The sequence below is a fragment of the Vibrio pomeroyi genome (assembly GCA_041879425.1).
In the GTDB taxonomy this organism is placed as follows: domain Bacteria; phylum Pseudomonadota; class Gammaproteobacteria; order Enterobacterales; family Vibrionaceae; genus Vibrio; species Vibrio pomeroyi_A.
Genome location: CP090855.1, coordinates 1,903,155 through 1,960,825, shown reverse-complemented (window position 1 = coordinate 1,960,825; position 57,671 = coordinate 1,903,155). Strand labels below are relative to the sequence as shown.

The following is a 57,671-nucleotide window of genomic DNA, read 5'->3' as shown; positions in this document are numbered from 1 at the left end:
GTTCTTACCCTGCATTTCCGCGCGAATCGCTTCCGGATTTTTATCTCGATTAAACCATAACTCTGGGTCGATTCGCTTCATCGCGTTAGGGCTGCGAGAATCACAACCACCCGTCTGATGCGGTGCAATCAATATATCGGCACCTTTCAAAGCGGTAATTCGAACGTTCTCGACCAAGTTGTTATCCCAGCAAATCAAGATACCGACTTTGCATCCATGAGGTGTATCGAATACCGTGAATTGGTCGCCACTGCTCATGTATGGGTTAACGAAAGTGTGCAGTTTTCGATGTTTCTGTACTTCGCCATTGGGCATAGCGAAGACATAGGTGTTGTATAGCTCGCCATCGCAACCCTGCTCTATCAAACCGGCACCAACGCTCATGCCAAATTGTGTTGCTAGCGAAACGAGCTTTTGAGTCGACTCGCCATTCGGGACTGGTTCCGCTAACGCTTCAATCTCGCCTCGTGATAATTCAGAGACATGCCAATACCCTGTGATGCACATCTCTGGGAAGCTAATGATCTCCACACCGCTCTCCGCAGCTTGTTGAACATATTGTTCTATCACCGACAAGTTATACACCTTATCGCCTGCACGGTGGTTAAACTGAACCGACGCTACTTTGATGTCTCTTTTCATGATTCGTCCTCAAATTCCGCTTTACTGATTTGGTATGAACTCAGTATAAAAAATCGAATCAATTCCATATAATGAAAGATACTCACAGTTCAATGAGCATTTGGAATGGAATTTGATTTACTGAAGGCATTTTGTCAGTTGGCTAAATCGGGCAACTACCGTTTGGCGTCCGAGCAGCTCTACATCACTCAATCGGCACTCACTAAAAAGATTCAACGACTTGAATCCAACATAGGGGCATCTCTGTTTTCTCGTGGCAGAAATGGCGCAGAACTAACGCACGCAGGCAAGACGTTACTGGCAGAAGCCCAACGCTTGGTTTATTCAATGCAAGCCTTTGAGCAGCTTTCAGGCTCAGTAGTAAATGGAACAGAGGGACATTTGAACATTGGCTTTGGTGTTTCCACTTATCATGAAGCACCCAAGCTTATTGCGGTTTATAAACAGCAATATCCAGACGTTCATGTCACCTTAAATGACACACCTTCTAAGCAGCAGACGGATGAGTTATTGAGCCATGATCTCGATATCAGCTTCAATCGGATACCCGACTCTTCCGATTTAGAAAGTCTAACCCTATTCAATGATTCCCTTGTGATTGCTGTACATAAAGATCTTCTCAAGCAAGCACCAAACAAAAGTCAGGTTCTCTCTGAGTTAGCTAAATGGCCTTACCTAAAGCTCGCCCAACATCGTGGACCCGGACTAGACAAACAGATTCAGCAATATTGCATCGCCAATAATATCGACCTATCCAAGACACAAGAAGCCGATGATATTCTTACCCTGCTGGCGTTAGTGTCAGCCAATATCGGCTTCACCATAGTACCTAGCAGCGCGCAATACATTAGCAACACCAAGGTTGAGTTCATTGCGTTAGAAGGCAAGCACGCCACTTGGCCTGTCGGATTGATATGGAATGGAGAAAGTGAAAACCCACTCAGGGATAGATTCGTAGATTTTGTGGCGAAGCAGGTAGGAAACAGCTTATAAGTCAGCGATGGCTATTAGTGCTTAGGTAAGTGCAGTGCCAGTGTAGTGGTAAACATGGTGACAAGTGCAATATAAAGCGCACTGCACTTTATATTGCATGCTCGACATGAAGAGTGGCTTCTTCAGCTCACAATAACGAATCAAAGCTGACTTGCTTCAAACCAATTACGAATATGCTGCGCAACGATCTTAGGCTGTTCCATTGTCGATAAGTGTCCACAATCAGGAATGACATGAAGTGATACCTGCTTAATGTGTTTTGCCATTAACAGGTGATTATCGATTGGACATAGCAGGTCGTCTTTCCCAGTAATAATTAACGTAGGCACCTGAATGTCGGCCAGTAGTGGTCTTGCATCAGGACGAGTCGCCAATGCCTGAGCGTGAGCCTCAAACCTTTCAACACCAATATTGTTCGCCATTAGCGTGATTCTTTGAGTCAGCTCTTGATTCGCTAGCTGCTTCGGATGAATAAGCACTGGCATTAAGATATCAGGCGTTATTGACTCAAACTCCCCTGCTTTTGCTTTATCAACCAAGGCGTTTCTTTTCTCCGAGACTTCTGTCTTTTCGTCTGCAGAATTGGTGTCCATTAAGATCAAGCCTTTCACGCGTTGTGGCGCTTGTCGAAAGACTTCAAACGCAAGAATGCCGCCCATAGACAAACCGCCAAGCACGAAACTTTCCGGGGCGTTCTCAAGCACTTTACTCGCTAAGGCTTGCATGGATGTGTCGGCTCCCAAGTCACAAGTAAAAGGAGCCACCCAATCGGGCAGCTCTTTATTGACGTCTTGAAACAACGCTTCATCACATAACAAACCAGGTAACCATAGCAGTGGTACTTCTGGTTTCATCATTAATTGTCCTGCAGTGTTTGTGGTTGGTCAGAACCCAGCACCACGTAGGTGAAGCTGGTGCCTCTTAGGTTCTCAAGGCTGTACGATGCGCCTGCGGGTACACTGAATACGTCGCCAGTGGTCAACACCAGTTGAGCTTGTTCGCCATTTTTCACCAAGTTAAGCAAAGTATCGCCTTCAAAGTTAATCAACACCTGCTTTTCGTCACGTTGGTGAACAGGAATACTCGCCCCTTCCGTTAACTCGTAAGCAATAATGCTCACATCATCAACACTCTTAACTTGGAAGTCATAGCTCGCAGATGGGTGACCCGTTAATGCAAACTGCTTAACGCCCGGCTTGTCAAAATCACCTGAGATTTCTCGGTAATCCTTTTTCAACGCAACGAAAGGCATCATCTGCTCAGCCGTGTACGTATCGAACTTGCTCAGCTCTTCTTCCGATAACAGTGGCATCAGATCCGATTGATTTGGCACAGCATCACCGTCAATCGTATCAACTAGCGTGCCGTCAGCTTTTAGATACAAGCCGTAGCCCTGACTATCGGTAATCACGCTTGGGTGCCAAACTACGCCACCGCCAGAGTTATCACCACCTAGCACAGAGTACATAAAGCCGTAGTCACGCCCTACAACCTCAAAACCTCGGAACAGGTTAGTAGGAATCGAGATAACATCGCCGTGCGACAATACCGCTTCGTGTTCACCTTCATTACCCCAGTAGAATCTAAACTGGCCTTTGAAGACCACGAATAGCTCAGCAGTGTGATGAGAGTGCAGAGAGTTCTTAATGCCTGGAGGCTGACCCGCTGCACCAATGTTAAAGCCTGCTGTTTCACGAATATGGACATGCTGACGGCTGCTTTCAGCCACACCAGCACCAATGATACAGAAGTTGTCTTTTAGGTCGCTTCCCGGTGTACGTGCATCAATGAAAGCACTCGTGCCTGGGATAAGCTCCATGTAACGAACGAGATTGTTATTTATTGTAGTTTGTAGAGTCATTCTAAATTCCTTCTTACCTAACCTAGCGGTCTTCCACCATCGACTGCGATAGTGTTACCGGTTGAAAATGTCAGTAGCTCTGCGGCTGCATAAACGGCATTAGCAACCTCTTCATCACTCGCTAATCGTTTAAGCGGTGTCGACTGCTCTTGTGCATTGCGCCATTCATCGTCTAACCCTTTAACAAATTCGGTATCCACTAAGCCAGGAGCGACAGCAATCACTCGGATATCTGGAGATAAAGCGCGGCCTAATGAGCGCGTCATGTTTTCAACCGCCGACTTACTCGCACAGTACGCCACGTTGCTACCCATTGCGGTTTGCGCTGCAATCGAGGTAATGTTTACTACGCAACCCTTAGCGCTGCGAAGTAACGGTTCAAACGCGCGAACCATCGCAAATGGAGCGCGAACATTGACGCGGAAGATCTTGTCTATCAGATCGTCGCTTAAGGACTCTAAATCACTGTGCGCGACAAACTTCGTCATACCAGCGCAGTTCACTAGCAAGTCTAATGAATCCGACGACTCTTTAACTTGTTCGGCCAAAGCGCCAATCGCTGAGCTGTCTTCAACATTCAGTTGATACATCGCATGACCTGAACCTTGCAAGCTGTCCAAGATCTGTTGAGCTGCAACCTCATTACTGTTGTAGGTAAATACAATGCGATAGCCCGATTGCGCTAATTTGTGACATATGGCGGCACCGATGCCGCCACTGCCGCCTGTAACTAAGGCGAGTTTGGTCATGTTATGCCTCTACCGATTTTTCTTTGTAGCGACGAACGCGGATGTCTGCTTGCTCTTTGTGGCCAGCGAAACCTTCTAGTGCACATAGACGTGAACAGTACTCACCGACTTTTAGCGAAGCCGCTTCAGTTACACGCTGGTAAGTACATGTTTTAATGAATTTACCAACCCACAGACCACCGGTGTAGCGTGCTGCTTTGTTTGTTGGCAGTGTATGGTTAGTACCGATACATTTGTCGCCGTAAGAAACGTTTGTCTCACGACCTAAGAACAACGCGCCGTAGTTAGTCATGTTGTCTAAGAAGTACTTAGGATCTTTTGTCATTACTTGGACGTGTTCAGAAGCAATATCATCAGCTACTTCAACCATCTCCTCGTAGCTATCACATACAATAACCTGACCGTAGTTTTCCCAAGCTTTGCCAGCTACTTCAGCAGTAGGAAGAATCGTTAGCTGACGTTCAATTTCTTTTACTGTCTCTTTAGCAAAAGTTTCGCTATTCGTTAGCAGTACCGCAGGAGAGTTGTAACCGTGCTCAGCTTGACCAAGTAAGTCCGCTGCTGCCAATTCAGGATCACATCCCTCTTCATCAGCAATCACTAGCGTTTCTGTTGGGCCAGCAAACAAATCGATACCAACACGACCAAACAGCTGACGTTTTGCCTCTGCAACAAATGCGTTACCCGGACCAACGATCATATCAACTGGAGCAATCGTTTCTGTACCAAGCGCCATCGCACCTACCGCTTGTACGCCACCAAAACAGTAAATCTCATCTGCACCCGCCATCGCCATTGCCGCAACAATCGCCACATTTGGTTGACCGTTAAAAGGAGGAGCACAAGCAATCACACGCTTCACGCCAGCCACTTTTGCAGTAAGAACACTCATGTGCGCTGATGCAACCAATGGGTACTTACCACCTGGGATGTAACAACCAACACTGTTTACTGGCACGTTTTTGTGGCCCAGTACAACACCCGGCATGGTCTCTACTTCAACATCATGCATTGAGTCACGCTGGATCTGAGCGAAGTTGCGAACCTGTGTTTGTGCAAATTCAATGTCGTGCTTAGTCGATTCGTCCAATGCGTCCACACATGCCTGAATTTGGTCATCTGTTAAGCGAAACTGCTCCGGAGACCAGTTATCAAATTTTTCTGAAAGCTCACGAACTGCACTGTCACCTTTCTTTTCGATGTCAGAAAGAATGTTCTCAACCGTTTGACGTACTTGCGCGTTGTTTGATGCTGATGCTTCTTCAGTGATGCCGTGTTTTAGAATGCGAGCCATGCTTAGTTCTCCTTGTGGCGTATGCCTAGTGTTTGCTTATGTGTAGTTTTAACAGAGTTTACTTTTTGTTTTGTATGCTTTTGGATACGAATGCAAAATAAACATAAACATTTTTTTAACACTTGGCAAATTCATTTCTCGACTTAAAAAATCAAATGCAACTTATTGTTTTAAAGATAAAAATCATTTTAAAACGGCCAAATACGATAACTAATGGATTAAAACACAATCAATTTATGTTGCATTGATCACATTGTTTTTACTCTTTTTTTACAACAACACATGTTAAGTTTTGCATACCTTTGCAAAAAAGAACGAAAAGTAATGGAGAATAAAAAGTAATGGATAACTTTAAGAACACACTGGACAACACCGAGCTACTTGGGACTTTTGTTAAAACCCCTCACCCACACATCATTGAAGTGCTTGCGTTGGCGGAACTCCCTTTCATTGTGCTAGACGCGGAACACGCCCCTTTTGATCGTTCAACGCTGGATAGCTGTATTCTTGCTGCGCGCGCTAATCAACTCCCTTGCGTGGTTCGAGTTCAAGATAGCCAGCCGTCGACTATTTTGAATGCGTTAGATTGCGGTGCGACAGGAATCCAGATCCCTCACGTATGCAGCGCCGAGCAAGCAGAAAAGTTAGTGAAGATGTCCCATTACGGTGAAGGTGGCCGAGGCTATGCAGGCTCAAGCCGCGCAGCAAAATACGCAACCAAACCGATGGCCAACCACCTGAAAGACAGCCAGAACAACACGGTAGTGATTGCGCAAATTGAAGACCCAGAAGGTGTGGTAAATGCTGAATCAATCGCAAAAGTGGAAGGCATTGATGCCCTGTTCATTGGCCAAGTAGACTTAGCCGTGTCTTACGGTGCTGAAAGTGTGAATGACGAATGCGTGAGAGAAGCGAGCATTAAAATAATCAAAGCAGCTCAACAGGTTAACAAGCCCGTTGGTATGTTTGTCGCGAATGCTCAAGCGGCTCGTCACTGGAAAGAGCTCGGCGTTAACTTCTTTTGCGTCGGTTCTGAACACAAAATGATCATTGATGGCTTTCGAAATGAGCAAGCCGTCATGAAATCATAATTTTTCTTTGTGATTTCAAATGTTACACGTATTGTAATTATCAAACCTTGCTCATTAGGGACTGTTAACCTAATCAAGGTGGCGCTTGGATTTATCGCGATATAAGGAGATTCACCATAAAAGCGAAAGTTACCTCTATTGATGTTGCCAAAATGCTTGGCGTTTCTCAGTCTACCGTTTCTCGGGCATTCAGTCCGACAGCGAGCATTAGTGAGAAGAAACGTAAAATGGTTATGGATGCCGCGACCAAGCTTGGCTACACGCCAAATGCGATCGCTCGTAGCCTTATTTCCAATCGTTCAGGGCTAGTGGCTATCGCACTTGATAGCGAATCAAACCCAATGTACGACTTGCAATCTCGTGCACTCGCGATGGAAATTCAAAAGCGCGGCGGTCAAGTTGTCCTTTGCCCTATCGACAAAGACGACTTGGATCTCGCCATTTCACGAGCAATTGAATATCAGGTTGATGGCTTGATCATCGCCACAAGCCGCCTGACCTCTCGTGCGTTTGCACAATGTGAAAAGTTTGGCGTTCACTTAAGCCTCATCAACCGTTATACCGAAGGTATCAATGCGAACAGCGCTGGCCTAGACAACCAGCAAGCTGGCACGCAAGCAGCAGATTATTTACTTGATAAAGGCTACAAACAGCTGGCTTATGTCAGTGGTGACGCGGGCTCCATGACCAGTGACAAGCGTTGGTTAGGCTTCTCTGAAACCGTAAAAACACGTGAAGCAGCTTCCCCTATCTTCATCAATGCAAAATACAGTTTTGAAGCCGGATTAGAGGCAGCAAAAGAGCTGATGGAACACACATCAAAACCTGACGCCGTGTTCTGTGCCAATGATATCCTAGCCATGGGTGTCATGGACGGCCTGCGAAAGCTTGGTTGCCATATCCCGAAAGACTTTGCCGTCATGGGCGTGGATGATATCCCAATGGCCGCATGGCCGAGTTATGATCTTACGACTATTGCGCAACCAGTAGATAAGATAGTACAGAGTGCCGTGGGAGACTTGATGCAACGTATCAACGATAACGTTGACGCTAAAGGCGAATACCTGCTTGAATCTGGCACCATTATCGAGCGAGGAAGTACAGCCAAAGGCTCTTAGGCAGCTTTCTCCCCTTTAACAAGCTCGCTGCAAACCAACCTATTCAACGCCGATAAATTTAGACTAAAAGCCCTAATCTCAAGTTAGGGCTTTTTTCTGTGATCTCGTCTAAAAATTCGCCTATTCATATTAACTGCACTATCAAATCGCCCCATTTGTTATTGACTTGTTAGCTCTGTGTTTATATTTTGGATTCGTATGCAAAAATTAGGATATGAAGTGCGGATAAATAACCCACTGAACAACATGGCTCAAATGAATGCACATAAAAGCCATGTGATGAACAAGGAAGAACGATGAAACGCGCAATCTTTACCTCGATTACTGCCCTCGGCTTAACGCTGTCTAGCATGAATACCTTTGCAAGCAATGTGATCCGCCTTGCTCACGACAGCCAAGAAACATCACCAGTCCATAAAGCCATGCTTCACTTCGAAAAAGAGTTGGAATCTCGCTCTAATGGCGAACTTGAAGTGGAGATCTACCCAGCTCGACAGCTCGGTGATGTTCGTGAAACCACCGAACTTGTCCAGCAAGGCAACTTACAGATGACCTTTGGTGCATCGGTGTTGCTGTCACCTTACGTACCTGAGTTCAACGTACTTGATGTTTTCTACCTATTTGAAGATGAAGCACAAGCACACAAGGCATTGGACAGCGACAAGATCGGTAAACCACTTCTTACGTCAATGGAATCGAAAGGCTTCCACGGCTTAGGTTTCATGGAGGTTGGTTTTCGTAGTATCACTAACAACAAGCAACCTATCGAAAGTATTGAAGATCTTAATAGTTTAAAAATTCGTTCGGCGTCAAACCCAACACAAATCAGTGCTTGGAAATCAGTCGGCACAGCGCCTACACCACTCTCTTGGGGTGAGATCTTCACTTCGCTACAGCAAGGCTTAATCAATTCGCAAGAAAGTGCAGTTTACTCCATCTATGCAGAGCGTTTTTACGAAGCTCAAGAGTACCTGTCACTCACCAATCACATCTACACCAACTACGTGTTGTTCATGAATAAAGAGTTCTGGGACTCTCTACCAAGCGATCAACAAGTACTTATCAATGAAGTAAGCCAAGAAACCATCGCGGTACAGCGTGACCTCGCGGCGAAGCAGAACCAAGAAGTCATTAAAGAACTTGAAGCGAAAGGCATGACAGTAAACGTAGTGCCAACCGATGTTAGAGCTCAGATGAAAGAGAAGATGAATGCAGCGGTTTACCAAGAACTGCGCAGTAAAACCGGTGAAGCACTATTCGACAGCGTGATTACAGAGATCGAACATCTGTAGTTCGTACCTTTGTCATCTATCACCTTTTACCGACAAACCGTTTTAACGATCTAACAATCGTTACCTCAGATCTCAGGGCATTCTATAAACGGTGCCCTAGGTCTGAGCTGTCGTGTATTCATTGGCATTCAATGCCCTTTTCAACACTCTTTGGAGTTACGTATGAAATGGTTTCGCCTGTTCGACCGATACTTCGAACCAACACTGATCGTACTTTCTATCTCGCTGATGACCGCTCTACTCTGTTTACAGATAGCATTGCGCCTATTCGACGCTTCAATCGCTTGGGCGGAAGAACTCGCCCGTTACCTTTTCGTTTGGGCGATGTACTTGAGCATCAGCTATTGCATTCGCGATGATCGACATATTCGTATTCGTCTGTTCATCGACAAACTACCTGGAAATCTAACTCACTATAGTTTGATTCTTTCTGATCTTATCTACCTTGCCTTCAGCTGCACCGTAGCGTGGTTTGGCTTCAAAGTGATTGGTCGAAGCTTGAAACTGGGTCAAATCGCTCCCGCGATGGAAATCCCTATTGCTTGCTTGTATGCATCCGTTCTGGTGTGTGCGGTATTAAGCTCTATACGCTTGGTAGTCAGCATCAACAAACGTATCTCAGTCATTGCTTATTCACCAAAACCGGTTCGACTCACGCAACACCGTTACCGCCACTTGAAGGCAAAACACCGCACATCTAACCGTTTGTTGGAGCTAAGCTTATGACCTCTGCTTTGTTATTTGGTAGTTTCGGATTACTGCTTCTTATTGGCGTTCCCGTAGGTATTGCACTGGCAGGTGCCAGCATGCTGGCAATCTTGAGCCTACCCTTTTTAAATGTCGAGTTTTTAGTACAAGGCTTGGTGACAGGCCTGGACTCTTTCCCTTTATTGGCTGTTGTACTCTTCACATTGGCCGGTAACCTAATGAGCCAAGGCGGTATATCAAAACGCCTTTTGCATGTTGCTGAAGTTTTCTTTGGACACTTCACTGGTGGCTTAGGGATTGTGGCGATCGTTGCGTGTATGTTCTTTGCTTCCATCTCTGGTACAGGTTCAGCAACCGTTGCAGCTATTGGCTTAACCATGATTCCGTCTATGGTGAAAAAAGGCTACGACCGAAGCTTTGCTGGTGCCTTGATCGCTTCTTCAGGCGGTATCGGTGTGATTATTCCACCGTCTGTTGTGATGATCGTGTATGCTATTACTGCAGAAGTGTCCGTGACGAAAATGTTCATGGCCGGCATTATGCCTGGTGTTGTCGTCGGACTCGTCCTTATCGGTTACTGTTTGATCGTATCTAAAATCCGCGGCTACAAAGGTAACGATAAGAAAGCAACATGGCCTGAGAGACTGGCAGCGCTTAAAGAAGCGATTTGGGCAATGCTATTGCCCGTAATCATTCTTGGCGGCATTTATTCGGGTGTATTCACGCCAACTGAATCAGCCGCGATTGGCGTGTTATACGGCTTGTTTTTCGGCATGTTTGTTTACAAAGAGCTGGATTACAAAAAGGTCGTGAAGATCATTTTAGAATCTTCGTTATTGGTAGGTGCAGTACTTGTGATTGTAGGCGCTTCAGTTACCTTTGGTCGAATCCTAACGCTTGAGCATCTACCAACTGAAATCGCACAGTTCATTCTCTCTATCACGGAAAACAAGCTGCTCATCTTGCTATGTATCACCGCACTGCTACTGATCGTCGGTACATTCATGGAGACATTAGCGGCGATTGTTATCTTAACTCCTATCCTGCTGCCTATCGTGACCGCATTAGGAATGGATCCTATTCACTTCGGTATCGTGATGATCGTGAACCTAGCCATCGGGTTTGTCACTCCCCCACTCGGCGCCAACTTATTTATGGCCAGCCAAGTAGGTAATGTGCCGATTGAATCCTTGTCTCGGGCGATTTTAGGTTGGATTGGTGCCATGCTCGTCGCTTTGATGATCATTACCTTTGTGCCAGCGATATCACTGTTCCTTCCAGAGTTATTGTCTTAAGCGTACCCATCAACAAAGCCACTCAATATTCATCTTTGAGTGGCTTTTTCAATCCAACCACTCCCAAACTTATCGTTGCATGCGAATCCATTTTTAATCAAAGAAATCCAAACAAAAAATTAACAACCTGAGTAAAACACCATCACATAAGAGTCATTACTCTAAAGCCTCTCTCGTCATCACTTCGATATAATAAATCATCACAGAGCATTCTCTGGCTTAACACTCACCTCACCAAACCACCTTAAATAGCAACAAATACAATAACTTATTCTAATTTTCACTACATTCAAACCCAATTATCTTGTTCATATACACTCGATAAATATGGAATCACCACTCAATTATCTTACTGAGAACCGTATTTTGAGAGTTGTTAAAAAACAGATCCAACCCACAATAAAGAAACATATGCAAAACACCTCATTGACACAGTGATAACAAAAGGCAATATTGGATACGTAACCAAAAATAATCCAATAACTAATTTTATGACGCATCAGGAGGTGATTAATGGCTATGGTTGGCTTTGATTCTAAATGGCAAGATTTTCCGGATTACATATTAGGTATCACTAAAGAAATTTGGGAAGATCGAGGTCTGAGTACCCTACATAACTATTACTCACCTGACATTATCGTCCGTACACCACTCTCCATCACCAAGGGAAACGAAAAGGTCATCAGCGCGACCATGGGCACACTAGCCGAGTTCCCGAACCGTACCTTATTGGGTGAAGACGTTATTTGGTCAGGGACTCCTGAGCAAGGCATGCTCTCATCACATCGAATCATTTCAACAGCTACTCACACTAATGATGGTGTATTTGGTAAAGCCACAAACAAAACACTTAAGTTTCGAATTATCGCTGACTGCCATGCCATCAATAACCAAATCAATGACGAGTGGATGATCCGAGACATCGCTGCGATTGCAAACCAACTGGGTATGACGTCAGAAGAGTACGCTCGTCAACAAATCGAAATAGAGGGTGGCGTTGAGCAATGCCCCTTCCCTTTCACTCCCCAAGTCGACATTCAAGGCCCTTACCTTGGTGTAGGAAATGACAATGAATACGGTCAGCGCTATGAAGACATACTGCGACGTGTAATGAGTGCTGAGTTCTCGGTAATACCAAAAGAATATGACCGAGCTTGTATTGGCGAATACACGGGCGGTCAAACTGCACTCTCTCATAACGAGATCGACCAGTTTTGGATGTCACTGCGCTCGTCATTTCCGAACGCGGAATTCAAAATTCACCACCGTATTGGCCGCAATGACGAAATGATGTCACCGCGTGCGGCTATTCGTTGGTCGCTACAAGGCAAGCATGAAGGCTACGGCATGTTTGGAAAACCTACAGGAAAAGACGTTTACATCATGGGAATCAGCCATGCAGAGTTTGGACCTTGGGGCCTACGCAGAGAATTTACGCTACTTGATGAAAGTGCTGTCTGGAAACAGATTTTAATCCAAATCGGTTAACTATATAAGGAAATAACATGTTGAACAGCTTGATTGAAAATTTCTACAAAACGTATTTTAACGCTCACTCTTCAGAGCGTACTCAAGTAGCTCAAGAGATGCTAAATGCCGACGTTAAATGGTGTGTCGCTCACCCGATTAATGACATCTCTGGTGTCGATGCGACCGAGCAAGCATTCTTATTGCCGCTAGTAAACTCGCTACCTGATGTAGAACGACGCCCTTCAATCATTATGCAAGGTGAATACGAAGGCCGCACTTGGGTAAACTCTACTGGCTACTTTGTTGGCACATTTGCAAAACCATTGTTTGGTATCCCAGCAACAGGAAAAACACTCTACTTGCGCTATACCGAAATGGTTTGTATCCAAGAGGGTCAAATTGTCGAATCCTATCTAATCCCTGATTTTATTGATGCAATGAACCAAGCTTGTGTTAATCCGTTGCGAGCAAGCCTAGGTCATGCTGGGCTAGTCCCTGCCCCAGCAACTCAAGATGGCATATATGCAGGTAGCGTCAACACTGAAGAGAGTCAGAAAAGCCAAAAACTAGTGCTAGACATGCTGGCTTGCTTAGGTCGATTTGATGGTAAACGCCTTGATTCAATGGATCTAGAAAACTACTGGCATGACGACTTCATGTGGTACGGACCGGCTGGTATTGGTACGACTCGTGGTATCCAAGGCTTCCGCGACCACCATCAAGGACCATTTGTCTTTGCCTTCCCTGATCGAAGTGTCGATATAGAGCTCAATATTTTGTCCAAAAATGACTACGTATCCACAGGTGGTTGGCCACACATGCACGGTACACATACTGGCACCAGTGGCTGGTTAGGGTTAGCACCGACAGGCAAGCACATCGAGCTTCGCGTTATGGATATCTGGCGACGAGAAGGCGAACTACTCAAGGAGAACTGGGTCGCTATCGATATCGCACACATCTTAAAACAGCTTGGTTACGATCTGTTTGAGCAAATGGAAGAACAACTAAAAGGACGTGAGCATGTATGAGTTTGGCGCTTTAAACTGGACAATTCTCGGTACCTATATCGTCCTGACTTTAGTTATGGGTGCACTGGTTGGTAGACGCGTGACTTCCGCTAACCAATTTGCATTAGGCGATAGAAACATTCCATGGTGGGCCATCGGTATTTCTGTTGTGTGTACCTATGTCAGTGCGATGTCTTTCTTAGGTGGGCCAGCTTGGTCTTACAAAGAAGGCTTGTCGGTGATCGCTATCCACCTAAACTACCCTTTGGTGATTTTCTTTATCGTTGCTGTGTTTATGCCGTTTTTCTACAACAACGGTCTTACTTCAATTTATGAATATCAAGAACGACGCTTTGGTAAAGCTTCTCGTATCACTCTGTCTTTGATTTTCTTAATTAAACAGGCGATAAGCTCCGCTGCGGTCTTATATGCGACCTCGTTAATCCTCGAGTTCATTACAGGCATCGACGTAACTTACTGCATCATCATCGTCACTGTTATCGCGCTAATCTATACCGTAATGGGGGGAATTGCCGCCGTTATTTGGACAGATGTCATTCAAGCGGTCATTTTGTTTCTTGGTGCGTTCATCATCATCGAAGCCGTTTGGAATGGCATGCCACAACCAATGACGGAAGTGATGCAAAACCTTAAGTCAGACGGCATGACCGACGCGTTACAGACCAATTTAGATTTAAGCCAAGTGACCACGGTATGGGCCGGCGTTATCGCAATGACAATGTTCCACACGACTGTGTATGGCGGTAACCAAATGATGGTTCAACGCTGTATGGCGGCTAAGAATATGGGTGATGCGAAAAAAGCGATGCTAATGATGGGTTACGTTGCTTTCTTCATCTACTTCGTATTCATTCTGTTAGGCGTATTATTTAACGCTTACTACGATGGTAAAGAGTTTGAGAATGGTAATACCATCATCCTTCACTATGCCAGCGAATATGGTATGCCAGGGCTGATGGGAATCATCGCGGCGGCTATTCTAGCAGCAAGTATGTCGAGCCTAGACTCCGCTTTTAACTCTATGGCTACCGTCTCTGTTACTGACTTCTATAAACGCTTTTACAAGAAAAACGAGTCAGAGGAACATTACCTCAAAGTATCGCGTTTCTTCACGGTTATGTGGGCGCTATGTATCATCATTCCAGCTTTCATGTTTGCAACCAGTACAGGCTCAGTTTTAGAAATATTGAGTAAAGCGGGTTCGTATTTTGTAGGTGCAAACTTCTGTATGTTCGTGCTTGGTTTCTACTCCAAACATATTACAGAAAAAGGACTATTAATTGGTGTCGCAGCAAGCTTCTTGGCAATCTGGTATGTAGCAGTAGCGACTGATATCGCTTGGCCTTGGTACTGTGTCATCGGTGTTTTCGTGAATGCGATTGTCGCGTACGCTGCCAGCTTGTTGCTAACTGGCAAACAGACAGAAATGCACCTTTATACAGTCAAAGGCCAGCAAGCAGAATATGCACGCTTGAACAAGCCGGTCAAAGAAGATGGTTGGTATGTTGTTCCGGGTAAAGTCGATGCGCCTTGTTGGGGACTGCTCGTGATGTTCGTATTCTCGCTCGTTCTACTTTGGGGGATTAACGAGTTCATTGAGAACGCACCAATGTTGATCAACTTTATCCGAGTCTGCTCTGTCATTGTTGCTGCAAGCGTCATCGGTTATATGATTTACTCATTCAAGCGATCTAAGACGTCAAACGAAGTAGAACAAACCAGTTAGAGTTATCCTCAAATTAAGCTAGCTACAACAAAAAAGGCTCACTATCACAGTGAGCCTTTAGGCATCTGGCAAACGCTAAAAATACATGTAGCGAGGCTAAGCTATCGAAGAATCGTTTTAGAGCTGTAGTTTAGAAGAATTCGATAGAGTTACGGCCGCTTTTGTCATCACGTGTTGGCTTAGGCGTGTCCGCTTTCTTTTTCGGTTTGTTTTCTTTCTTATCTTTTTTCTGTTTCTTAGGTTCAGCTTTAGCGCTTAGCATATCTGCAGTGCTTCGCTGTGATTCTTTCTTGCTTGAACCTTTTTTAGATTGGCCTTTCTTCGCCTTGTTATTTTGTTTAGGCGCTTCTTTCTTTTTCGGCTTTTCTGATTCTTCTTGTACTGGCTGATCACACACCACTACATAGTATTCTTGGTTGAATTCGAAAAAGTCACCATCGTACATCTTGCGGCGCTTACGCGTTTCTAGCTCACCATTTACCGCTACGTAGCCTTCCGAAATAATGTGCTTAGCTTCACCGCCACCGCTTACTAGGTTAGCAATCTTAAACACTTTGTAGAGCTCGATTGGCTGAGAAGAAACATCGATACCAATGGCTTCGATTTCAATCTCTTCGCCTTCTTCACCGTGCTCGTAACCTTCGTAATCAGCGTCTTCGTAATGTTCTTGGTCCATGGTGACCTCTACCTAAATATGTACTTCTGAAATATTGGGCGCAGTGTAATCGTAAAACAAGTAAATGACCATGTTGAATTCAACCAGAGCCCATTTGTTTTAAACAAACTCCCTGCATTATAAAGCTCCACCGACATTCGAGAGGCTAACCAACTGCTTGGTGTACTCATGCTGCGGATTACCAAACAAAGTTTCAGTATCGCCCTTCTCTATCACCTCACCGGCTTTCATCACGATGGTGTAATGACATAGGGACTTCACGACATTCAAATCATGGCTGATGAATAGATACGTCAGATCGTACTTTTCTTGGAGTGACTTCAGTAGATCCAGCACTTGCGCTTGAACGGTTCTGTCGAGTGACGACGTCGGTTCATCTAACAAGATAAACTCTGGCTTCAGAATCAAAGCACGAGCAATCGCGATACGCTGCCTTTGCCCGCCTGAAAACTCATTCGGGTAACGGTGACGAGTTTCAGGGTCTAGGTCGACTTCTTTCATAACATCACAGATGCGTTGGTCTAGTTCTGTGTCATCCAATTGTTGATGCACTAACAAACCCTCACCAATTACTTGCGCGACCGACATCCTTGGGTTCAATGCCGAGAACGGGTCTTGAAAGACAACTTGCATACGGCTTCGAAACGGCAGCATCTGTTGACGGTTTAACCCTTGAAGCTGTTCGCTCGAATAAGTTATCGAGCCTTCACTCTCCACCAGCTTCAAAATTGCCATACCCGTTGTTGATTTACCCGAGCCACTCTCACCGACTAGGCCGATAGAGTGCCCTTTCTTCAAGGTGAACTCCATATCCGTGACGGCTTTAACATGCGAAATGGTTCGCTTGAACAAACCGCCCGTAATCGGGAACCAAACACGCAGTTGGTTTACATCAAGCAGAGGTTTACTTTCTGGTGATACGGGAACAGGTAAACCTTTTGGATCGGAGTTGATGAGTTTCTGAGTGTAAGGGTGAGCAGGCGCGTTAAACAGCGTTTTACAGTCGTTGCTTTCAACAAGGCGACCGTCTTTCATTACCGCGACTCTGTCAGCAATTTTACGAACAATACTTAAGTCATGAGTAATGAAAAGCATCGCCATACCGAGCTCTTGTTGCAGATCTTTCAGCAGGTCGAGGATCTGCGCCTGTACCGAAACATCCAATGCAGTTGTCGGCTCATCAGCAATTAGCAACTCTGGTTCATTGATAAGTGCCATCGCGATCATTACACGTTGACGTTCACCACCAGATAACTCATGTGGGTACGCTGAAATCTTTTGCTCAGGGTATCGAATCCCAACCTTAGAAAGCCACTCAATAGCCAAAGCTTGCGCTTTGTTGGTTCGCATACCTCGGTGAATCGCGAGGGTTTCAACAAGCTGTTTGCCAATTCGATGAAGCGGGTTTAGGGAAACCATAGGCTCTTGGAAGATCATGCCGATACGGCCACCACGAATCCCACGCAGCTGTCTTTCAGAACAACTCAGAATATCGGTGCCAGAGAAATTGATCTTACCGTTTAAGTAATGAGATGAACCTTTTGGTAACAGCTTTAAAATCGAATTAGCCGTGACCGATTTACCAGAACCACTCTCACCCACTAGCGCGAGCGTTTCACCTTTGTATATTTCTAAAGAGACATCTTGTGTCACTTGTTCTATCGAGTTTCTTCGCCCGAAACCTACAGACAGCTTATCTATCGTCAAAACTGGAGAAGCAGGCGTTGTATTTGAAGTCATAACCTATCCTTACTTCTGTTGATGTGGGTCGAAGGCATCACGTACAGCTTCACCAACGAAGACAAGTAACGTAAGCATCAGTGAAAGCACAACGAAAGCAGAGATACCAAGCCAAGGCGCTTGTAAGTTCGCTTTACCTTGCGCCAACAGTTCACCTAATGAAGGCGAACCCGCAGGAAGACCAAAGCCCAAGAAATCTAATGAGGTTAATGTGGTCACCGAGCCAGAAAGAATAAACGGCATCATGGTTAATGATGCAACCATAGCGTTGGGCAGCATGTGACGAAGCATAATGCGTTTATCATCAACACCCATGGCCTGCGCGGCGCGCACATAATCGAAGTTTCGGCAGCGTAAAAATTCCGCTCGCACGATGCCTACTAAACTCATCCAACTGAACAGCACCATAATCCCTAGCAACCACCAGAAATTCGGCTCAATAAAACTCGACAAAATAATCAACAGGAACAGAGTTGGCATACCAGACCAGACTTCAATGAAGCGCTGTCCGAATAGATCAACCCAGCCACCGTAGTACCCTTGTGTTGCCCCGACGACGACACCGATCACACTCGATACAATCGTCAGAATAAAACCAAATAGAACGGAAATACGGAAGCCATAAATGATACGAGCTAATACATCTCGCCCTTTATCATCGGTTCCTAGCCAGTTCACCGAATCGGGTTCCGATGGCACCGCACCTGAAATATCGAAGTTTATAGTGTCGTAGCTAAACGGAATGATTGGCCACACGATGTAACCGCTCTCTTCAATGAGTTCAATAACATACGGATCTTTGTAGTCGGCTTCAGTTTCAAACTCGCCACCAAACTCTGTCTCAGCATATTCATTGATAACAGGCACAAACCACTGATTATCGTAAGAAACTAAGAGTGGCTTATCGTTGGCAATGATTTCAGCGAACAGGCTCAAGCCAAACAAGATGGTAAATATCCAAAGAGAGATAAAACCACGCTTGTTTGCTTTAAAACGTAACCAACGAGCTTCAGCTAAAGGGTTGTTAAACATTTATTATCAATACCTTGTTATTCGTTCGCCATTAACGCGCTTCAAAATCAATTCGAGGATCAACCCAGGTATACGTCAGGTCGGAGATAATGCTCAGCACCAAGCCAAGCAAGGTCATGATATAGAGAGAACTGAACACCACGGGATAGTCACGTTGAATGGTCGATTCAAAGCCAAGCAGCCCAATGCCTTCGAGTGAAAACATCACTTCAATCAACATAGAACCCGTGAAGAAAATACTAATAAATGCGCTTGGGAAACCCGCAATAATGATCAGCATAGCGTTACGGAAAACGTGCTTGTAGAGAATGCTGCTCTCGTCCAAGCCTTTCGCTCTCGCGGTCACCACATATTGCTTATTGATTTCATCAAGGAAGGAGTTTTTGGTCAGCATGCTCAATGTGGCAAAGCCGCCGATGACCATAGCAAAAATAGGTAACGCCAAGTGCCAGAAGTAGTCTCCAATTTGCTGATACCAATTAAGCTGATCAAAATTACTCGACACCAAGCCACGCAATGGGAACCAACTGAAGTAGTTACCACTCGCGAACAAAATAATTAGGATGATCGCAAACAGGAAGCCCGGCACCGCGTAGCCGACAATCACCACCGCACTCGACCAAATATCAAAGCGAGAGCCGTGATGTATCGCCTTCATAATGCCTAAGGGTATCGAAATCACATAGATGATTAGCGTACTCCACAACCCCAAGGAGATGGAGACAGGTAAACGCTCGATGATTAAATCAATCACGTTACCGCCCTTAAACAGGCTTTCACCAAAGTTAAAGGTCGCGTAATTTTTCAACATATCAAAATAGCGAACGTGAATCGGTTTATCAAAACCAAACTGCTTTTTGATCTCTTCAACCACTTCAGGATCAAGCCCGCGTGAGCCTTTATAACCACTGGCAGATGCTTGATCACTTTCGCTTAAATCAACTTCTTGTCCACCACCAGAAAAACGCTCCATGATGCCAGAGTTATGCCCTTCTAATTGAGCAACGGCTTGTTCTACCGGGCCACCAGGCGCAATCTGAATGATGAAAAAGTTGATGGTGATGATCGCCCACAGCGTGGGGATCACCAACAGTAAACGCCGAAATATATACGCGGCCATGCTAACTAACTCCTAGCGACGTTTTTCAGGAAGCAGAGCTGCCTTCTCTTCTGAAATCCACCATGTATCGATACCTAAGTCATATTTAGGTAATACATCTGGACGCTCAAACTTGTCCCACATTGCCACGCGATATTCACCAACGTGCCATTGAGGAATGTTGTAGAAATTCCATTGCAATACTCGGTCTAGTGAACGACCTAAAGTCAGAAGCTTTTCTGGGTTCTGTTGATTACTCGCGATTTGTTCTGTTAACGCGTCAACCACTGGATCCATCACACCTGCAGTATTGTAAGTAGAATCAATGTAGTTAGAGTTCCAAACAATCATTAAGTTCGGGCTAGGATAAGGGTTTGCAGAAAATGACGAAGAGACCATGTCGAAATCTCGGTCACGAAGACGCTTGATGTACTGAGTCGTATCGATGGTACGGATCTTCATCTCGATACCCATGCGCTTCAAGTTCTTCTGAACAGGCGTTGCAATACGTTCCGTCGTCGGGCTGTAAATCAACAACTCAAATGACAGCGGCTTGCCGGTCTTTTCGTTGGTCATGACTTTGTCTTTCAGCACCCAACCCGCCTCTTTCAGCAATTTGAAAGCTGTACGCATTTGGCTACGAATACGACCGCTACCATCGGTGACTGGTGGTTGGAACTCTTCCGTAAACACTCGTGGTGAAATTTGATCTTTGTACTGAGACAGTAACGCTACTTCAGCTTCGCTTGGCAAGCCTTTCGCTTCATAGTCGGTGTTTTGGAAGTAACTACGAGTACGCTTGTACTGTCCATAGAACATGTTCTTGTTCATCCATTCAAAGTCCATCGCGTAGGTTAACGCTTCACGAACCTTTGGATCTGAGAACACAGGAGATTGAATGTTGAAGACAAAACCTTGAGTCGTTTCTGGCTTCTCATGGTTGATCTCTTCTTTGATGATGTAGCCTTTGTCGAAGTTCGCGCCTGTGTAAGAGTTTGCCCAGAACTTAGCCGAGTTTTCCGTTCGAAGGTCGAACTCCCCTGCTTTAAAGGCTTCTAGCATTACCGTGTCGTCACGGTAGTAATCGTATTGCACTTCCTTGAAATTATTACGACCGACGTTTACAGGCAGGTCGGCAGCCCAGTAGTTTTCATCTAAACCGTAAGTCACGCTTTGACCTGATTTATAGCTGATGATCTTATAAGGACCACTGCCTACAGGCGGCTCACTTAGAGGTTCAGACAGCTTCTTGTCTTTCCAATAATGTTCTGGCAGTACGCGAGTGCTTTGGGCAAAGCTAAACAACTTCTCGCGGTTTGGCTTCTCCATCTCAATACGAACCACTAGATCAGAAACCGCGGTGACTGACTTAATTTCTTTGTAATAGACACGGTATTGAGGCACACCCTCGGTTGAAAACTTATTAAAGGTGAATGCCACATCATGAGCCGTAATAGGCTCGCCATCATTAAACTTAGCTTTTGGATTGATATCGATTTCCATCCAAGTGAAATCACTGGCGTAGCGAACCTTTGAGGCGATTAATGGATAATACGCATCAATCTCGTCGCTCGGAGAAAACATCAAGGTATCGTAAATTTCACCCGTGTAACTTGCCGCAACGCCGCGAGAACCGAATCGATTAAAGCTATCGTAGGTGCCAATGCTGCCGTAGGTCACTTTACCTAGTTTTGGCGCATCAGGATTAACGTAATCAAAGTGAGTGAAATCGACTGGATATTTCGCTTCACCAAAACCAACCAGTTGAGTGGTTTCAATAACGGTGACGGCAGGAGTGGATTCGGTATCAGAGGCGTGTGTAACGGAGGGGTATAGAGCAATAAGCGGCAGCATGACTGCACATGAAGTTAAATTTAACCTGAAATACTGAGTGCGCTGCGAGGCTTTGCTTCGGAAAACTGTTCCCATTTGACTCTCCCTTCAAATGTTATGAATTCGATATTCAACTTGATTAATCGGCTTTGAATGCACACCGTTAAAACAAGTATAGGTTCAAATCTAACATCATGTAATAACTAATAAAACCATCAGCACTTCATCTCTGACGGTTTATTTACAAATTACTCGTCACCGCTCGAAGTTATAGGTTGCAGTTAGCTTTGGTTCCTTTGATTGAGTTGATTAGCTTGGTGACGTTGGAAAGTACGGGTTAAAGCAGAACCACTAAGATTGATCTAGCCTGAATGACACAAGCCTCCACGGCTTAGATTCCCTTTGATTCGCTTCAAAAGTGAAATTTAGGTTCTAAATAATCAACAAACTATACTTTCACTAGAGTATCCTTGCAGCCTAGGTCTAAATGGAATGACACTTTGAATAAACCAAACCAAATAACATTCTCAACGTTCAATCTTTTGAATTACCTCGAACCACCGAATGCTTATTATGATTTTGAGAACATCTACAGCTTCGAGGAGTGGCAAAAGAAGCAAGGCTGGATAGCTGAAGCGATCCGCTCATCCGATTGTGATGTGATTGGCTTTCAAGAGATCTTTAGCCCTGAATCTTTAGAGCAATTAATGAAGGAAATGGGTTATCCATACTTTGCGGTGGTCGATAGCGCACATGTTGAAGATGATTACCTGTACACCTCCCCCGTCGTTGGTATCGCATCGCGTTACCCGATTGAAAATGTGCAGCCAGTGACACCGGATTCAGAGCTACTTTCAGCCTTCCACCTTGACGACAAATTTTCATTCAACCGAACGCCTGTTCACGCGACCATTACATTACCCCATTTAGGTTCGACCGACTGTTATGTTGTCCACTTCAAATCGCAACGTCCAACCGAACCCAAAACTGAACCGCAAGAATCCAGTGACAGCTCAGCAGATAAAAAGCCACAAAGCGAAACCTTGGTTAAGCTTCATCAGGAACAACTAGGCTCTTGGTTATCGAGTGTTCAACGTGGCCTAGAAGCTCAAATGCTGCATCAATACATCACCAATCAACGCTACCAGACAGATCAACCTGTTGTGTTGATGGGCGATTTTAACAAGCCTCTATTCAACGATGAGTTCAAAGGGCTGTTGAGCTATTCATTGAATCGAGATGAAACAAGCAGACATTGGTTATCGCACTTCCGATTAAGAGACAGTTGGGACTTATACCATCAGCTGCATGAAGAAGACTTGCTCGAACAACGTAAACCAACCCATTACTACGGTGCTTCAGGTTCTGTTCTGGATTACATTTTAATGTCGAACGAATTTGACTGCCAGAACTCATCGAGCTTAATGGAGATCTCTCGCTACACAGTGTTAGACCATCACCTGATCAATCCAAGTTTCGAACACGACCAATTCAGTACTGACCATGCCGTCGTCTCTGTTACCGCGCATATTCGTGAAGCATAGCAATTCGATGACGCTCTCAATCGAGATTCACCAGCGATAAGCATTAAAAAAGCCGCGGTTAATAACTGCGGCTTTCCACTTTAGCCAAACGGGTTGAGCCAACCGACGCCCCATTTAGAAACCGATTTACCGCTTAGCAAAGTGTGAAACTTAGAATGTGTACATTGCACCTAGGTAGAAAGAATCCAGTACAACAGTATCTTCTGTCTTGTGTCCGTTTTCGTAATCTTCGATATCAAAAGCATCGGCTTCGTATGCTAGGCGAAAGCTCAACGAAGACATCGTAGGTGGCGTATATTCAACACCAACGCCCATACGGATACCATCTCCTGTATCATCAAAACCATCCCCTGAAGGGCCAGAGCCATCAGCAAACTTCATGTCTAGATCGATGGTCGATAGACCGATAGTGCCAAATGGACGAATGCCATTATCAAACGTGTAACCAAGGTTAGCCGTTACCGAAAAGATTTGAGGTGTCCAAGTGAAAACCTTATTACCAGATTTCGTTTTTAGGGCTATATCACCAAAATCTGTGTATTGAGCTTCAATCGAAACAATGCGGTTAAATTTGTAACCAGCAATTAATCGGTAAGTATTGTCTTCGGCTTTAAAAGTAATAGGCTCATTGATCGTGTCAGTTAACCCACCATCATCAATGCCAGATGTACCGATTGCGCCGCCTAGGTAGAAACCACTGTCTGCTGCCATTACATTGTTTGCTGCAAATGCTGACATCATCGCGATGCTTAGAATAAATTTGTTGTTCATTACTGCTTGACCTTACTTATTACAAATCAAGATTGTTACGCCTTCCTCTGCTGCACAATCTTGTTAGAGTTATCCGACACCCCGCCGAATTCGCAAGCAGGTTAAGCTCACAGAAAACAAAAAAATAAATAAAAATGTAATCACTTTGTCACTTCAAACAACACAATCAGTAATAACCAAATAAACACATGAATAATAAAGAAATAAAAACACGCCCTTTCTAGAGAAAACCTTCCACTCAATTTTCAAACCATCCCATTTTTAGATTTTATTCGCGCGGACTTACGAACGCTTACTTTCAAGAGTGGTGTTATTTCGCATAATCCGCGCGCTTTGAATTACTAGCACACCTAACGAACGACCTAATCAACCTCCACCATTTAGAATAAGACGAACAGAAACACGATGACCCACACCATAAACCTCAACGGCTTAACCCTTGATATCGACGCTCGAACTATCACTAACTCACAGGGGAACAAAATAATGTTGCGCCCTCACCTTTTGGCGGTGCTCTGCTTACTGCTAGAGAATGTAGGAAAACCCATTTCGAGAGAACACATCGTAGATATCTGCTGGGGCGGAGAACTCTCGTCACCTCATGCTCTGGCTAATGTGGTTTATAACCTTCGTAATGTCTTTGCGCGATTGAGAACACCAAACATCCAAATAGTTACTATCAACAAGTTTGGCTATGCGTTAGCGGTTGAGCCCACTTAATTAGCTAGAATTGGGGATTAGAAAACGCCAGATTCAAACAACACTGTGCGAGTAACGCATCACAACCATCCCCTCTTTCAATTCAATCTGATGTTCGACGAATACACCTTGTAGCCCTCAGTTTTGTTCGTATTTATGCAATCAATGTCGGTGACTGAGATCACCAAAAAACACCCCATCGAAACGTTTCGATGATCGTTATCACACTCTAAGAAGGTGAATAGTGCAAATGATAAATCAGACACTATTATCACTATCGAAACGTTTCGATGGCTTTTTCTTGAGTTGTTCTCAACCCATCAAACGTTATTTTTCGATAGGTCGTGATATGAAAAAAAGTACTCTAATAAACTCTGAACTCTCTTACCTAGTGGCGACTCTTGGCCACACAGATGAAATCACGATTTGTGACGCAGGCTTGCCGATTCCGGATCATGTAACTCGTATTGATCTTGCTTTGACTCACGGTGTGCCGAGCTTCGCTCAAACAGTGAAGACCATGCTTGATGAATCTCAAATCGAAGGCGTTGTGATTGCAGAAGAATTTGCGAAAGTCAGCCCTGAACATCACGCAGCGCTGATTGATCAAATCAAAACGGAAGAAGCACGTTGTGGCAAACCGCTTTCGATTACTTACATCACTCATGAAGAATTCAAAGAGCGTACGCATGAAAGCCGCGCTGTGATTCGTACTGGCGAATGCACGCCTTACGCGAATGTTATTTTCCAAGCTGGCGTAACCTTTTAACTTAAGCAAAACGCAACGACAGCTCAGTGTCATCACTGAACCAAAGCAATACATATACAGAACAATCAAATACAACTGGCCCCGAGTAAAGGAACCGACATGACTCAAGCCATTTTAGAACTTAGCTCAATTGAGAAAGCCTTCCCTGGTGTGAAAGCACTGGATAAGGCAAGCCTCAACGTTTACCCAGGACGCGTAATGGCGTTAATGGGCGAAAACGGTGCAGGTAAATCAACCCTCATGAAAGTGCTGACAGGTATTTATCACTTGGATGGCGGTACTATCGCCTACCAAGGAAAGCCTGCTGCATTCAAAGGGCCTCGTGATTCTCAACAAGCAGGCATTAGTATCATTCACCAAGAATTGAACCTAATCCCTGACTTAACCATCGCCGAGAACATCTTCTTAGGTCGTGAAATCACAGGCACGATGGGTCGCATCTTGTGGAACGAGATGTACCAAGAAGCAGACAAGCTACTTAAACGCCTTAACGTTAAACACAGCTCTAAAACACCTCTAGGCCAGCTAAGTCTTGGTGAGCAACAAATGGTAGAGATCGCGAAAGCCCTATCGTTTGAGTCTAAGGTCATCATCATGGATGAGCCGACGGATGCGCTAACCGATACTGAAACTGAGTCTTTGTTTAAAGTAATTAACGAACTGCGTGATGAAGGCTGCGGCATCGTTTACATCTCTCACCGTTTGAAAGAGATCTTTGAGATTTGTGACGACATCACGGTACTGCGTGACGGTAAATTCATTGGTCAATGTGAAGTAAAAGACACCGATGAAGATGGCCTAATCGAAATGATGGTTGGCCGTAAATTGGACGAACAATATCCACGTATCGGCCAGAGCCACGGTGAAACCTGCCTTGAAGTGATTGGCCTTACCGGCTCTGGTGTTCATGACGTGAGCTTTACTCTAAAACGCGGTGAAATCCTTGGTGTCTCTGGGCTGATGGGCGCTGGTCGTACTGAACTGATGAAAGTGATTTACGGTGCCCTTCCGAGTGAACGCGGCGTTATCAACCTAGAAAACAAAACCATTAATCCGGTAAGCCCAAAAGATGGCCTAGCGAATGGCATTGCTTACATTTCTGAAGACCGTAAAGGCGATGGCTTAGTGCTTGGACTTTCAGTGAAAGAGAACATGTCTCTTTGTTCACTGGATCTACTGACTAAGAACGGCCAAATCCAACACAAAGACGAAGTGATTGCGGTTGATGACTTCATCAAGTTGTTCAACATCAAGACCCCTACTCGCGAGCAAATCATCGGCAACCTTTCTGGTGGTAACCAACAGAAAGTGGCTATCGCTAAAGGCTTGATGACCAAACCAAAAGTACTGATTCTCGACGAGCCAACCCGTGGTGTCGATGTCGGTGCTAAGAAAGAAATTTACCAACTCATTAATAAATTTAAAGCCGACGGCATGAGCATTATTTTGGTCTCATCTGAAATGCCAGAAGTGTTAGGAATGAGTGACCGCATCATGGTGATGCATGAAGGCCGTGTAAGCGGTGAATTTGATGCTAAAGAAGCAAACCAAGAATTATTACTGGCGTGTGCGGTCGGTAAAAAGATCAACGAGGACGCAGCATGAGTACTAAAACCATGAGCAAAACAACTGAAACTGAAGCGCCAAAGAAGAAACCGTTAATCAGCAAAGAGTGGCTGATTGATCAAAAGTCATTGATTGCTTTGATCTTCCTGATTGTTGTCGTTTCTTTCTTAAATCCGAACTTCTTTACTGTCGACAACATCCTGAACATTCTGCGACAAACCTCGGTTAACGCAATCATCGCTGTGGGCATGACGCTAGTTATCTTAACCGCGGGTATCGACTTGAGTGTTGGTTCTGTACTGGCGCTTTGTGGTGCATTCGCTGCCAGCATGATTGGCATGGAAATCCCAGTCATGATCGCAGTACCAACCGCTCTTGTAGCTGGTGCAGCATTAGGTGCTATCAGTGGTGTGATTATCGCCAAAGGTAAGGTTCAAGCCTTCATCGCAACGCTTGTTACCATGACACTACTTCGCGGCGTAACCATGGTTTACACCGATGGTCGTCCTATCTCAACAGGCTTCACAGACACAGCAGACGCGTTCGCTTGGTTCGGTACAGGCTACGCAATGGGCATCCCAGTTCCAGTATGGATCATGGTCGTGGTATTCGCAGCGGTATGGTACCTACTTAACCACACACGCTTTGGTCGTTACGTTTACGCACTGGGTGGCAACGAATCAGCAACTCGCCTATCAGGCATCGACGTAGACAAAGTAAAAATCGGCGTTTACGCAATCTGTGGTCTGCTAGCAGCGGTAGCCGGCATCATCGTGGCTTCTCGTTTGTCATCAGCTCAACCAACCGCAGGTATGGGTTATGAGCTAGACGCAATCGCAGCCGTGGTTCTTGGCGGCACAAGCTTAGCCGGCGGTCGTGGCCGCATCATGGGCACATTGATTGGTGCATTGATTATCGGCTTCCTAAACAACGCCCTAAACCTATTAGACGTATCTTCTTACTACCAGATGATTGCAAAAGCAGTGGTTATTCTTCTGGCAGTATTGGTCGACAACAAAAACAAATAAAACCTATTCACACTCTAGGTTAATACAAGTAACACCCTGTTTTACCTTTAAATATTAGAATCTATAAATAATGTAACAACGAGCTAGGACTCACCTCTTAGCTCACCCTACACAAAGGACTTACACCATGAAAAAATTAGCGACTCTTATTTCTGCTGCTCTTCTTTCTACAACAGTATCTGTGTCTGCACAGGCGCAAGATACAATGGCAATCGTTCTGTCTACATTGAACAACCCATTCTTTGTAACCATGAAAGATGGCGCAGAAGCAAAAGCTGAAGAGCTAGGCTACAAGCTTATCGTTCTGGATTCTCAAAACGACCCAAGCAAAGAGCTGTCGAACATTGAAGATCTAACCATTCGTGGTGTTAAGGCAATCCTGATCAACCCAACCGATTCAGATGCTGTGTCTAACGCAATTCGCATGGCTAACCGTTCAAACATCCCAGTACTAACACTAGACCGTGGCGCAAGCCGTGGTGACGTAGTGAGCCACATCGCTTCTGATAACGTAATCGGTGGTGAAATGGCGGGTCACTTCATCATGGAAAAAGTAGGCGAGAAAGCGAAAGTAATCCAACTTGAAGGTATTGCTGGTACGTCTGCAGCTCGTGAACGTGGTGAAGGCTTCATGAACGCAGTAAACGGCAGCGACCTTGAGCTTCTTGCAAGCCAACCTGCTGATTTCGATCGTACTAAAGGTCTGAACGTAATGGAAAACTTGCTTGCAGCTAACCCAGATGTACAAGCAGTATTCGCGCAGAACGATGAAATGGCACTAGGTGCACTTCGCGCAGTTCAAGCTTCAGGTAAAGAAGTAATGATTGTTGGCTTTGATGGCACAGACGACGGCATCGCAGCAGTTAACCGCGGCCTGCTTGGCGCTACAGTTGCACAACAACCTGACCTAATCGGTTCTCTAGGTATCGAAATGGCAGACAAAGTACTGAAAGGCGAAACAGTCGATGAGTACGTACCAGTACCTCTAAAAATCATCGCTAAATAATAGTTACTAGGTAACGCGATATAAAGCAGGGGTCCCCTATCCCCTGCTTTGCTTAACTCATTAGCTCACTGACTCAAAAAAAGCAAAACCCGACAGTGCATCGCTGTTTCTCATAAGCCGCTAACAAGGCGAGCAATTTACGTAACGAGAATTAACGTAATGAGAAAGACCCATGCATTTTCAAATACGATATATCATAAGGCTCGTATCATGACTCAACTGATTGTTTTAGGTAGCGTTAACGCTGACCACGTACTGCAAGTTCCTTCGTTCCCTCGTCCGGGTGAAACCTTGATTGGCGGTAACTATCAGGTCATCCCTGGCGGTAAAGGCGCAAACCAAGCAGTCGCGGCTGCGCGATTAAATGCAGATATCGGCTTCATCGCCTGTGTTGGCGACGACCCGTTCGGCATCAACATTCGTCAAGACTTCGCTAAAGACGGCATCAACATCGACGGCGTTATCGTCGCAGACAACACGCCAACTGGCATTGCGATGATCCAAGTATCCGCAACGGGCGAAAACAGCATTTGTCTTTCTGCAGAAGCTAATAACAAACTGACTTGCGACCAAATTGAGCCACATCTAGAGAAGATTCGCGAAGCCAAATACCTGCTGACTCAACTTGAAACGCCAATTGAAGGCATTGAGTACGCAGCGAAAACCGCAAAAGAGAGTGGAACTCGCGTGATTCTAAACCCTGCCCCTGCTCGCCCACTATCGGATACCTTACTAGCTTATGTTGATGTGATCACACCAAACGAGACCGAAGCAGAAGTACTGACAGGCGTAACCGTAACCGACAGCGCATCTGCTCATCAGGCAGCTTTGGCTCTGCACGCTAAAGGCATCGAGACGGTGATGATCACACTTGGCGCGAAGGGGGTTTGGGTAAGTAAAAACGGTGAAGGTGAGTTAATCGCCGGCTTCCGAGTTGAAGCGACAGATACCACCGCTGCGGGTGATACCTTCAACGGCGCATTAGTGACGGGCTTACTTGAGGACATGCCATTAGAACGCGCAATTAAGTTTGCTCATGCTGCAGCAGCAATTTCAGTGACTCGTTTTGGCGCTCAAACATCAATTCCAAGCCGAGCAGAAACCGATGCGTTTTTAGCAGAGCAACTGTCTGCCTAATAGATTGAGCTTAATTAAGTTATGTAACAACAAATAACTAAACATAAGCCCCTGTTTTCGGGCAGAATATCGCGCAATGTGGCAAGTTACTCCCACAAGGATTTTTTATGGCAACAATGAAAGACATCGCTCGGCTCGCAAAGGTTTCGACTTCTACCGTGAGCCATGTGATCAACAAGTCACGTTTTGTCAGTGAAGAGATAGCTGAGCGTGTTAACAATGCGGCTAAAGAGTTGAACTACGCGCCTTCAGCATTGGCTCGCAGCTTGAAAATGAAGCAAACCAAAACCTTGGGAATGCTAGTTACCACCTCTACCAACCCATTCTTTGGTGAAGTAGTGAAAGGTGTTGAGCGTCGTTGCTACGAAAAAGGCTACAACCTTATCTTGTGCAACACCGAAGGCGACAGCGAGCGCATGAAATCATCCATCGATACTTTGCTGCAAAAGCGTGTCGATGGCTTAATGCTGATGTGTTCTACCCTTGAAGGCGAACATATCGATGTGTTCGAGCGCTACCCAGAACTGCCTGTAGTGGTGATGGATTGGGGCCCAATGTTGTTTGCGAGCGATAAGATCCAAGACAACTCGCATCAAGGCGGCTACATGGCGACCAAGCACTTGATAGATAACGGGCACTCTCAGATTGGTTGTATTACAGGCCCGCTTCATCGCAATCAAGCGTCGTCTCGTTACCAAGGTTTCAAGCAAGCGATGGAAGAAGCGAATTTAGAGATCAACCCAAACTGGATTGTAGAATCTAACTTCGAATGCGATGGCGGTTTTGATTCTTACCAAACACTAAAAGCGCGTGGTGGAATGCCTAGCGCACTGTTTGTGAGTAATGACATGATGGCAATGGGCGTGATTCATGCAGCGGCGCAAGATGGCACTTCGATTCCGAATGACCTATCTATCATTGGCTACGATGACATCCACCTGTCGAAATACATGACACCTGCGTTAAGCACTGTCCACCAGCCAAAACACCGTTTGGGTAAAGCAGCCGTTGATACACTGTTGAGTCGATTACAAACACCAGACGCATACCCACAGGTCGTCGAGTTAGAGCCGACCCTAGTAGAACGAAGCAGTGTAAAAGCCATTTAAAGTCCCCAGCTACAGTTCCTAGCAACAGATAGCTGAAACAGGCCAAAACAACAAAGGGCAAGGTTAAACAACCTTGCCCTTTTCGATCCTAATTCTTTCTATTTTGGCTCTGGCAAAACGGGCGGCGTGCTATCCATATAGGTTAAGAAATTTTCCCACACCTCATGTGTTCTTTGCTTGGTGAGTTTGGTTTTGCAAGAAAGCGCCATCAAGCCACGAATAGAGCCATCGCGCCACTGGGTATACACAGAATCACAATGAGCGGTCATGTACGTTTGCCAACTTTTTTGAGCGATCTTTATGGAACTCACCAACTCCTCATCATAAGCGTTGTGCTCAAAGCTCGCTTCAAGGTATTGGCCAAGCTCCGCCGTTGCGGCTTCCAACTCAATCGACGCACAGTGGTTAATTTCTATAGTATTCATCGCATTCTCGCAATCGACAGCCTGTTCATCTGCTAATACAGAACCAGATAGCAAAGCGAATGCGATTACTGATATCAATCTTTTCATAAACACCTTAAATATTGTCACTCGTGAATGGTTCGATGACATTTCCTTATAACCTTGTTTAACTTGTGACCATATCAGCTAATTAGATTAAACATGGCTCAATATTTAAATCTCTTTCGATCTTTTGAGTAAATAACATCAAAATTTATCGGGATATAAGCGCTTGTTATACGTATGAATAATGCCAAATATCACCAACCCAACCAAGAAAAAACGAGATAACATTAAGATTTCGCTGGTAAAAATGGAAAACATATTATCTTTATCAATAATTCATGCGCGTATTCACAATATTTATTATTACTATTGCTACGTAATCGTTAAATTTATAAATTAAATTGAATGCTCACCCAATCGGTAACGCTTCTCCAACTATGGATATCAAGTACCAACATTTTGCCAAGACTTCGTTCTACTTTGCCATTTCTTTCTTCTTCTCTATGGCATTGCTTATCCCGTTTACACCGTCTCACTACCAGAATTTAACCCAAGACACATCAAAGCTCGTCGAAACACGACTTGAAGGCATCCAATCAAGGTTCGACCGTTTTTTGTCCGGTATCACCCCAGAACAATCTTGCGATGCAATTGTTAGAGAGCTAAGACAAAACGTTTTTGATGCCGATTGGGTAAAAGAAGCCGCCGTATTCAATAAACAAAACCGTTTTTACTGCTCGACTACCGATGGCGAAGTCTCGTTTCGCCTTTACAGCACTATCAGAGAAAGACTCAACGACGATCCGAATTTGACCACCCTATCGTATTCCAATTCGGCCATCACCCAAGTGCAATCCATCATGCTTATTTTCTCGAATAAGGAAGATGCCGGGGTGAGCCTAATGATTCCGCCGCACTTTATCTATGACATTGTAGAAGCGAACCTTCACAACCATGGCATTCAGGCCAAAGTCGAGGTGATCAAAAGAGATATCCACCCTTCTCATATCGACGCATCCATTGCCAAAGTACGAATACAATCGAACATTTACCCGTTAACCATCACCTCATACATTGGCTATCAGTATTATCTGCACTTCTTGTTAAGCTACTTGTGGTTTGGCTTTTTGATGGCTGGAATTACCACCATAATTCTTCTTTCTCTCAAGCATAAAAAACAGAGCCAACGCAGCTTAGAATACTCGCTGTCTAGCGCACTCAAAAACAAACACCTACATGTTCACATGCAACCTATTGTTAACCGAAACACGACTGAAATTGTGGGCTGTGAGTCGCTGCTCAGATGGAACGACCCTATTGAAGGCAATGTATCCCCTGCCATCTTCATCCCTCTTGCTGAAAGCTTAGGGTTGATTGAAGACCTAACCTACTTTGTGTTGCGTGAAGTGCTGTACACAATGAAGAATCACCGCGAACTGTTTGAGTCAAAATACATCAGCGTCAATATCAGCCGAAACGTTGTCTCTAATAGTAACTTCGCCAACAAAGTCATCAGTATCTACAAAAAGAATCCAGATATTCTCAAACAAGTGGTTTTTGAAGTGACGGAAGATGGCGAATGCTCTGATGCGGATATGGTGAAGATCAAAAACAACTTAACCAAGCTTTCTGATTTAGGCGTGAGAGTCGCGATTGACGACTTTGGTACTGGCTATGCGGGCTTGGATTTTGTGAGACAATTTCCGTTCAGTATTCTCAAGATCGACCGTGTGTTTGTGAAGAACATTTCAGACGAATCAAGCTTTGGTATCCCTTTGTTGGAGTCCATGCTTCAGTTGTCACAAACCTTAGGCATGCAAGTCATCGTTGAAGGTGTTGAGTACGAATCCCAAGTGAACATCTTGTCTAAACTGGGCGTCGATTATATCCAAGGCTTCTACTTTTATAAGCCGATGCCAATCAACCTGACAATAAGCTTGCTCAGGCAGCAACATGTAGAATCTAGCCTTGGTTTTCCTGCGTCATCGCCTTCGGCTACAGCGTTAGAGTAGCCTAAGCGCAGTCGATACATTGTGTATCATTTATGTTTGCCGAAAGCCTCAAATCAATAGAGCTAGAGCCCTGTTTTTAGTGCCCTAGCTCTACTTTTAGTTAACTACTATACCCAACCGCACACTATGCATTTGTACACCCAACAATCTGACCTACACTAACAATAGGTTTTTAGTGTGTGGAATGCGTGTCTTTATGTTTTCGAGTTGGTTTGATGATATATCCCTACAATGGAAGTTATTAGTCAGTTTTTCCACCCCTATTGCGTTAATGGTTCTCGTCACGTTTTCTGTCCATCAAAACACACAGTCCATCGTCAAAGATAATCACTGGGTGGTCCACACCCACAAGGCCATTGCTCGCGCTCAAGAACTCCTTAACCTAGCGATTGATATGGAAACAGGCCAACGTGGATACCTGATTACCGGAGATCCTGTCTTCCTAGAGCCTTACGATCTTGCACTTGATGTGTGGAATCAAAAAATCAGTACCTTGAGTGATCAAGTCAGTGATAACCCACCCCAAGTTGAACGACTAAAGCGCATAGATGATCTTCACGAAGCATGGTTAGCAGAAGCCGGAGAAAAAGAAATCGCTCAACGTAGCCTCGTTGGTAATGGCAACACCACAATGCAGAACGTCATTGAGCTGACTCAAAAACAAATCGGAAAAAAAATCATTGATGAGATTCGCAGCGAAATAGCCGTGTTCATAGAAATTGAACAGAAACTCATTCAGGTTCGAGTCGAAAAGTCCGAAAATTCCGCAAGCCAAACCACTTATGTACTGTTTCTTGGAACACTATTTTCAGCGTTTATTTCGCTGCTTGTTGTTGCATGGTCGTCAAACAGAATCAATAAACGTATTCACCTTCTTCTCAATGCTGCAAACCAAGTGTCGGCAGGTCATTTGAAACAAGTCGCTTCAACCTTAGAACGTAACCCTTCAATGAATGGTAAAGACGAGGTAGCGCAGCTTACCTATAGCTTCCACAAAATGGCGACCAACCTAATAAGAAGTAACAACCAGATGGAAGCATCCAATCAGGAGCTCATTGCGGAACGTAAAAAAGCCGAAGCGGCAGCCAAGGCAAAAAGCGAGTTTCTTTCAACCATGAGCCATGAAATACGTACCCCAATGAATGGCGTGCTCGGTATCTCGCAAATCATCGCTTCTCAAACCAAAGAGCCATCCACCAAAGAGAACATCAACGTCATCCTCGATTCGGGTCAGCACCTCATGACCATACTCAATGACATTCTAGACTTCTCTAAAGTTGAAGAGAACAAGCTCGAATTGGACATAGCGCCGTTTAACTTTGAACAAGTCATCAAACCGGTTTGTAGTGCAATCAAGCCAATGGCAGATGAAAAAAGTATCCGCTTGATTGTGGAGAACGAAGTGCCTAATAACATCGACATTGTTGGAGACTGTGCACGATTACGCCAAATCTTGTTTAACCTAGGCGGTAACGCAACCAAGTTCACCAACGAAGGCCATGTGTTGATTCAAGCCGAGCTTAACCAACCCATGAACGAACTATTATTGACAGTCACGGACACTGGCGTCGGCATTCCACAAGATAAGCACCAGCACATCTTTAACTCGTTCGAGCAAGCAGACGCATCAACCACCAGAAAGTTTGGCGGTACTGGGCTTGGCCTTGCGATTGTTAAGAAGCTTGTCGAATTGATGGAAGGCAAAATAACGCTAAACAGCGCTGTTGGGTTGGGCACTAAATTCAAAGTGTCGCTTCCCATCATGTGGCAAGAACGCCAAGCAACCGACATACATCCCAACCTACTGAGCACAGCAGAACCGTTCAATACACCATTGAATGTGCTTCTGGTGGAAGACAACCGAATTAACGCGATTGTGGCAAAAGGCTTTTGTGAAAACCTCGGCTACCATGTCGAGCTAGCTGAAAACGGAAGAATCGCAACGGAATACCTCAAAACGGCTAAGTATGATCTGATCTTAATGGATAATCACATGCCTGAAATGAACGGGATTGAGGCAACACAGTTTATTAGGCAACAGCTTGGTTTAGGGACGTTGATCTTTGCGTATACCGCCGACGTGTTCCGTGAGGCACATGACAGCTTTATTGAAGCTGGCGCAGACCACGTTTTAACTAAACCTTTGCAGCAAGAAAGCTTCTTTGATGCGCTGCAGCAGTTCTCATCACGCCTTCCAAAGCAAGCCAGCAGCGACAATACCTTAGACCTAAACAGCAACGTGATAGAGCTTCACCGTGAACCGATTGAAAAGCTGAGCCTGACTGAAGAAGAGATAAGCCAATCTGAAGTCATTCAATCGTTCAAAGAGAACCACCATGAGTTGATCATACTGCTAGAGTCCACATCCAGAGAGCTTGCGGAGTCGATAGACCAGCTCATCGAGAACTACATGCAACATAACATCAAGTCACTAAGGCAAACCCTGCATTCCATTAAAGGGATGTCTTTGAACCTTGGGTTAAAAATGCTCTCTCACCAAGCCCTTACCCTGGAGAAACAAGTAAGGTATCAGCAACTGCCAGACATCGAACAACTGCAAAAACTCATCAACCGCATCTTAGTGAATGAGCATCAGGCTCAGCGCATGATGATGGCTTATGCTCCGCAACTGCCTAACCGAACGGGTTAGGCGTGTTAGGGCCATCGCACCCACCTTATTTTAGCAAACAAGCCATACTCACGTCGCCATTTAGGCGATCAATCACAAGCGATTCAACCAGACACTCCTTGTTACATAAGGCGTTGAAAAACCGCGAAAGAAAAACCAACAGCCATGGGTCTCCTTTGATGGACATTTAACTTCATCGCATCTTGAGTGCATAAAAGGAATATCATGGAAAAGACACTTCAAACCAAACTGGCGACCAGCCTACTGCTGCTGAGAATCGGCATTTTTATCGTCTTCTTGTTCTGGGGCTTAGATAAGATTTTAGTGCCTGAACACGCAGTTAAGGTGCTATCAGGCTTCTACGGCATCGACATGTCGGTGAATGCGATGATGGCGCTGGGTGTTGCTCAGCTTGGCTTTTTAGGCGCGTTCGTTGTAGGCATGTGGAAGAAGTACACCTACGGTGCGGTTTTGGTCCTGCATGCAGGTTCCACCTTTGCTTCTTTCGCTAAATACATGGACCCGTTCAACAACCTACTGTTCTTTGCCTCTTGGCCAATGTTCGCAGCTTGTGTCGCACTCTTCTTATTGCGTGACTACGACACTTACAGCGTTTCCAACTAACACAAAGGGCGCCGTAAATGGCGCCCTATTTGGTTTGCTTGATTTTTAAACGTTTGTTATAAGGCAAGTTTCACCATATCTGATTTATCACCATTAAACCCAATATCAACCTTGCCACTATGGATACCACTGTCAGACATAGATATATAAAGGTTCATTTTCTGTAAACCAAGCCCTTGCTCTAAAGAAAGCCACTTGCCGATCACTTCTGACTTAGCTGCGATTGGCTGCTTTAGTACATTACAAGTCATGATATCATTTAGTCCCGCCGCACTAAGATCAACTAGACTAACCAATTCACGATGCCACTTAACATCTACAGCACCTTGAGTACAAAAATTAATAAAATCGTATCCACTGGACATATAGAGTGGTAATACCCTATCTAATAACTTTAGAAAGTCCTTTCGGATTTTTTCATTTCCTGATGGATAGAAATCATCTTCATTGTCTGACATCCAGAAAATCGGCTTATCGCTTGGTAACACCGATGCCGTCAAAAAAGAAAATATATGGGCAATACGCAGCGCTGTTTCAATACTTTGTTTAGGTAAATGAAGGAAACCACCATCCTCTAGCGATTGCTTCAAATAATTTTTGCTTCCCCTTTGGTCTTCTGAAAATAGCGTATTTATCTTTTTATCTACGACTACATTCACAAGCAAACCTGGCAACAGATTATTCGAATGACGCAAAGCGTCTTGAGCTACTGCAAGCATTTTAGGATTATGCCCCATTTTTTTGAATGATAACTCACCACGTTTTAAACCCCGTACCATGCGCGACTTTTCTACTGCTGCATAGTAGTTCCCTACAAAGTCCAACGGAGTGAAAAGAAAGCTATAAATATGATATTTGCCATTAGTCTTTCCTGAGTAATCCGAATACACGGCAAATGATTTGAATGGCGCAGTGTCAAAAACTTTGTCGTACTGCTTAATACAAGCATCCAAAACAATGCCTAGTGCGTTCCCCTCTGCTATCGGCAGACTCGGGATTTTCTTATACATACTCGATACTCCAATTGCCTTATAACGCCCTGTGAAGGTGTGAGCAACGCAATACTGAAGCCACTGCGTACCACCTTAAACACTAAAGCCAACGCATAGTGAAAATGCCACGCGTTGCGAATCACTCTTTAACAGTTTGTTAAGTGTTTTTATCATTGGCCTCATGGTGCCTTTCAAACTCTAAGCCTAGTATTTTGATTTTGGCTGCATGAGGGATAATAAATAAAGCGCCGACAACAGCTAGCAGTGTTAATTGCTGTGAGCTGAATGAATAGACTCCAATAAGGTCGAGAACTAAGATTATGGCGACACAAATTGCCAATGAATAACAGGTTACAACAAACGAATCTATTACCTTTTTTGACTCTCGTTTCTTAGCAGTCCGCTCTTGTGCAATGTTGGTATTACGTAATGAATCGAAACTCGGAATTTCTTTCAAAACGGTTAGTGTTTTGCTACCCAAATTAACTACCGCTAAGGTTTTTTTCCCTGCTTCATCCGCATAAATAAAACACTGAGTGTTACTTTGGAAATACTTCGAATATGCAAGAATTTGCTGCGACGCCTTGTTAAGTAACGAAGGTGATTTTTGCCGAGACTTTTTAACTTCAAAAACCGCCAAAACTCCACCACTTGCGGGATCAATAACTGCTAAGTCTACAAAACTATACTCACTATTATTGTACGGATTTGCGTATTCAACCCTGATTGCTTCTTCTGGGTAGCCTGCTTTCAGAAGTTTCTCACGCAAATCATTTACTAGCTCAACTCCGCTCAATTATTACCTCCTTACAATAGAAACACTTAACGAATGACATGGATTCCCCCTACCGAGGATCTGCCACACTTATGTGGTACTTAAATGCATCGGAGGCACCATGTCTGATTATTCTTATTTCTGCGGTATCGACCTAGCTAAAAACCACTTTAGTCTTCATGCCGTAGACCAAAATGGTAAGGTCATACTTCATAGGTCAGTAACCCGCTCTAAACTACTGACTACAATAGCAAATATGCCACTCATGCGTATAGGCGTTGAAGCGTGTGGTGGTGCACATTATTGGGCAAGAACACTCAATAAACTGGGTCACGACGCCCGTATTATGGCCGTTAAATACGTAGTTCCTTATCGAACTAAGGGAAAGAACGACCTTAATGATGCTGTTGCCATATGCGAAGCTGTTCAGCGTCCATCAACTCGCTTTGTACCCGTAAAATCCCCCGAGCAACAAGCCATCCTATCGGTACATAGAATGAGAGAGCATTGGGTTCGTGAGCGCACCGCGCTTATGAATCGCATGCGTGCCCTACTCTCTGAATTCGGGTTGATCATTCCTGTTGGCCGCTCTTCGTTAATGAAACACGTTCCCTTAATGCTCGAAGACGCAGAAAATGAACTGCCACACCTTGCAAGAACGGTGATTGCCGATGCTTATCACCACCTTGGTGAATTGAATCAACGTATCTCCGATACAGAGCAAGTCTTTGACTCTTTTGCTAAGGTCAGCGCTAATGTTCAACGAGTGATGAAAATTCGAGGTATTGGGCCGCAAACCGCTACTGCGATACTTGCTTCGATAGGCAATGGTTCTCAATTTGATAAAAGCCGTGACTTCTCTGCTTGGCTAGGACTAGTACCAAAGCAATATTCCACAGGAGGAATACCTCGGTTAGGTCGGATAACCAAACACGGCGACAAATACTTACGAACACTATTAGTTCACGGCGCAAGGACCGTGATTGCCAACCTTGGCGACAAGCAAGATAAGTTAAGTCAGTGGTGCAGAGGCGTTCTGGAACGAAGAGGAATGAACCGAGCAATAGTGGCACTTGCCGCGAAGAACGCACGAATTATATGGTCGCTTTTACACAATCAAACAGAATATGAAAACTATGCTGCCTAAGTAAAAACTTAAGCAGCATAAAGAGTTAAACCCACCGGGTCATTGCAGACGCTAATGATGGAGATAGGTTAAGACCACTTGCGGAGAGCCTGTTAATGCGGCGGACACACTAGATGTCATCTAACGAATAAGGCACCGCAGTCGCGCAAGTCATCAGGGCCACGACGTATGCGAATCGTCGATAAGTAGGCCGAATGTAGAGCGGCAGTCCAAAACCCATCAACATAAGTTTAGCGGATGTTTGACAACCGGGGGAATCCATGTAGCCGCGTTAAGTAGTGAGCAACGCGACCACCTACCTAAAATATTGTGCCGTAAACACCAATGCTGATTCAAACCGAAACTGCCAAGCGTTGCGAATCTGCCTTAAACGCTTTGTTAGTTTTTTTCTTTGGCACGAAAAGCCTTTCAACTTTTCGAACTCCGTCCCTGACTATATTTGATTCAAGCTCTGACCACTGTAGGTAATAACCACCGCCAACTGAACGAGAACGGTAGTGTTCAAGGTCATTAGATCTAGATACCTCTAGCTTCACTGAGGTTCCATCAAACATTAAGACTGAATGCCTCGACTTGGAAGGGACCTCCCATGAACCACAGCAAATGTCAAAACTATCTACTAGTGTATTAATATCAGTTGTCCAAGCTAGTTTTCCAACTTCATTTTTTTGAACTGTCTGCTTAGTAAGAAACTTTTCTAAGCTAAATCTTGATAAAGGACTATTTGAGTTGATTTCAGTAACTATCAAGGTTCGATATTTTGTATAGAAGGCTAAAGCAGGAAGCTTGAGTATATGGAAAACTGTACCTTGAACTCGTTCGTTTTCACAATAGTCCTTGGCTGATTGCAAGTTTGGGTGCATACAGCGACTGGTATATGTCGCGCTATATGTCGAATGCCAAGCATTACGTCCTGTGTAAACATAATATACGCTAATCTGCTTTACAGCATTGAGGTGACCATTTTTGTTCGGATTTATATTTTTCTCGAATTGCTTAAAGTTCATCGTTACCTCTGAAAAAACTAACAGCTATATTAGACAGAATAATTCTGCATTTTGTCCCTGAAACAATTCTGCCTAGTAATCTATAACTTTCAGGCTCTGTCTAATAACCTATTTAATAACAGAACCTTACCTGATTACTTCTTTATCAAACATGATGAAAAGCAGAAAAATTCCATATAGTCTCCGCAAAATGTAGAAAGTGACTCAATGTGTGAGTTAGTCGTCATCTTGTTGGTTGATGTCTTCGCCGCATCCTAGGCATTTGGGTTCAATATCTGTGGGCAGCATGATGATTAAGCCGCAGCGTGGGCACAGGTCGCCTTGGTTATACATGGTCACTCCTAAGCAGCGCTGAATTCGCCAGTGTATGAGATAAGGCCGGTTTTCTTGCTTTGGCTAATTTAGACATCAACTTACCTCTACCTAAATATTACAGAACGACATACCAAGTCGTAGAATGATATGTGAAACTTGTTATTTAATCAATCGGTATCGCATACTTAAAAAGAAAAACGCCGACTCAATTGTCGGCGCTTAACTTTAAGTATTAATGGGTTAGAGGTTGCCAGCTACTTCGCCAATGTACTCAAAAACTCGGCTTCGAATTCTTCATCAGCTTCTCGGGTGAGACATCCCACCAGCCAATCGATGCTTTGATGGTCGAGCTTACTGTTCACGACAAAGGCTTGCTTTACACCAAACTGATCCAACTTGGCTGAACCGTAGTTCTTGAATGATTTATTGCCGTGGTAATGGAGTGATTTGATTGCCTCCGCGTTTGGTTCTGGTAAGGCATCGAGTGTGTTGGCGAGCAGAATCACCAACTCCATTGGGTTCTTAGATGATGAGATACGATAAAGAAAACCTGGCACTTACCTCCCCCAGAAACATCCCAAAAAAATATAAAAAACAGCCCTTTTTTTCTCATTTATCATCCAAAAGGTTCATTAAGAACCATTTTCAGTCCTAACTGGTACTTTTGTTCCCGCATTCACATGTTCAAGGAGAATTACCATGTTAGACAGTATTGAAGTGTCGATAGCTCAACTTACAGATCACCACTATCAAGAAAAGATGGTGAAGTTCATAGAGAAGAGTAAGACCGAAGCGAACAGTCACATCATGTTCAAGGTATTCGGCAAAGCTAACGGTATAGACAAGGAGCTGCCCTGTTTTCTTCCACCACAACATCCGGACTTCGAGCTGCCATCAAAAGCGGTCCTAAACGATGTGGTGGACATCATCATCAAGCGCGGCTACACAAAAGCAGACATCTGTGCATTCTTAGGCATGAGCTCGGAACGAAACCGAACTCTTAACTACTGGCTAAAAGAAACATCAGAAAAGCAGATCAGCAAAAGCCATTGGGTTTGTCTCTCACAACTCGCAGGTCTAACGTTCGTCACAATGCTACACGACAGAGAAGCACCATGAAGCACTACGTTTACCACATCAGACGTAGACAACATAGACGTTGGCTATGTAGGCGTGACGAACGACTTCAACCGCAGGAAGATGCAGCACTTCACATCACTAGCAATGAAGGGTCACATCAACTACAAACTGCAGGACTACTTTGAAGAACACAAAGACGACATCACCATGTACGTGTTCAAAGAGTTCGACACTGAAGACAAAGCTTACAGATTTGAAGCCACACTACGCCCACATGCCAACATTGGTCTAAACATCGCATCAGGTGGCAAGAAGGAGTATCACGAACGCTTCGAGTCGAAGAGCTTCAGGAACGAGCACAAACCCAAAGGCTTCTTTGGCTACATCAAGACATTGCTACGAGCTGCGAACCACAACCTAGACTCTTGGGCGGCTGACTCAGTTCATAAAGCTAAGACACGAAAGAAACGCTTAGAAACTTGGTCAGAAGAGTTTGAACGCAGTATTGAGGCACAGAAAGCTGCACAGCAAACTGAAGCTAAGAAGACAATGACCTTCAAGAAGCCATCGCAGTCAGTAATTAACTCAGTGATTACTGAACCAACAAAGCTATCCGAGGAAGCTAAGTCCAAGCCACTCATAAACATCTGGACTCAGCAGCCCTTTAGTAAGACACCCAATGACGTTCTAACAGACGAAGAGCCAAGAAAACTATCCAAAGAAGACCAAGCAATTATTGACCAATGGCTAGACACACCATACCCCGCACCGAACGGAAACAGCACAGGCAACGTTCTAACAGGCGAAGAACTAAAAGGTATTTGGGTGGAGACACCCAAAAAGGAAAGTCATGAAAAGTAATCCAGCAAAAGAATTGTTAGACCTCATCGAGTACGAAAGAGATCAGGAAGCCATCGACTACATCAGCAACCCCTTAAACAGAATTAACCGTGGCTTTGTCGTTGAGCTAGTCAAAGCGTTAATCAACGAGCGAGAAGAAACGAACAAAGCTTACAGAGAGAAAGCGAAATCGATAGACAATGCAACTAACCGAGTTCGTTCTGAGTTGGAACAAGAGCTAACGTCCTTAAAAGGCGAGAACGACATTCTAAGAAGCTCACTGATAAAGCACGGTGTTAACCATGGGCTTTTATCTAAATCGAATGAGACATCATTTACCACTGATAACACGTTAAATGCAGCCTACGGTCACTACGAGGATTAGTTTTTTGAGAAAGGTAAACAAGCGCGATGAGATACCGACCAAGTTCTTAGAGCCAGAGCAAGCGCAAAGAAGGATTGAGAACTTCAACCGAAGAACGATTAAGCGCAACGTCCAAAAGGAAATGAGAAAACTCAACGATTGGGTTCACTCGCTAAATGGAAAGGATGTAGATACAGATAAGTTTCTTAGTCGAGTCTATTCCGTTGCTGACCTCTACATGCAAGAAGAGGTTTACCCAAGATCAGTATGCGCAAAAGGGTGCGCTCATTGCTGTACTGGCATTCCTGTCGAGGCGACCGCTATCGAAATATCGACATCGTGGCAAAAGCCGGTATAGACCTTGATATTGATTGGAGCGCGAAAAGCAGCGTGGGCTCGAATAGACCAACAGAGATCGCACATTGTTCTTTGCTTGATGCTCGCACAGCTACGTGCAAGGCGTACAAGTACAGACCGTTACAGTGTCGCTTGTTCTCATCGTTTGACCATTTTGAGCTGTGTGAAGACCCGCTTGGCGAACACTACACCCACAGGGCATCGTCCAGTCCGTTCTGGAACTTGATGCTGGGCAATGTAGCACTCGCATCACACCAAGCTGCCGCTGAACGAGACATTACTGCTGTCGCTGATATGCGTGATTGGATCGCGCAACAATAACATCCGAACGAAGAAGGTAAATATGAGCAAGTTGTTATTAGCGGCATCGCTAGGTGTATTGTTTTCTAGTCAGGTCTTGGCTAAAAATCCGGTAGACCTGCCGGTGACAGGAGCGGTTAGCGGCTCAACCAGTTGGGAAGTCGGGGATGCTAGCGCTTCGCTGTGGAGCACTTGCCGAATTGACGATAAAGGAGTGATGCATAAGGTTCTAGGATGCACATCAACCTTGGCAATGCACTACACGGGCGAGCCTGCCGAGGGAGTGAGAAGAGGACTTATCCAGAATAGCGCCTCGCTCTACTTTGGCGATTATTCGGTTAGCTCCAATTCCGAAACATATCCCTACGAAATGCGAAAAATTGTGGCATCCATGGCGGCTTCAGGCGCTCACGCCCCAGTGAAAATCACAACCTCACACATAAAGGGCATCGATGTGCCAACTGAGTTTAAATCACACGATGTTAGGCTTTTAGACTTTAATGAGTCCCTGAAGCTTTCAGAGAAGTTAGCCAGAGAAGCGAGTCAATCCAAGGTGAACCAATACAACATGATGATAGGCACATTTACGACTCTTGCAGTGTTCGCCTTCTTTCTCTCTATCTGGTTTGTAAAGAACCTTGCAGCCCCAAAAGCTGCTAGTGTTATCTCTGACCAAAAGCAGGCTATAAAAGAAAAGTCTGAAGAGCGATTGGTGGCGAAAATTGCCAAAGAAGAAAGCATTAGGCAGACCGTTCGCGAGAGCGTGTCGGAAGCAAACGAAGAGCAAGTAGCCGTCCTTAAGAAGCAAATCAAAGAAGCTCTCGATAAAGATGACACCAAAACTGCGACTGTACTAATGGGACTGTTAGAGCAAGCCAAGGGGACAATAAATGAAAAGTAATATCAGCGAAGAGCTAGGTCTAGGCCTGCTGTCACTAACCCTAGAGCAACAACAAGAAGTCGCGAAGCTTTGCGATGTCGGCATGTGCTTTAAGGAAGCGCTTAATAAGGTGAAGGGAATTTAAGGCGGGGTTATGTCAGATTTTGAAGACGTATTTGGTGCAGGTGCTGACGCTTCATGGTTATTGATGGCTTGAGTAGGCAGTTCATGAGGGATGTTGGCAGAGGATACCAACCGCCAAAACCAGATCCAAAGAGGCCAACGGTCATTATGGGGTATTTGTCGTTCAATCAATCAGTTCGCATACTTAAAAACAAAAACGCCGACGTGATTGTCGGCGCTTAACTTTAAGTATTAATAGATTAGAGGTAGTCGGCTACTTCGCCATGGTACTCAAAAACTCGGCTTCAAACTCTTCATCGGCTTCTCGGGTTAGGCATTCCACCAGCCAGTCGATGCTTTGATGGTCTAGCTTACTGTTCACTACGAATGCTTGCTTTACACCAAATTGATCTAACTTGGCAGAACCATAGTTCTTGAATGATTTATTGCCGTGATAATGGAGTGATTTGATTGCCTCCGCGTTTGGCTCTGGTAAGGCATCGAGGGTGTTGGCGAGTTGAATCACCAACTCCATTGGGTTCTTAGATGAAGAGATACGATACAGAAAACCGCCCTCCACTCTTTGACGTACCCAATAATCAAAGCCGCTGCAATCCATCACCTTGTCGCTGACCAATGCGGCTTCACTGCGATAACCACACGGCTCTACGACAACAGGTGTGTGTTTGAATTCTGGCTGGCCTGATGCCGCATCGGTATGAGGCAAAATCAGGTCACATGGTTTGCTGTCTTTGGCGGTCGGGGCGTTCCAGTGGATAGGCATGAAAACTTGTTCGCGGCGCATCTCTTTGGTTACCACTAAGCGTGCTTGGCACTCACCTTGTGCACTTCGTACTTTCACCACCGGATTAATAGTCGCGTGGTTGAAGGCATCTAGCCCAAATTCATCTAAGCCAAGCTCTGCAACCGTATCTGGATGCATGGCGACAAAGGGTTCTGGTGTGTGTTCACCTAAAACCGCAGCCAAGCCCGTTCGGCTCATTGTGTGCCATTGGTCTCGGATTCGGCCTGTGTTCATGATAAGCGGGAATTCGACACTGGTATCGGCAATCGGCTTGTCGTGCTCAACCGCGATAAACTGCGCTTTGCCAGATTCAGTAAAGAACTCGCCATCGGTAAACATGCGCTGTTCAATGATTTCTGGTTGATATTCAAGTACTGGCCATTGCTGTGGAGTGAGTTCTCCATATCCTTTCTCATCTAACTGAGTAAGCCCGATTAAGCATAAATCACGCGCTTTACCTGTTTCATTACCAAGCGCGGTCATCTCACAATACTCTTTGAAGATCTCGCCTTCATGGCGGTAATCAAACTGCTCTTTGAATCCCATTTTTTGCGCAACTTCTTTTAAAATCCACCAATCAGGTTTGGCTTCCCCAGGGCTTGGTAATACGCGGCGTTGGCGCGAGATTCGGCGCTCAGAGTTGGTTACGGTGCCCGACTTTTCGCTCCACCCTTGCGCGGGCAGCACCACATCGGCCAAGCGTGTGGTTTCGGTATCAGCAATACAATCCGACACCACCACAAACGGGCACTTCTCTAATGCGGTTTTGATTTTTTCGCTATCAGGCAAACTCACGACTGGGTTGGTTGCCATGATCCACACGGCTTTTATCTTGCCATCGTTCATCGCATCAAATAGGTCGATGGCTTTTAAGCCTGCGTGAGTCGCTAAGCTGTCGGTTTGCCAAAACTCGCTGACGGTTTGGTGTGATTGCGGATCACCAAATTCAAAGTGAGCCGCTAAGGTATTGGCTAGGCCACCCACCTCTCGCCCACCCATTGCGTTTGGCTGGCCTGTTACTGAGAAAGGCCCCATGCCCGGTTTACCGATTTTTCCGGTCGCTAAATGGCAATTAATAATGGCGTTTACCTTGTCGCACCCTTGTGTGGATTGGTTTACGCCTTGGGAATAGATGGTGAGCACTTTCTCATTAGAAGCAAACAGCTTGTAGAACTGTTCGAGTTGTTGCTCTTTAAGCCCTGTTAGTTCGGGAACGCTTTTGTCGCCCCAGCCAGACTCGGTATAACGGTAATGAGTTGCGGATCGAATAGCTTCGGTAAAACCTTGGGTGTGATGTTCAATGTAGTCAGCATCGAGCTGGTCGTTGTCATCTAAGTAGGCTAACAAACCATTAAACAGTGCCACATCTGAGCCTGACTCCAACGCCAAGTGCATATCGGCAATTTCACAGGTATCGGTATAACGTGGGTCAATCACGATCACTTTTAATGCAGGGTTGGCTTGTTTGGCCGCTCTTAACCTTTGGAATAGCACAGGGTGACACCAAGCGAGGTTTGAGCCAGTAATAACGACGACTTCTGCTTGTTCTAAATCTTCATAACAGACAGGAACGGTGTCGGTGCCGAACGCGCGTTTATGCCCAACCACACTCGATGCCATGCAAAGGCGAGAGTTACTGTCGATGTTGGCGCTACCAATAAAACCTTTCATCAGTTTGTTGGCGACATAGTAGTCTTCAGTCAGCAATTGACCAGATACATAGAAAGCGACTGAATCTGGCCCATGTTCTTTAATCGCTTGGGCGAACTTATCTGCCACCAATTGTGAAGCCTCGCCCCAAGGCAATTGCTGTTGTTCGTTCTCGACTCGCTGCATCGGCTGAGTTAAACGCCCGATTGGCGTTACGGTGTCGCCCAACGCTGCGCCCTTAGTACACAGCTTGCCATAATTCGATGGGTGGTCTTTATCGCCACGCACTTCCAGTTTCCCCGAAGAAGTGGGCCTCACTTCAATGCCACAACCTACGCCACAGTAAGCACACGTTGATTTAATCCAATCCTTGTTTGAACTCATCACTCTTCCCTCGTGCAATGTTCTTATGTTTCTCATCTAGCGAACAGAGCTTCGTTTATGACGCTTGCTCAGCTATGAATTTTGTCTTTTTAATTACAGCAATTTGCACGCCACTATTTACACCTTTCCACAACAAGAAAAATAACCATTATTTACAAAGACTTAAAATAAAATCACTTACAAAAAACAATGTTAATTAAATGTAACTAGCGAAATATTGAGATTTTTGCACCATGTTGATCAATTTTGCACCACAAAGGCTCATTTTCATAAATATTCTCCTTTTTAAATCTACCACTTTAGGGGTAATTGAGCCATTTGTAATTTAATTAAACTACTGATTTAAAATGTTATTTTTATTTTTCTCGATATCTATTTTTATCTGGCACCCTACTTGCTGCCCTATTTACCAACAACTCAAAATTTACAGTTTTCAGTTCATTGGAAGAACAGCACATTATCCACCAGAGAGTGGGCAGTTTTAGAAACGCTAGGAAGCCAGCAAAAAAGGAATTTACTATGAGCAAACAAAAGATTGTCGTCGTTGGTAATGGCATGGTTGGCCACAAATTTATCGACAACATCATTCAAGCTGATTCAGACCAATATGAAGTTATTACCTTCAGTGAGGAATCGCGCCTTGCCTACGACCGTGTTCAACTTACGGCCTACTTCAACGGTAAGACAGCCGACGATTTGGCTTTAACGAGTGAAGCCTACTACCAAGAAAACGGCGTTAAGTATCTGATTAACGCACAAGTCACTGAACTTGATACAGCAAATCAAACGGTTATTACCGACAGCGGCCACGTTGAAAGCTACGACAAGCTGATTCTTGCAACGGGTTCATTCCCGTTTGTGCCACCGATTCCGGGTAACGATCAGGAACACTGTCATGTGTACCGTACGATTGAAGATCTCGATGCGATTGAGCTATCGGGTAAACAGAGTCAATCGGGCGTGGTTATTGGTGGTGGTTTACTGGGTTTAGAAGCGGCGAACGCGGTTAAGAACCTCGGATTAGAAACTCATGTAGTTGAGTTTGCTCCTCGCCTGATGGCGGTTCAACTGGATGATGGTGGCGGTGCCCTACTAAGACGCAAAATTGAAGACTTGGGTGTGCAAGTTCACACCGAGAAAGCGACCTCTGAAATTGTGGCGGGTGAAACGTCTCGCTACCGCATGAACTTTGCTGATGGCACACATCTAGAAACCGATATGATCGTGTTCTCGGCAGGTATTCGCCCGCAAGATGCGCTGGCTCGTAGCTCTGACATCGCCATTGGTGAACGTGGCGGCATCGTGATTGACGACAACTGCCAAACCAACCTAGACAACGTATACGCGATTGGTGAGTGTGCCCTGTGGAACAACAAGATCTTTGGCTTAGTGGCTCCGGGCTATTCAATGGCAAAGGTGGCGGCTAGCCATATCCTTTCTAATGGTGAAGATGAGAGTAGCTTTACCGGTGCCGACATGAGCACCAAGCTCAAGTTACTGGGTGTAGACGTTGCCAGTATTGGTGAAGTGCACGGCAAAACCGAAGGCGCTCAGTCTTACACCTACAACGATGAAATTGAACAAGTTTATAAGCGTTTGATTGTCTCTGCTGATGGTAAGAAGATCGTCGGTGCCGTGTTAGTCGGTGACGCAGACGCGTATGGTTCACTACTGCAAATCAAGCAAAACGATATGCCTCTGCCAGAGAACCCATCTGTACTGATTCTTCCAAACCTTGCTGACGACTCAGGCAGCGCAATGGGTGTCGAAGCCCTACCAGACAGTGCCGTGATTTGTTCATGTTTCGATGTGACCAAAGGCGATATCAAAGAAGCGGTGTCGGCGGGTTGTACCACAATGTCTGCATTGAAAGAGACAACCAACGCGTCTACAGGTTGTGGTGGTTGTTCTGCCCTTGCAAAACAAGTGCTCGACAGCGAACTGAGCAACTTGGGGGTGGAAGTCTCTAACGATATCTGTGAGCACTTTGCTTATTCTCGCCAAGAGCTGACCGACATTATCCGCGTCAACAAAATCAAAACCTTCGACGAGCTGCTTGAATCTCATGGTCAAGGCCTAGGTTGTACCGTGTGTAAGCCTGCGGTGGGTTCGATTCTCGCCTCTTACTGGAACGATTACATCCTGAAAGATGAACACATCGAGCTGCAAGACACCAACGACATCTACCTTGGCAATATGCAAAAAGACGGCACCTACTCTGTAGTTCCACGTATTGCAGGCGGTGAAATCACGCCAGACAAACTGATCGTGCTGGGTGAAGTAGCAAAAGAATACGACCTTTACACCAAGATCACTGGCGGTCAGCGTGTCGACCTGTTTGGCGCACAACTCAATGAACTGCCAGCCATTTGGAAAAAGCTAATTGATGCGGGCTTTGAAACCGGTCACGCCTACGGTAAATCGGTTCGTACGGTGAAGTCTTGTGTGGGCAGCACTTGGTGTCGCTACGGCGTCAACGACAGTGTTGGCCTCGCGATTAAGCTAGAGAATCGCTACAAGGGCTTGCGTTCACCACACAAGATCAAATTCGCTGTATCGGGCTGTACTCGTGAGTGTGCTGAAGCGCAATCAAAAGACATCGGCGTTATCGCGACTGACAAAGGTTGGAACCTTTATGTATGTGGTAATGGCGGCATGCGCCCACGTCACGCCGACCTATTCGCGACCGACCTGGACGAACAAACCCTAATTCAATACATCGACCGCGTGTTGATGTTCTACACACGTACAGCCGACCGCCTGCAACGTACTTCTGTTTGGATGGAAAACTTAGAAGGTGGCTTGGAATATCTCAAAGAGGTAGTGATTGAAGACAAACTCAATGTCGCTGCTGAGCTAGAAGCCGACATCGCGCTCAACATCGAAAACTACCAGTGTGAGTGGAAAACCACTATCGAGAATCCAGTGAAGATGAAGCGCTTCCAACACTACATCAACAGTGAAGAAATGGACTCTAGCCTCTCGTTCATCAAAGAGCGCGAACAACGCTTCCCGAAACCTTCGGTCAACACCGACCAAGAAGCGGAACGTAACCAAGCGTTAAACAGCACTGAACAGATTGAAATTACGGAAGTCTCGTAGCCAGTTTGGTCGTTAGCAGCCCCTTCGATCTCGGCAACATGCTGCTAGCGACCTTCTTTTTTTACGACCTTAATTTTTACGACCTTCTTTTTTTACGAAATTGAACAAAATCAAAGACTCAACAAATTGACAAGGAGACTGTCATGGAAAACTGGACCACTGTTTGCTCGCAAGAGGAACTGTCACCCAATGCGGGTGTGTGCGCCAAAGTAGCTGATCATCAAGTCGCCATCTTTTACTGCAAACGCAGCGACAAGCTTTATGGCCTATCGAATTTCGACCCTGTGGGGAAAGCCAACGTTATGTCTCGCGGCATTATCGGCTCGTTAAGTGGAGAACCCTATGTGGCCTCGCCGCTCTACAAGCAGCATTACCATCTAGAGACTGGCGCTTGTTTGGAAGAGCCTGAACATGCCCTAACCCGCTTTGAAGTGCGCCGACAAGGCAACCAGATTCAAGTCCTAGCACCCGAAGCGTTAGCAAGTTGATTAACTGACGACAGGTTAGCAACTAACTAAAAGGTTGTACTTTCAAATTCACCCATTAACATGCCTTAGCCGCCTATAATTAACAGTCTAGGCAAGCTACGGAGTTGGCATGTGGACGGCTAGATAGGGCGTGTTGACCTTTTAAGCTTATTTTTGCAGTGAGTTGCTGGGTTTTTATACAAGGCAGAGGCTTTGATGTGTAGTGGCCTACATGAGAAGCCGATAACGCAGTAGAAAAGACCAGCAAACACTGCCCATAGGGTTCGGCTAAAAGCGTTTTACTCTTTGTTGAGGAAGATTTACTTAGAATGGCTAGGCTACATCTCCCTCGCCGCGATTAAAACGCTTTTATCTCGAACAAAATTTAACCTTAAAAGGTCAATACGCCCTCAACACTTTCCATATTTAAAGGATTTAAAACATGGATAACTCAAAATTTTCGCTGTTTTCGTTTACAGGTAAGATGAAGGTCTTACACCTCAGCTGGATGGCCTTCTTTATCACGTTTGTAGTGTGGTTTAACTTTGCACCCCTGCTACAAATGGTAAAAACCAGCCTAGGATTGACCACTGAAGAGATCAAAACCCTTCTTATCTTGAATGTTGCCTTAACCATTCCGGCGCGTGTCGCCATTGGTATGCTCACCGACCGCTATGGTCCAAGGCTCGTTTACTCCTTGCTACTGGCGATCTGTTCGATCCCTTGTTTCATGTTCGCACTGGCTGATTCTTTCATTCAAGCCGCTATCGCTCGTTTCCTACTGGGTTTCATCGGTGCAGGTTTCGTGGTTGGTATTCGTCTTGTTTCTGAATGGTTCCCACACAATGAATTAGGTACTGCAGAAGGTATCTACGGTGGTTGGGGTAACTTTGGTTCAGCGGCTGCAGCATTCACACTTCCTACCCTAGCATTAGTATTTGGTGGCGAAGATGGCTGGCGTTATGCGGTCGGTATCACAGGTGTAATGAGCCTACTGTTCTCAGTGGTGTTCTACAAAAACGTATCCGACACACCAAAAGGTTCTACTTACTTCAAGCCTGCTCAAGTAACAGCAATGGAAGTGACGTCTAACGGTGACTTTTTCTTTCTACTCTTCATGAAGATCCCTATGTACGCGGCACTGGCTCTACTGGCTTGGAAACTGTCTCCATCAGGTATTGGCATGCTTTCAGACACAGCGGTTTACGGCGTGTATGCAGTACTTGCTGCCCTGTATGTTTACGAAGTGTCTCAGGTTTGGAAAGTAAACAAGAACGTATTTAAAGAAGAAGTGCCAGAGATTCACCAGTACAAATTTAAGCAAGTTGCTGTACTGAACGTTCTGTACTTTGCGACTTTTGGTTCTGAACTAGCGGTAGTTTCTATGTTGCCTCTGTTCTTCTCTGAAACCTTTGAATTAACGCCAGTTCTTGCAGGTATGGTGGCTTCGGCATACGCCTTCATGAACTTGATGTCTCGTCCAGGTGGCGGTTGGATTTCAGACAAATTCGGTCGTAAACCAACGCTTCTTATCCTAACAGCAGGTTTGGCTGTGGGTTACTTTGCAATGGGTCAAGTAGACAGCACATGGCCTGTATGGCTAGCGGTTGTTGCTGCAATGGCGTGTTCTTTCTTCGTACAAGCGGGTGAAGGTGCGGTGTTTGCGACAGTGCCACTGATTAAGCGTCGTATGACAGGCCAGATTGCAGGTATGACAGGTGCTTACGGTAATGTGGGTGCGGTAGTTTACCTAACGGTGCTTTCATTCGTAAGCTACCAGACTTTCTTCTTAGTGATTGCTGCAACAGCAGTGCTTGGTTTCGTTACTCTGATGTTCATGGAAGAGCCCAACGGTCAAATTGCCGAAGTAAACGACGACGGTAGCGTGACCTTGATTAACGTATCAAGCTAACCACTCATTGAATCGGGAGAAGTAACCGGGCTTGCGACACTCGGTTACTTCGTTCAAAGGCTCTGCATTCGCTAGAGCTTTTGTTCTTTCTCAGGTTTGCTCTCAAGCAGATGAGAAAACGACCAGTTAAGAAGAAGACCAGTTATGACGATTTCATTTAGCCAAGGACAAGTCATCAAGCCAGAAACCAATAACCAACTGACTTTGAAGTTTGGTGGTTATTCGAATAAAGGCGTACGTGATGAAAACCAAGACGCCATCATTGTAAAACACCCGAAGACTCGCGTAGAGCAAGAGCTAAAAGGCAGTGTTGCCTGCATAGCCGACGGTGCCAGTTGCAGTAAGCACGGCCAGAAAGCCAGTCACACCAGTGTGATGCAGTTTATTGACGACTATTACGCGACCCCACAAAGTTGGAGTATTCAGCGTTCGGCGCAGAAAGTGCTCACCTCGCTCAATTCTTGGCTCTTCAATACATCAGTTTCTAACATTCACCCCGCGCAGCATGTTAACCACAATGCCCTAGTCTCGACTTTCAGCAGTGTGATTCTAAAATCGAACACCGCTCATCTATTCCATGTGGGTGACAGTCGTATTTACTTACTCAGAGATGGAGAACTGCGCCAACTGACCCGTGACCACACTCGTAAAAACATGGGACAGAAGCATTACTTAACTAGAGCATTAGGCATGGATAATCAGCTCAATGTTGACTATCAAACCTTACCCATCAAGAAGAATGACCGCTTTATCCTCACATCAGATGGTGTGCATGAGTTCGTTTCCCCTAACACGTTTAAAGAACACATCGATAAACCCGGTGCGGATTTCGAATACGCCGCTCAAACCATCTGTAACACAGCGTTAAGCCACAATAGCGCAGACAACGTGAGCTGCTTGATTATCGAAGTGACTCACTTACCTACGCCGTCATTAATTGAATTTCACGAAAAGCTCGCTAAGCGCGCGATTCCACCAGCGTTAAAGCTTGGTCAAAGTATCGATAACTTTATGGTGCTTGAGGTGTTGTATGCGGGCACTCGAAGTCATGTGTATCGTGTGATGCAAAAAGAGACACAAACCGAATTCGTCCTCAAAGTACCTTCAGTTCAATACCATGACGACCCAGCTCAGCTAAGAGCTTTCTTTAATGAACAATGGGCTGGCATTTTGTTGAACAACAAGAAAGTCATGAAGGTCTACCCAACGCCAGAACACTCTCAATTCCTATATCAAATTTGCGAATTGGTTGAAGGTGTCACGCTAAGGCAATGGATGTACGACAACCCTAAGCCCTCGCTCGAACAAGTGCGTGAGATACTCGAGAAAATCACTCAAGGCATTCGTGTATTGCAACGAGCCGACATGGTTCATAGAGACTTAAAACCAGAAAACATCATGATTCAGCGTGATGGCGACATCAAGATCATCGACCTTGGTGCGGTGTTAGTAAGAGGGATTGAAGAGGGAGAGCAAACAGAAAAAGATCCAACACCACTCGGCGCGGTGAATTACATTGCACCAGAAAGTATTAAGTACAACACAGCCACCACAAGCTCAGATTTGTTCTCTATTGCGGTGATCGGTTATGAAATGCTGACGGGCGAATTGCCCTACTCTGAAATGAGCGCGCAATCCTTGAAACAATCACGCCATCATCAATGGGAATACAAACCGCTGACACAAAAACGAACGGATTTACCGGCTTGGATTGATTTGGTTTTACAAAAGGCGTGTGCAGAATCCCCTACCGAGCGATATCAGGTTTTAGGCGATTTTGTAGCAGATCTCTACACACCCAATCAAAACCTAATGAAGCACAAAGCCAAGCAGCCTTTGATAAACCGTCACCCTATTCAGTTCTGGAAGGTGCTGGCTCTGTTGCTCGGCGTTGTCGCTATCGTAGAGTTAGTCTTATTGCTTGGTTCTAACTAACGGTTAAGCTCTGGCTAACGACTAAACAAAAGCTAGCCTCGTTTGACCAAGCTTCTTGGTACAAGCTCGATACCCGCTTGGTAACGTTTAGCCGACGCGTTTAATGCCAAAGCAAAAGCACTATCGGCAATCACTTCGAATTGCTGCGGCAGTGAGTGAACCTTAAAGGGTAAGAAATCCAATAATCGGTTATCACCGAAGGTCGCCAACTTTACTTGATTGATCAGCTCTGGCTTTTCAACCATCACATCCAGCACACCTTCTAACAAGGTGTAAGACATAGTCACAATCGCATCGGGCACTGTGCCCTTGGCAATCCAACCCTCAAAAATCTCACGCCCTGACTCTCTATCAAAGTGCTCGCCATAACCCACAACCATAGGCTTATTTTCTTTTAGCCCTGTTTGTTGAGTATGCGCTTTGTTTGCTGCTTCAAAACCTAGCTGACGCTCGCGTGAGATATTTAAATCAGGCAGTGCACCTATCAAACCAACGCTGTGAATGCTGTCATCGAGAATCGAATGCGTCAGTTCAAACGCGGCTTCGAAATCTTCACTGATCACACAAGCGAAGTGTTCATCATCTAAAGGGCGGTCAATCGCAATCACAGGCGTGCCCGAGTTTTGCAACTTCAAGTAAAACTCGTTGGCGTCTGGCATTGAGCTCGCCACCAGCAAGGCATCAATACGACGGCTCACCAACGCTTCCGCTACTTTACGTTCGGTTTCAGCGTCATCATCAGAACAACCAATCAGGATTTGATAGCCGACTTTACGTGAGTTCTGCTCTATCAACTTTGCTAAACGCGCGTAACTGCTGTTTTCCAGATCAGGAATAATCAAACCAAATGAACGGCTATTTCCAGCACGCAGCGACGAAGCAGCATGGTCTGGACGGTAATTATACTCGTCTACCACCGCCATTACTTTCTGCTGAGTCTTCTCACTGATTCTGTATTTCTGCGCCTTGCCATTTATCACATAACTGGCTGTGGTTTTCGACACACCGGCTAGTTTGGCAATCTCATCTAGTGTCATATGGGTGACCTGTATTTTGTGCGTAGGATCATATAACCAATCTTCTGATCCTTGGATTAGTTGAATTATATGCTGAATCGATTCAGTATAAAAGCTGAAAGGATTCAGCAAAATCTGAAAAGTGACTTCAATCATCCTTTTGAATGGATTGAGCGTCATTTGTCGTGATTCAACTTCTCGTTATGAACGAAACTGAAATTACGACACGCAGCAAAACTATTTTGAAAACCAAAATCGGCTTTGCTGAATTTTTTTACACTTAATGCTGAACCGATTCAGCAAGCATAAAACAAAGAGCAAGTAACGAGTAAAGCTCACTAACATTTGCTCTAGACTGAATCGTAGCGATACACAAATTCTCAAGCGATACGCTAAAGAGGCACCATGCTTAAACTATCAAAATCTGACATCACTCTTGGTCAAACGGCCGATGACAAATTCAAAGCTATCCAGAACATTGCTGGCGACCTAACCGCGAAAGGCCTAGTGGACTCAGGCTACGTTGAAGGAATGCTGAACCGTGAAAACCAGAACTCTACGTTTCTTGGTAACGGCATCGCGATTCCTCACGGCACCACAGACACTCGCGGCCTTGTAAAAGAGACAGGCGTTGCAGTACACCACTTCCCTGAAGGTATTGATTGGGCAGACGGCAACCGTGTTTACGTAGCAATTGGTATTGCAGCGAAATCTGACGAGCACTTAGGCATCCTTAAGCAGCTAACTAAGGTTCTAGCCGCAGACGGTGTTGAAGAGAAATTGAAGCAAGCGAAATCAGAAGACGAAATCATCGCCCTACTTAATGGCGAAGTTCAGCTAGAAGCCGACCTAGACGCTTCTTTAGTTCAGCTACTGTTCCCTGCAAGCGACATGGTTCAAATGTCTGCAGTTGCGGGCGGCCTACTTAAGAACACAGGTTGCACAGACAACGCATTCGTTGCTGACCTAGTAACAAAAACTCCAACTCACCTAGGTCAAGGCCTGTGGTTATTGGGCAGCGATAAAGGCGTAACTCGCACTGGCGTATCGTTTGTTTCAACGGCAAACCATTGTGAGTACGAAGGCACACCAGTGAAAGCATTGGTCGCTTTCGCAGCTTGTAACAGCGCGCACCAATCTATTCTGGCAAACCTAAGCAAGATGGTTTTCGAAGGTAAACAGCAACAACTGTTAACGGCTGACATTGCACAAGTGATTGGCCTTCTA

At 45.1% G+C, this 57,671-nt stretch carries 49 protein-coding genes and 2 pseudogenes (2 of these 51 cut by a window edge); 32 read left to right on the top strand and 19 right to left on the bottom strand.

Annotated features, from left to right (window positions below; translation table 11 throughout):
* Positions 1-642, bottom strand: partial view of a nitrilase family protein gene (locus L0992_24595; GenBank protein ID XGB69550.1) — the 5' portion only. Its footprint begins 321 nt before the window's first position; only the first 642 of its 963 coding nucleotides appear in the window; its start codon is at positions 640-642; its stop codon lies beyond the left edge, outside the window.
* A gap of 105 nt (positions 643-747) precedes the next feature.
* On the opposite strand from L0992_24595, the gene L0992_24590 reads away from it, so the two are divergent.
* Positions 748-1,635, top strand: coding sequence for a LysR family transcriptional regulator (locus L0992_24590; protein ID XGB69549.1), 888 nt, complete (start codon positions 748-750; stop codon positions 1,633-1,635).
* A 140-nt stretch (positions 1,636-1,775) separates the two neighbouring features.
* Here the strand turns inward: L0992_24590 and L0992_24585 are convergent, their stop codons facing one another.
* From L0992_24585 to hisD, 4 genes are read right to left on the bottom strand one after another with little or no spacing between them, the layout of a single operon-like run.
* The gene (locus L0992_24585; protein XGB69548.1) at positions 1,776-2,492 is read right to left on the bottom strand and encodes an alpha/beta hydrolase; all 717 of its coding nucleotides are present in this window, start codon (positions 2,490-2,492) and stop codon (positions 1,776-1,778) included.
* Positions 2,492-3,496, bottom strand: a complete 1,005-nt coding sequence (locus tag L0992_24580; protein XGB69547.1) for a cupin domain-containing protein — start codon at positions 3,494-3,496, stop codon at positions 2,492-2,494. Before L0992_24580 ends, L0992_24585 begins: the two co-directional genes overlap by 1 nt.
* A 17-nt stretch (positions 3,497-3,513) precedes the next feature.
* Positions 3,514-4,245, bottom strand: a complete 732-nt coding sequence (locus L0992_24575; protein ID XGB69546.1) for an SDR family oxidoreductase — start codon at positions 4,243-4,245, stop codon at positions 3,514-3,516.
* Between the two features lies 1 nt (position 4,246).
* Positions 4,247-5,539, bottom strand: coding sequence for a histidinol dehydrogenase (gene hisD, locus L0992_24570; GenBank protein ID XGB69545.1), 1,293 nt, complete (start codon positions 5,537-5,539; stop codon positions 4,247-4,249).
* A gap of 341 nt (positions 5,540-5,880) precedes the next feature.
* Here hisD and L0992_24565 point away from each other — a divergent pair, with 341 nt between their 5' ends.
* The 8 genes from L0992_24565 (at position 5,881) to L0992_24530 (ending at position 15,270) form a co-directional block, all read left to right on the top strand.
* Positions 5,881-6,630 (top strand): aldolase/citrate lyase family protein, encoded by a 750-nt coding sequence (locus tag L0992_24565; GenBank protein ID XGB69544.1) that lies wholly within the window; start codon positions 5,881-5,883, stop codon positions 6,628-6,630.
* A 152-nt stretch (positions 6,631-6,782) separates the two neighbouring features.
* Positions 6,783-7,748: a substrate-binding domain-containing protein gene (locus L0992_24560; protein XGB69543.1), complete on the top strand. Its 966-nt coding sequence runs from the start codon at positions 6,783-6,785 to the stop codon at positions 7,746-7,748.
* Between the two features lie 296 nt (positions 7,749-8,044).
* The gene (locus tag L0992_24555) at positions 8,045-9,040 is read left to right on the top strand and encodes a TRAP transporter substrate-binding protein (protein ID XGB69542.1); all 996 of its coding nucleotides are present in this window, start codon (positions 8,045-8,047) and stop codon (positions 9,038-9,040) included.
* A gap of 162 nt (positions 9,041-9,202) precedes the next feature.
* Positions 9,203-9,766, top strand: coding sequence for a TRAP transporter small permease (locus tag L0992_24550; GenBank protein XGB69541.1), 564 nt, complete (start codon positions 9,203-9,205; stop codon positions 9,764-9,766).
* Positions 9,763-11,043 (top strand): TRAP transporter large permease, encoded by a 1,281-nt coding sequence (locus L0992_24545; protein XGB69540.1) that lies wholly within the window; start codon positions 9,763-9,765, stop codon positions 11,041-11,043. Before L0992_24550 ends, L0992_24545 begins: the two co-directional genes overlap by 4 nt.
* A gap of 513 nt (positions 11,044-11,556) precedes the next feature.
* Positions 11,557-12,531 carry an ester cyclase gene (locus L0992_24540; protein ID XGB69539.1) on the top strand — a complete coding sequence of 325 codons (975 nt, stop codon included), beginning with the start codon at positions 11,557-11,559 and terminating at the stop codon, positions 12,529-12,531.
* Between the two features lie 17 nt (positions 12,532-12,548).
* On the top strand, positions 12,549-13,544 hold the full coding sequence (locus tag L0992_24535; protein ID XGB69538.1) for an ester cyclase: 996 nt from the start codon (positions 12,549-12,551) through the stop codon (positions 13,542-13,544).
* Positions 13,537-15,270 (top strand): sodium/solute symporter, encoded by a 1,734-nt coding sequence (locus tag L0992_24530; protein XGB69537.1) that lies wholly within the window; start codon positions 13,537-13,539, stop codon positions 15,268-15,270. Before L0992_24535 ends, L0992_24530 begins: the two co-directional genes overlap by 8 nt.
* A 130-nt stretch (positions 15,271-15,400) precedes the next feature.
* Here the strand turns inward: L0992_24530 and L0992_24525 are convergent, their stop codons facing one another.
* The 5 genes from L0992_24525 to L0992_24505 all read right to left on the bottom strand — a co-directional run bounded on the left by L0992_24525 (position 15,401) and on the right by L0992_24505 (position 21,746).
* A complete protein-coding gene (locus tag L0992_24525) occupies positions 15,401-15,946 on the bottom strand; it encodes an RNA-binding S4 domain-containing protein (GenBank protein ID XGB69536.1) in 546 nt (181 codons plus the stop codon).
* Positions 15,947-16,063: 117 nt separating this feature from the next.
* The gene (gene yejF, locus L0992_24520; protein XGB69535.1) at positions 16,064-17,686 is read right to left on the bottom strand and encodes a microcin C ABC transporter ATP-binding protein YejF; all 1,623 of its coding nucleotides are present in this window, start codon (positions 17,684-17,686) and stop codon (positions 16,064-16,066) included.
* A gap of 9 nt (positions 17,687-17,695) precedes the next feature.
* Positions 17,696-18,718, bottom strand: coding sequence for an ABC transporter permease (locus L0992_24515; protein ID XGB69534.1), 1,023 nt, complete (start codon positions 18,716-18,718; stop codon positions 17,696-17,698).
* 31 nt (positions 18,719-18,749) lie between these two features.
* The gene (locus L0992_24510; protein XGB69533.1) at positions 18,750-19,838 is read right to left on the bottom strand and encodes a microcin C ABC transporter permease YejB; all 1,089 of its coding nucleotides are present in this window, start codon (positions 19,836-19,838) and stop codon (positions 18,750-18,752) included.
* A gap of 12 nt (positions 19,839-19,850) precedes the next feature.
* Positions 19,851-21,746, bottom strand: a complete 1,896-nt coding sequence (locus tag L0992_24505) for an extracellular solute-binding protein (protein ID XGB69532.1) — start codon at positions 21,744-21,746, stop codon at positions 19,851-19,853.
* A gap of 404 nt (positions 21,747-22,150) precedes the next feature.
* On the opposite strand from L0992_24505, the gene L0992_24500 reads away from it, so the two are divergent.
* Entirely contained in the window at positions 22,151-23,194 is a 1,044-nt protein-coding gene (locus tag L0992_24500) for an endonuclease/exonuclease/phosphatase family protein (GenBank protein ID XGB69531.1), read from the top strand.
* Positions 23,195-23,344: 150 nt separating this feature from the next.
* On the opposite strand, the gene L0992_24495 is transcribed toward L0992_24500, so the two are convergent.
* Positions 23,345-23,965: a porin family protein gene (locus L0992_24495; GenBank protein XGB69530.1), complete on the bottom strand. Its 621-nt coding sequence runs from the start codon at positions 23,963-23,965 to the stop codon at positions 23,345-23,347.
* Between the two features lie 405 nt (positions 23,966-24,370).
* On the opposite strand from L0992_24495, the gene L0992_24490 reads away from it, so the two are divergent.
* From L0992_24490 to L0992_24460, 7 genes are all read left to right on the top strand, one after another.
* A complete protein-coding gene (locus L0992_24490) occupies positions 24,371-24,685 on the top strand; it encodes a winged helix-turn-helix domain-containing protein (protein XGB69529.1) in 315 nt (104 codons plus the stop codon).
* Positions 24,686-25,013: 328 nt separating this feature from the next.
* Entirely contained in the window at positions 25,014-25,433 is a 420-nt protein-coding gene (rbsD, locus tag L0992_24485) for a D-ribose pyranase (GenBank protein XGB69528.1), read from the top strand.
* A gap of 99 nt (positions 25,434-25,532) precedes the next feature.
* Complete coding sequence (rbsA, locus tag L0992_24480) at positions 25,533-27,038, top strand: ribose ABC transporter ATP-binding protein RbsA (GenBank protein ID XGB69527.1); 1,506 nt, start codon at positions 25,533-25,535, stop codon at positions 27,036-27,038.
* Positions 27,035-28,027, top strand: coding sequence for a ribose ABC transporter permease (rbsC, locus tag L0992_24475; protein XGB69526.1), 993 nt, complete (start codon positions 27,035-27,037; stop codon positions 28,025-28,027). The genes rbsA and rbsC overlap by 4 nt, the downstream gene beginning before the upstream one ends.
* Before the next feature lie 127 nt (positions 28,028-28,154).
* A complete protein-coding gene (gene rbsB / locus L0992_24470; protein XGB69525.1) occupies positions 28,155-29,033 on the top strand; it encodes a ribose ABC transporter substrate-binding protein RbsB in 879 nt (292 codons plus the stop codon).
* A gap of 210 nt (positions 29,034-29,243) precedes the next feature.
* A complete protein-coding gene (gene rbsK, locus L0992_24465) occupies positions 29,244-30,170 on the top strand; it encodes a ribokinase (GenBank protein XGB69524.1) in 927 nt (308 codons plus the stop codon).
* A gap of 107 nt (positions 30,171-30,277) precedes the next feature.
* Positions 30,278-31,279 (top strand): substrate-binding domain-containing protein, encoded by a 1,002-nt coding sequence (locus tag L0992_24460; GenBank protein XGB69523.1) that lies wholly within the window; start codon positions 30,278-30,280, stop codon positions 31,277-31,279.
* A 98-nt stretch (positions 31,280-31,377) separates the two neighbouring features.
* Here L0992_24460 and L0992_24455 read toward each other — a convergent pair whose 3' ends face one another.
* A complete protein-coding gene (locus L0992_24455) occupies positions 31,378-31,791 on the bottom strand; it encodes a DUF1311 domain-containing protein (protein ID XGB69522.1) in 414 nt (137 codons plus the stop codon).
* A 374-nt stretch (positions 31,792-32,165) separates the two neighbouring features.
* Between L0992_24455 and L0992_24450 the strand changes: the two genes are divergently transcribed.
* From L0992_24450 to L0992_24440, 3 genes are all read left to right on the top strand, one after another.
* Positions 32,166-33,740: a cyclic diguanylate phosphodiesterase gene (locus L0992_24450; protein XGB69521.1), complete on the top strand. Its 1,575-nt coding sequence runs from the start codon at positions 32,166-32,168 to the stop codon at positions 33,738-33,740.
* A gap of 196 nt (positions 33,741-33,936) precedes the next feature.
* Entirely contained in the window at positions 33,937-36,390 is a 2,454-nt protein-coding gene (locus L0992_24445) for a CHASE3 domain-containing protein (GenBank protein ID XGB69520.1), read from the top strand.
* A gap of 204 nt (positions 36,391-36,594) precedes the next feature.
* Positions 36,595-36,993 carry a hypothetical protein gene (locus tag L0992_24440; protein XGB69519.1) on the top strand — a complete coding sequence of 133 codons (399 nt, stop codon included), beginning with the start codon at positions 36,595-36,597 and terminating at the stop codon, positions 36,991-36,993.
* A gap of 56 nt (positions 36,994-37,049) precedes the next feature.
* Here the strand turns inward: L0992_24440 and L0992_24435 are convergent, their stop codons facing one another.
* From L0992_24435 to L0992_24425, 3 genes and pseudogenes are all read right to left on the bottom strand, one after another.
* Complete coding sequence (locus L0992_24435) at positions 37,050-38,003, bottom strand: hypothetical protein (protein ID XGB69518.1); 954 nt, start codon at positions 38,001-38,003, stop codon at positions 37,050-37,052.
* Positions 38,004-38,038: 35 nt separating this feature from the next.
* A pseudogene (locus L0992_24430) lies at positions 38,039-38,128 on the bottom strand (DUF3265 domain-containing protein).
* Between the two features lie 14 nt (positions 38,129-38,142).
* A complete protein-coding gene (locus tag L0992_24425) occupies positions 38,143-38,781 on the bottom strand; it encodes a hypothetical protein (GenBank protein XGB69517.1) in 639 nt (212 codons plus the stop codon).
* Positions 38,782-38,881: 100 nt separating this feature from the next.
* Here L0992_24425 and L0992_24420 point away from each other — a divergent pair, with 100 nt between their 5' ends.
* The gene (locus L0992_24420; protein XGB69516.1) at positions 38,882-39,907 is read left to right on the top strand and encodes an IS110 family transposase; all 1,026 of its coding nucleotides are present in this window, start codon (positions 38,882-38,884) and stop codon (positions 39,905-39,907) included.
* A gap of 332 nt (positions 39,908-40,239) precedes the next feature.
* Here L0992_24420 and L0992_24415 read toward each other — a convergent pair whose 3' ends face one another.
* Both L0992_24415 and L0992_24410 read right to left on the bottom strand, forming a co-directional pair.
* The gene (locus L0992_24415; protein ID XGB69515.1) at positions 40,240-40,914 is read right to left on the bottom strand and encodes a hypothetical protein; all 675 of its coding nucleotides are present in this window, start codon (positions 40,912-40,914) and stop codon (positions 40,240-40,242) included.
* Between the two features lie 569 nt (positions 40,915-41,483).
* Positions 41,484-41,780 (bottom strand): annotated as a pseudogene (locus L0992_24410) (nitrate reductase).
* A gap of 148 nt (positions 41,781-41,928) precedes the next feature.
* Here L0992_24410 and L0992_24405 point away from each other — a divergent pair.
* Genes L0992_24405 through L0992_24380 form a run of 6 tightly spaced genes read left to right on the top strand, consistent with a single transcriptional unit; the run spans position 41,929 to position 45,071 of the window.
* Positions 41,929-42,348, top strand: coding sequence for a hypothetical protein (locus L0992_24405; protein XGB69514.1), 420 nt, complete (start codon positions 41,929-41,931; stop codon positions 42,346-42,348).
* A 54-nt stretch (positions 42,349-42,402) separates the two neighbouring features.
* Positions 42,403-43,170, top strand: coding sequence for a hypothetical protein (locus tag L0992_24400; protein XGB69513.1), 768 nt, complete (start codon positions 42,403-42,405; stop codon positions 43,168-43,170).
* Positions 43,160-43,534, top strand: coding sequence for a hypothetical protein (locus tag L0992_24395; protein XGB69512.1), 375 nt, complete (start codon positions 43,160-43,162; stop codon positions 43,532-43,534). Before L0992_24400 ends, L0992_24395 begins: the two co-directional genes overlap by 11 nt.
* Before the next feature lie 4 nt (positions 43,535-43,538).
* Positions 43,539-43,871: a hypothetical protein gene (locus tag L0992_24390; GenBank protein XGB69511.1), complete on the top strand. Its 333-nt coding sequence runs from the start codon at positions 43,539-43,541 to the stop codon at positions 43,869-43,871.
* Positions 43,802-44,191: a YkgJ family cysteine cluster protein gene (locus L0992_24385; GenBank protein ID XGB69510.1), complete on the top strand. Its 390-nt coding sequence runs from the start codon at positions 43,802-43,804 to the stop codon at positions 44,189-44,191. Before L0992_24390 ends, L0992_24385 begins: the two co-directional genes overlap by 70 nt.
* Before the next feature lie 22 nt (positions 44,192-44,213).
* The gene (locus L0992_24380; GenBank protein ID XGB69509.1) at positions 44,214-45,071 is read left to right on the top strand and encodes a hypothetical protein; all 858 of its coding nucleotides are present in this window, start codon (positions 44,214-44,216) and stop codon (positions 45,069-45,071) included.
* A gap of 376 nt (positions 45,072-45,447) precedes the next feature.
* On the opposite strand, the gene L0992_24375 is transcribed toward L0992_24380, so the two are convergent.
* Entirely contained in the window at positions 45,448-48,030 is a 2,583-nt protein-coding gene (locus tag L0992_24375) for a nitrate reductase (protein XGB70426.1), read from the bottom strand.
* A 501-nt stretch (positions 48,031-48,531) separates the two neighbouring features.
* Between L0992_24375 and nirB the strand changes: the two genes are divergently transcribed.
* The 4 genes from nirB (at position 48,532) to L0992_24355 (ending at position 55,428) form a co-directional block, all read left to right on the top strand.
* A complete protein-coding gene (gene nirB / locus L0992_24370; protein ID XGB69508.1) occupies positions 48,532-51,114 on the top strand; it encodes a nitrite reductase large subunit NirB in 2,583 nt (860 codons plus the stop codon).
* Positions 51,115-51,257: 143 nt separating this feature from the next.
* Entirely contained in the window at positions 51,258-51,602 is a 345-nt protein-coding gene (nirD, locus tag L0992_24365) for a nitrite reductase small subunit NirD (protein XGB69507.1), read from the top strand.
* 421 nt (positions 51,603-52,023) lie between these two features.
* Positions 52,024-53,493 carry a NarK family nitrate/nitrite MFS transporter gene (locus L0992_24360; GenBank protein ID XGB69506.1) on the top strand — a complete coding sequence of 490 codons (1,470 nt, stop codon included), beginning with the start codon at positions 52,024-52,026 and terminating at the stop codon, positions 53,491-53,493.
* A gap of 144 nt (positions 53,494-53,637) precedes the next feature.
* The gene (locus L0992_24355) at positions 53,638-55,428 is read left to right on the top strand and encodes a bifunctional protein-serine/threonine kinase/phosphatase (protein ID XGB69505.1); all 1,791 of its coding nucleotides are present in this window, start codon (positions 53,638-53,640) and stop codon (positions 55,426-55,428) included.
* A 32-nt stretch (positions 55,429-55,460) separates the two neighbouring features.
* Here the strand turns inward: L0992_24355 and cra are convergent, their stop codons facing one another.
* The gene (gene cra, locus L0992_24350; protein XGB69504.1) at positions 55,461-56,465 is read right to left on the bottom strand and encodes a catabolite repressor/activator; all 1,005 of its coding nucleotides are present in this window, start codon (positions 56,463-56,465) and stop codon (positions 55,461-55,463) included.
* Positions 56,466-56,849: 384 nt separating this feature from the next.
* Here cra and fruB point away from each other — a divergent pair, with 384 nt between their 5' ends.
* Positions 56,850-57,671, top strand: partial view of a fused PTS fructose transporter subunit IIA/HPr protein gene (gene fruB, locus L0992_24345; GenBank protein XGB69503.1) — the 5' portion only. The gene runs 312 nt beyond the window's last position; 822 of the gene's 1,134 nt are visible here — the first part of the coding sequence; it begins with the start codon at positions 56,850-56,852; the stop codon falls past the right edge of the window.

Excerpts from the sequence above, each read along its gene's own strand:
- L0992_24560 (XGB69543.1), top strand. The coding sequence starts at position 6,783 with ATGCTTGGCGTTTCTCAGTCTACCGTTTCTCGGGCATTCAGTCCGACA.
- L0992_24535 (XGB69538.1), top strand. The coding sequence starts at position 12,549 with ATGTTGAACAGCTTGATTGAAAATTTCTACAAAACGTATTTTAACGCT.
- rbsC (XGB69526.1), top strand. The coding sequence starts at position 27,035 with ATGAGTACTAAAACCATGAGCAAAACAACTGAAACTGAAGCGCCAAAG.
- L0992_24445 (XGB69520.1), top strand. The coding sequence starts at position 33,937 with ATGTTTTCGAGTTGGTTTGATGATATATCCCTACAATGGAAGTTATTA.
- L0992_24450 (XGB69521.1), top strand. The coding sequence starts at position 32,166 with ATGGATATCAAGTACCAACATTTTGCCAAGACTTCGTTCTACTTTGCC.
- L0992_24435 (XGB69518.1), bottom strand. The coding sequence starts at position 38,003 with ATGTATAAGAAAATCCCGAGTCTGCCGATAGCAGAGGGGAACGCACTA.
- rbsK (XGB69524.1), top strand. The coding sequence starts at position 29,244 with ATGACTCAACTGATTGTTTTAGGTAGCGTTAACGCTGACCACGTACTG.
- L0992_24545 (XGB69540.1), top strand. The coding sequence starts at position 9,763 with ATGACCTCTGCTTTGTTATTTGGTAGTTTCGGATTACTGCTTCTTATT.
- hisD (XGB69545.1), bottom strand. The coding sequence starts at position 5,539 with ATGGCTCGCATTCTAAAACACGGCATCACTGAAGAAGCATCAGCATCA.
- L0992_24585 (XGB69548.1), bottom strand. The coding sequence starts at position 2,492 with ATGATGAAACCAGAAGTACCACTGCTATGGTTACCTGGTTTGTTATGT.
- L0992_24515 (XGB69534.1), bottom strand. The coding sequence starts at position 18,718 with ATGTTTAACAACCCTTTAGCTGAAGCTCGTTGGTTACGTTTTAAAGCA.
- L0992_24490 (XGB69529.1), top strand. The coding sequence starts at position 24,371 with ATGACCCACACCATAAACCTCAACGGCTTAACCCTTGATATCGACGCT.
- L0992_24525 (XGB69536.1), bottom strand. The coding sequence starts at position 15,946 with ATGGACCAAGAACATTACGAAGACGCTGATTACGAAGGTTACGAGCAC.
- rbsB (XGB69525.1), top strand. The coding sequence starts at position 28,155 with ATGAAAAAATTAGCGACTCTTATTTCTGCTGCTCTTCTTTCTACAACA.
- L0992_24455 (XGB69522.1), bottom strand. The coding sequence starts at position 31,791 with ATGAAAAGATTGATATCAGTAATCGCATTCGCTTTGCTATCTGGTTCT.
- L0992_24510 (XGB69533.1), bottom strand. The coding sequence starts at position 19,838 with ATGGCCGCGTATATATTTCGGCGTTTACTGTTGGTGATCCCCACGCTG.
- L0992_24440 (XGB69519.1), top strand. The coding sequence starts at position 36,595 with ATGGAAAAGACACTTCAAACCAAACTGGCGACCAGCCTACTGCTGCTG.
- L0992_24580 (XGB69547.1), bottom strand. The coding sequence starts at position 3,496 with ATGACTCTACAAACTACAATAAATAACAATCTCGTTCGTTACATGGAG.
- L0992_24460 (XGB69523.1), top strand. The coding sequence starts at position 30,278 with ATGGCAACAATGAAAGACATCGCTCGGCTCGCAAAGGTTTCGACTTCT.
- L0992_24530 (XGB69537.1), top strand. The coding sequence starts at position 13,537 with ATGTATGAGTTTGGCGCTTTAAACTGGACAATTCTCGGTACCTATATC.
- L0992_24540 (XGB69539.1), top strand. The coding sequence starts at position 11,557 with ATGGCTATGGTTGGCTTTGATTCTAAATGGCAAGATTTTCCGGATTAC.
- L0992_24575 (XGB69546.1), bottom strand. The coding sequence starts at position 4,245 with ATGACCAAACTCGCCTTAGTTACAGGCGGCAGTGGCGGCATCGGTGCC.
- L0992_24380 (XGB69509.1), top strand. The coding sequence starts at position 44,214 with ATGAGCAAGTTGTTATTAGCGGCATCGCTAGGTGTATTGTTTTCTAGT.
- L0992_24405 (XGB69514.1), top strand. The coding sequence starts at position 41,929 with ATGTTAGACAGTATTGAAGTGTCGATAGCTCAACTTACAGATCACCAC.
- cra (XGB69504.1), bottom strand. The coding sequence starts at position 56,465 with ATGACACTAGATGAGATTGCCAAACTAGCCGGTGTGTCGAAAACCACA.
- L0992_24495 (XGB69530.1), bottom strand. The coding sequence starts at position 23,965 with ATGAACAACAAATTTATTCTAAGCATCGCGATGATGTCAGCATTTGCA.
- yejF (XGB69535.1), bottom strand. The coding sequence starts at position 17,686 with ATGACTTCAAATACAACGCCTGCTTCTCCAGTTTTGACGATAGATAAG.
- L0992_24360 (XGB69506.1), top strand. The coding sequence starts at position 52,024 with ATGGATAACTCAAAATTTTCGCTGTTTTCGTTTACAGGTAAGATGAAG.
- L0992_24555 (XGB69542.1), top strand. The coding sequence starts at position 8,045 with ATGAAACGCGCAATCTTTACCTCGATTACTGCCCTCGGCTTAACGCTG.
- rbsA (XGB69527.1), top strand. The coding sequence starts at position 25,533 with ATGACTCAAGCCATTTTAGAACTTAGCTCAATTGAGAAAGCCTTCCCT.
- L0992_24355 (XGB69505.1), top strand. The coding sequence starts at position 53,638 with ATGACGATTTCATTTAGCCAAGGACAAGTCATCAAGCCAGAAACCAAT.
- nirD (XGB69507.1), top strand. The coding sequence starts at position 51,258 with ATGGAAAACTGGACCACTGTTTGCTCGCAAGAGGAACTGTCACCCAAT.
- L0992_24395 (XGB69512.1), top strand. The coding sequence starts at position 43,160 with ATGAAAAGTAATCCAGCAAAAGAATTGTTAGACCTCATCGAGTACGAA.
- L0992_24505 (XGB69532.1), bottom strand. The coding sequence starts at position 21,746 with ATGGGAACAGTTTTCCGAAGCAAAGCCTCGCAGCGCACTCAGTATTTC.
- L0992_24565 (XGB69544.1), top strand. The coding sequence starts at position 5,881 with ATGGATAACTTTAAGAACACACTGGACAACACCGAGCTACTTGGGACT.
- L0992_24420 (XGB69516.1), top strand. The coding sequence starts at position 38,882 with ATGTCTGATTATTCTTATTTCTGCGGTATCGACCTAGCTAAAAACCAC.
- L0992_24590 (XGB69549.1), top strand. The coding sequence starts at position 748 with ATGGAATTTGATTTACTGAAGGCATTTTGTCAGTTGGCTAAATCGGGC.
- nirB (XGB69508.1), top strand. The coding sequence starts at position 48,532 with ATGAGCAAACAAAAGATTGTCGTCGTTGGTAATGGCATGGTTGGCCAC.
- L0992_24550 (XGB69541.1), top strand. The coding sequence starts at position 9,203 with ATGAAATGGTTTCGCCTGTTCGACCGATACTTCGAACCAACACTGATC.
- L0992_24415 (XGB69515.1), bottom strand. The coding sequence starts at position 40,914 with ATGAACTTTAAGCAATTCGAGAAAAATATAAATCCGAACAAAAATGGT.
- rbsD (XGB69528.1), top strand. The coding sequence starts at position 25,014 with ATGAAAAAAAGTACTCTAATAAACTCTGAACTCTCTTACCTAGTGGCG.